Here is a 56,551-nt window from a genome sequence, read left to right on the forward strand (position 1 = left end):
GCGAGCTGCACAGCATCACAGAGGCATCGGTTTCGGCCGGAACGACCACTCCATGATCCCGAGCGGGAACTGCCCCTTGTCAGGGGCAGACAGAAAGCACCCCCAGCGCGCGCCAGGATTTACCGTGCCCCCGGCGCGCACCGAAGGCGCGCTGGACTGCTGACCAGCGAAAACGTCACGGATGGACGTTGCTCGACAAGGGCCGCCAAGATCCCCAAAGGACTCATAATCCGTCGGCCGTGGGTTCGAGTCCCGCCCGCCCCACCTTAGTAGTGCCCTGACCTGCGGAAACGTTCCTCGTGAGGTGTCGGGGCGTCAACTGTCGCTCAACGGACTGAATCCGCTGCTCACGTCTTTGGAGTCCGGCGCCGCTCGGGGGAGCTTCAACCTCTCTGACCTGCGGCGGACTATGTGATCAAGGTTGTTGCTGGTCTCCGGGATGGCTGTCCTGAGGCTCGATACCAGAGGGTGGACGCTGACGGGATAGCGGCCCGCACAGACAACTGCACCCGGTGGGCTGTTCCGCTGGAACTGGAGTCGGCATGGCCGCCAAGAGGGCGTCGGCGGGGAAGCCCCGGCGTTGCGCCCACGTGTGAGGGCGTCGCGCTCGTGGTGCTTTCATCAGCCGCCAGAGGGGGAGATGGCGCCCGCTCACCGCCGATTTCCTGTACGGGCGCGGCCGAGCGGCGCTGCTGGGCTCGGACCGGCCTCGTTGCGCCGGCCACGGACGGTCTACAAGTCAATGACCGGCGCGGATGGAGCACCTGGTGGCATGTTGAACGGGGTGACCACCTGGATCGCCGACGGCAGGGCGGGGCCGTCGTCGGGGAGTGCCTTGTGGGCGCGCATGATGATCTGGCAGGCGCGGCGCATGTCCTGGCGCAGGTCGTGGTGGAGGACCGCGGACAGGCGGCGCTCGCGCAGCAGGCGGGTGTTGTCGTGGTCGAGGTCGTGCGCGATGAACACCGCGCACTCCCGCCCGAGCGCGTCGAAGGCGTCGAGGGTGGCGAGGTTGCCCCCGCCCGCGGAGTAGACGGCGACGATGTCCTCGTCCCGCTTGAGCGCCTCCAGGACGAGATCGTGCTGGGTGGCGTCGAGGCCGTCGCTGTCGGTGACCTCCATCAGGGATCGTCTGGGGTCGGCGAGGCGCATCGCGCTGCGGAAGCCCATCTCGCGTTCCTCCTCGCCGCGGAAGGAGCCCCGGCTGATGGTGGTGAGCACGTTGCCGGGCCGCTTGCCCAGCCACTGTCCGAGGAGGTAGGCGGCGGTGGCGCCGGCCGCGCGGTTGTCTATGCCGACGTACGCCAGGCGTGCGCTGTGGGGCAGGTCGGTCACCAGGGTGACGACGGGGATGCCGGCCGCGACCAGCCGGCCGACCGCGGCTGCGATCTCCGGCTCGTCGGGGGCCTTGAGGATCACGCCCTGCGTACCACGCTTCGCGATCTTGTCCAGGGTCCCGATCAGCTCCTCGGGAGGGCAGGCCTCCCGGAAGTGGAAGCGCGAGCGCACGTGAGCGGGATGCAGGGAGGGCAGTTCGGCTTCGAGCGCCTCCCGAACGGCGGTGGAGAACCGCTCCGGGGTCTGCATCACGATGTCGATCATGAAGGTGCGGCCCCCGAGCCGGACCTGGCTCTGCTGGCGGTCCAGGTCCGTGATGGCTTCGTGCACCTCCCTGATGGTGCTCTCCGTCACATTGCCCCGCTGATTGAGGACGCGGTCGACCGTGGCCGTGCTCAGTCCGGCCTGCCGGGCGATTTCCCTGATCGGGTAGCGGTGTCGCATGACTGATCCCAAAAGCCGATGATGGATTTTTGATGCACTGATAAGCATTGAATGATGGGTTCGGGTTCTCAAGACTGGCAGAAATGCACGGACTGCGAAAGGACCCGGATGTCTCCCATAGCCGCGGGAGCGCGGACTTGGCTGACCGAAGCGGATTGCGATCTCGACGTGTTCCGCTCGCTCGTGGAGCAGCGCACCGACCCCGCCGACCACCCCTCGGCCGAGCGGATCGAGCAGAACGTCCCGCTCTACGACAGCGATCGGCTCCGCTCTCTGACGACCTCCCCGGAGGGCCGTCGGAGCGTGCAGGACGAGTTGGTCCGGGCTCTGCTGGACGGGCCCGGCATCGTGGTCCTCAAGCGTGCCTTCATTGACGCGGCCGTCGTGGACGCGGCGTCCGGGGCCTTCCACACGCTGATCGAGGAGGAGCGCGCAAGCGGCGCGGCCCACGGCGACCACTTCGCCAAGCCCGGCGCGAACGACCGGGTCTGGAACGCCCTGGACAAGGTAGCCGTACGGGCGCCGGAGGTGTTCGCCGACTACTACGCCAACGACATGCTGGCGCTGGTGTCCGAGGCCTGGCTCGGCCCCGCCTACCAGGTGACCTCCCAGGTCAACGTGGTCAATCCGGGTGGCGCGGCGCAGAACGTCCACCGCGACTACCACCTCGGGTTCCTCTCCCAGGACCAGGCGGCGGCATATCCCGCGCACGTCCACCGACTCTCTCCGGTGCTGACCCTGCAGGGCGCGGTGGCCCACTGCGACATGCCCGTCGAGTCCGGTCCGACCTTGTACCTGCCGCACTCGCAGAAGTACGAGCCCGGCTATCTGGCCTGGCGGCTTCCGGAGTTCGTCGCGTACTTCGACGAGCACCACGTCCAACTCCCCCTGGACAAGGGCGACGCGGTCTTCTTCAACCCGGCGCTCTTCCACGCCGCCGGGCACAACCGCTCGACCGACATCAGACGCATGGCCAATCTGCTGCAGATCTCCTCCGCCTTCGGCCGCGCCATGGAGACGGTGGACCGTGAGGCGATGGCGAACGCGCTCTTCCCGGTGCTGCTGCGCCGCAAGGCCGAAGGCGCCTCGGAGGACTGGCTGCGCCGCGTGGTCGCGGCCACCGCCGAGGGCTACCCCTTCCCCACCAACCTCGACCTCGACCCGCCGGTCGACGGTCTCGCCCCGCCCTCCCAGGCGGACACCGTCTGGCAGGCCGTCGCCGAGGGCTGGGCCCCCGGCCGGCTGCGCCAGGAACTGCAGGCGGCCGCCAAGCGCCGCCAGAGCTGAAGGAGACACAGCACTCATGGGACTGCTTGAGACCCCTCTGCTCGAAGACCGGGTCGTCCTCGTCAACGGCGGCAGCCAGGGCGTCGGCGCGGGCATCGTGCGGGCGGCCGTTCGGGAAGGCGCGAGCGTCGTCTTCACCGGCCGCCGGACCGACGTGGGCGAGAAGCTCGCCGCGGACACGGGCGCGCACTTCGTGCGGGCGGACCTCTCCGATCCGGCGCAGGCGCGCGACAGCGCCGTACAGGCCATCGACGCCCACGGGCGCATCGACTGTCTCGTCAACGCGGCGGGGCTGACGTCGCGTGGCTCGCTGCTGGACACCACGCCGGAACTGTTCGACCAGCACATCGCGATCAACCTGAAGGCACCGTTCTTCGCGATGCAGGCGGCGGTGGCCGACATGACGGCCCGCAAGGCGCCCGGCACCATCGTCAACATCATCTCCAACTGCGCCCACGGCGGGCCGCCCCACCTGGCGCCGTACTCCGCGGCCAAGGCCGGTCTGGCCGGCCTGACCCGCAACGCCGCGCACGCGCACCGCTGGGACCGGATCCGGATCAACGGCCTCAACATCGGCTGGACGGACACCGAGGGCGAGGACGCCACGCAGCGCGCCTTCCACGACGCGGGCGACGACTGGCGCGAGAAGGCCGCCGCGGCTCAGCCCATGGGCAAGCTCGGACAGGTCGACGAGATCGCCGACTTCGTCGTCTTCCTGCTCTCCGACCGCAGCGGAGTGGTGACCGGCTCGGTCATCGACTGGGACCAGAACGTCTTCGGCGGCCAGGACTGAGCCGCACTTTCAGCAGGAACTGAGCCGCACTTTCAGCAGAAGGAGCACGATTCTCATGCGTATAGGCATCATGGGACTGGGCCGCATCGGCGCCTTCCATACGGAGACCCTCGCCGGGCTGGACGCGGTGGACTCCCTGGTCGTCACCGACCCGGTGGCCGCGGCCGTCGCCACGGCCACCGAACGCTTCGGGGCCACCGCGATGGACTCCCCCGAAGCGGTGCTCGCCGCCGGCGCCGACGGCGTCGTGATCGCCGCCGCGACCGACGCGCACCCCCAGCTCATCCTCGCCGCTGTGAAGGCGGGCATCCCCGTCTTCTGCGAGAAGCCCGTGGCCCGCGGTGTCGAGGAGAGCCTGGAGGTGCTGCGTGCGGTGGAGGGCAGCGGCGTCGAGGTGCACATCGGCTACAACAGACGCTTCGACGCGGGCTGTGTGGCCGCACGCCGGGCCGTGGTGAGCGGTGAGCTCGGCGACCTGCACACCGTACGGTCCACCACCCTCGACCCCGCCCCGCCGCCGCCCGCCTACGTGGCCGTCTCCGGCGGCATCTTCCGCGACTGCAGCGTGCACGACTTCGACATCGTGCGCTGGGTGACCGGCAGCGAGGTGGTCGAGGTGTACGCGACCGGCGGCAACCGCGGCGCGGACTACATCCGTGAGGCGGGCGACGTCGACACGGCGTCCGCCCTGCTCACCCTCGATGACGGCGCCATCGCCGTCATCTCCAACTCCCGTCACAACGCCCGCGGTTACGACGTGCGCCTGGAGCTGCACGGCATGAAGGACAGCATCGCGGTCGGCCTGGAGGACAAGCTGCCGCTGCGCTCCGTCGAACCGGGCGCCACCTTCCCGGAGGGCACCCCGCACCACTTCTTCATGGACCGCTTCACCGCCGCCTACCGCGCCGAACTCACCGCGTTCACCGAGGTCGTCGCAGGCACCCGTACCTCCCCGTGCACGGTCGCGGACGCCATCGAGGCGAGCTGGATCGCCGAGGCGTGCACCCTGTCGCTCCATGAGCACCGGCCCGTACGGCTCGACGAGGTGCGCAACGGATGACGGAGGAACCCCTGCGGATCGGCGTCCTGGGCGCGGCCCGGATCGCCGAGCTGTCGATCGTCGGGCCGGCCCGTGCCGGCGGCCACCGCCTTGTCGCGGTGGCCGCCCGCGACCGGGACCGGGCCGAGGCCTTCGCCGCCACGCACAGCGTGGAGCGTGTGGTCGGCTCCTACGCGGACCTTGTCGCCGACCCGGAGATCGAGGTCGTCTACAACCCGTTGGCCAACAGCCTGCACGGGCCGTGGAACCTGGCCGCCCTCCAGGCCGGCAAGCACGTCCTCACCGAAAAGCCGTCCGCAAGCAACGCGGCGGAGGCAGCCGAGGTCCACGAGGCCGTCGCCAAGGCGGGCACGGTGTTCATGGAGGGCTTCCACTACCTGTTCCACCCGGTCACCCTGCGCCTGCACGAGCTGCTGGACAGCGGGGAGTTGGGCGAGCTGCGGCACGTCGAGACCATGGTCGCCATGCCCGCGCCGCCGGACAGCGACGTACGGTGGTCGCTCCCGCTGGCGGGCGGCGCCCTGATGGACCTCGGGTGCTACAGCCTGCACGCCCAGCGCATGCTCGCGCCCTGGGCAGGTGGGGCGCCCCGGCTGGTCGCCGCGCGCGGCGGTGAGAAGGCTCAGACCGCGGGAGTCGACGAGTGGCTGGACGCCGATCTGGAGTTCCCGGGCGGCGCCACGGGCAGCGCCCGTTGCCACATGGCTCACGACACGTGGCAGATGAGCTGCCGCGTCGTGGGCTCGCGCGGCGAAGCCACGGTGGTGAACTTCGTACAGCCCCACCTGGACGACCGGGTCGTCGTGCGTACGGCCGCCGGTGAGCGCACCGAGGAACTCGGCCGCCGCTCCTCGTACACCTACCAGCTGGAGGCCTTCGCCGCCCACCTGCGGCACGGTGCACCGCTGGTGCTCGACGCCGACGACGCGCTGACGACCATGCGGCTCATCGACGACTGCTACCTGGCGGCCGGATTCCCGGTCCGGCCGCGTACGGTCCTTCCGGCCACGGCATAACGAAGCGCGAACGGGAGAGGGCGGTACCGGACCGGTACCGCCCTCTCCCGTTTCTCTGTGCGGCCTACCGATAGAAGGCAGGCCGCTCGATCAGCTCGACCTCGACGCGCCGCCCCTCCCGCTGGGACAGCACGCCCGCCTCGCACACGGCCGCGGCCGCGTAGCCGTCCCAGACGCTGGGGCCGGTGATCCCGCCGCGTCGCGTGGCGTTCACCCAGGCCTGCACCTCGCGGTCGTAGGCGTCCTCGAAGTGCTCGACGTAGTCCGGCGTGATACGTCCGCCCCAACGGCCGTCGGCGCTCAGCCGTGGCCCGTGCTCGTCACCGATGCGTACGGTGCCCCGCTCGCAGACCGCTTCGGCGTGCACCTGGTAGCCGTAGCCGCAGTGGCCGAAGATCTCGACATCGGCCAGGGCGCCCAACTCGGTTTCGGAGAGGACGAATTGAGGGTCGTTCATACCGGCCGGAGCATGTGACGTCGGGGCCGGCTTGTGCACGGTGACCGCTGTGATCTCCTGGTCGAGGAGCCAGCGTGTCACGTCCATCTCGTGGACCACCCAGTCGTTGATGAGCATCTCGTTGGTGAACCACGGTGGCATGGACAGGTTCCGGTGCCGATGGTGCAGCATCAGTGCCCTGCCCAGTTCCCCGCCGTCGAGGAGCCGCTTGAGCTTTGTGTATTCGGCGTCGTAGCGCCGCATGAAGCCCACCTGGACACGCCGGTGCCCGAGCCTTTGTTCCGCCTCCAGGACGCGAAGGGCGGAGGCCGCGTCGGGGGTGAGCGGCTTCTCGCACAGCACCGGCAGGTCACGGCCGAGGGCTTCGAGCAGGGCCGCCGCATGGGCGGGCCCCGGGGAAGCGATGAGGACGGCGTCCACGTCTTGCGCTGCCATGGCCGCCGCGGGTTCGGTGTACGCCGTGCAGCCCTCGATGGCGTCCGCGAGCGTCTTGGCGCGCTCCGCGTCGATGTCGACGACGGCTGTCACGCGTGCCCCGCTGATGACGTGCTGGAGTCTGCGCACATGGTCCGCGCCCATCTTGCCGGTGCCGACGACGGCTACACCCAATGGTCGCTGAGGTGGCATGTTCGTGATGTCTCCGGTGCTGGTGAGGGTCAGTTGGACTGGGGGGCGCCGACCTGAAGAGCGTCCTCTTCGGGGAGCTCTTCCACGTCGACACCACGTACCTGGGACAACTCGTGCTTGAGTGCGGCGAGTTCGGTGCCGCCGGCCATGTGGTTGGTCAGCTCCTCCAGCGTGATGTCGCTGCGTTCGGCGGACAGTTCCATGGTGCCCAGGCGCAGCACGCTGAAGTGGTCGCCGACCATGTAGGCGTGGTGCGGGTTGTGCGTGATGAAGATGACGCCGAGGCCGCGCTCGCGGGCGGCGGCGACGTACTTCAGCACCACACCGGACTGCTTGACGCCGAGGGCGGCGGTGGGCTCGTCCAGGATCAGGACGCGGGCGCCGAAGTAGACCGCGCGGGCGATGGCGACGCACTGCCGCTGGCCGCCCGACAGGGTGCCGATGGGCTGTTCCAGGTCGTCCAGGACGATGCCCATCTCGCGCAGCTCGTGGTCGGCGGTCTTCTTCATCCGCTCGATGTCGAGACGGCGGATCGGCCAGGGCCCCTTGGCCATCTCGGAGCCGAGGAAGAAGTTGCGCCACACCGGCATCAGCGGGACCGTCGCCAGGTCCTGGTAGACGGTGGCGATGCCGCGGTCGAGGGCCTGGCGCGGGGTGGTGAAGTGCACCGGTTCGCCGTCGACGAGGAATTCGCCCTCGGTGTGCTGGTGCAGGCCCGAGATGATCTTGATGAGGGTGGACTTGCCTGCGCCGTTGTCGCCCAGCACGCAGGTGACCTGGCTGGGATGGACCTGCAGGTCCACGCCGTGCAGGGCGCGGATGTTGCCGTAGGACTTGCCAGTGTTGCGGAGCTGGACGGTGGGACGGTCCTCGCCCTCGGGCGCGGTGTCCTGGAGGATGGCGCCGTGGGTGCCGGTTCCGTTGCTTGTCATAGGGGTCACCTCCGGGTCGCTGTGCGCTGAACCCACTGATTGATCAGGACGGCGCCGAGCAGCATCACGCCGAGGAACGCCTTGAACCAGTCCGGGTTCCAGCCCGCGAAGACGATGCCCTGCTGGACCATGCCGAACATGAACGCGCCGAAGACCGGGCCGATCGCGGAGCCGTAGCCGCCGGTCAGCAGACAGCCGCCGATGACGGCCGCGGAGATGTAGATCAGTTCCTGGCCCACGCCCTCGCCCGACTGCACGGTGTTGAAGGTGAACAGCTGGTGCATGCCGACGAACCAGGCGCCGAGGCCGACCAGCATGAACAGGGAGATCTTGGTGAAGGCCACCGGGACACCGACCGCGCGGGCGCTGTCCTTGTTGCCGCCGACGGCGAAGATCCAGTTGCCGTACTTGGTGCGCAGCAGCACCCAGGTGGCGATCGCCGCGAAGAACAGCCACCAGAAGACGGTGATCTTCACCTGGATGCCGCCGATGTCGAAGGACGACGCGAAGACCTTCTGCGCCTGACCGAAGCCGTCCATGTCGCTGATGTCGTCGGTCGCCACATTGCCGGTGAACAGCTTGGTGACGGCGAGGTTCACGCCCTGCAGGATCAGGAAGCTGCCCAGCGTGATCAGGAAGCTGGGCAGCCCGGTCTTGACCACCAGCCAGCCGTTCAGGAAGCCGACCGCCAGCGACACCAGGAGCCACTGACCGCGGCGCGTGGGCCTTCCTTGCCGTAACCGCTGCCCTTCAGACCGCCGTACGGCATGAGGTCGGCACGCCACAGAGGCGTCCAGTTGATGTGGAGGGAACCGGCGTCGATCTCCCGGATGGCGCGGACCGCGCCGGCGACGTCGGAGGTGAAGATCCCCGCGCCGAGGCCATAGGCGGTGCCGTTGGCCTGGGCGATGGCGGACTCCCAGTCGGCGGCCGAGCTGACGGCGACCGCCGGACCGAACAACTCCTGCTGGCTGAAAGGGGAGTTGGGATCGACATCGGCCACGACGGCCGGGCTCACCACGGTCCCGTCGCGCTCGCCGCCGGTCAGGACGTGTGCACCGTCCGCCCCGGCCTGCGCGATGGCCCGCTCCACCCGTTCCGCCTCGGCGGTCGTGATCAGGGAGCCCATGGTCGTCTCGGGGGACGACGGGTCCCCGGTCCGGATGGCCTTGACCTTGGGGACGAGGGCGTCGAGGAAGTCGGCGGTGATGTCGGGGTGCGTGATCACTCGCTGGACGGAGATGCACACCTGCCCGGCGTTGACGTAACCGCCCAACGCCACGGCGCTGGCGGCCAGTTCGACATCGGCGTCGGGCAGGACGACGACCGGGCAGGAGGCGCCCAGTTCGAGGGAGAGCTTCTTCACCCCCGCGACCCGCGCGATGTGCTCGCCGGTCGCCGTGGAGCCGGTGAAGGAGATCTTCCGTACGCGGGGGTCGGTCACGAGGGCGTCCCCCAACACCCCGCCGGAGCCGACGAGCACCGAAAGCACACCCTCGGGAAGCCCGGCGTCCACGAAGCACTCGGCGAGCTCCAGCGCGGTCAGCGGTGTCGAGGTGGCCGGCTTGAGGACGACCGCGTTGCCCGCCGCGAGCGCGGGCGCCAGTTTGTGCAGCACGAGCAGTGCGGGGTAGTTGAACGGCGTGATGGCCACCACGACACCGCACGGTTGACGCAGCGTGAAGCCCACCTTGTCCAGCCCGGTGCCGCGGTTGGCGTCCAACGGCAGCGTCTCACCGTAGAGTTGGGTGCCCTCGAAGGCCGCGAGCCGGATCAGGTCCCCGGAGCGCGCCGCCTCGCCGGTGGCCTCGGTGATGGTCTTGCCCGACTCCGAGCTGATGGTCTGCGCGATCTTGGCAGCTCGCTGGTCGGCGAGCTCCGCCGCACGCAGCAGGATCGCCAGCCGCTCATGAGCGGGCGTACGCCGCCACACCGCGGCACCCCGCTCCGCCGCCGCCAGGGCCACCTCGACGTCCTCGGGGCCGGCCACCCCCACGGTACCGACGGTCGAGCCGTCGAAGGGCGACGTCACGTCCCGGGTCCGTCCCGACCCTGCCGACGCTTGCCATCGGCTTCCGATGAGCAGTTTCCCGGTCGCCATTGCCTTCTCCCTCCAGAAACCGTCAAGGCTGGTCCGTGGCTCTCCGAGGAGGTCCCGAAAGACCTCTCACCAAGTCGAAGAAGTACTGATCAGCCGACGGCCAGACCGTTTACACGGGCGCAACGGTAGGTGGGCCGCAGGGCATTACTGAAGGGGCGGAATCCATCATTATCACGTCATTGAGTACATCTTTTTTCCATTATCCGCTGCCGCCGGTGCGCTCACACGGGGTGGATCATGCACGCTGCAGGGTCATTCAGCGGCTACGGCCGCTTCTCGCGCTCGAGCCGGCCACCCGTCCCGCTGATGCCGCGGACCGGCTGTGGATCGTGGACGGCACGCTTGTCCCGGTCCGCGACCGCAACGTCGGGGCCTCGAGCCGCAGGTTCTCCGCGAACGTGCAGGTCATCATCGACGCCGACACACGCCTGGTCGTGGCCACCGCCCGCCCGGCCCCGGGCAACAAGGCCGACGCCCACGTGTGGCGCAACTCCGGCCTCCCGGACCGGTGCCAGGGCGTCACCGTGCTCGGCGATGGCGCCTATATCAACAGCGGCCTGGTCGTCCCGCACCGCAAACGACCCGGCCGGCCACTGTTGGCCGGCGCGGAAGCCGACAACGCGAAGCATCGCCGGGTCCGCGCGCGGGTCGAGCATGCCTTCGCCCGAATGAAGAACTACAAGATCCTCCGCGACTGCCGACAGCACGGCGACGGCCTCCACCACGCGGTCCAAGCAACTTGCGGCTCCGCCGCGTGGGCGCGACCGGTCACGATGGACCCGCGGTGCCTTCACTGGAAACGTCTTCACGGCCCGGGAAACGCGGCGCTCACCGCCACCCGTACCGCTCCCGCAACCGGTGCACGACCAGATTGAACCGCATCCGATCCAGGGCACACGCCTCCCGCCGCATCCCCTCCTCATGCAGCCGCAGCACGCGATCCACGTCCACCCACGAGTCGCGCCCGGACCGGTCCCACGGACCGGAGCCGATCGGCACCCACTCCCGGTCGCCGTCGTGCCGCTTGCTGGAGAGCTGCACGGCGAGGAAGGTACCGGCGGCCTCGCGGGCGACGACGAGCACCGGACGGTCCTTGCCCCGCCCGTCGTTCTCTTCGAAGGGCACCCACGTCCAGACGATTTCACCGGGGTCGGGGTCGCCGTCATGCGCGGGGGAGTACTCCGTCCGCACCCGGCCCACCTCGCGGGGCTCGGCCTCGGTGGTCGCGGTGGGCCCGTAGCGGCCGGGCACGTCTTCATCGGTAAAGGCAGTCACGGGGGCCACGTTAGAGCGTGTGTTCGACGGCCCGCCGACCAGGGCCGTGCACACGCGACTTCGGGCGTACGGAGATCAACTCCTGTACGCCCGAAGCCTTACACCTCAGCTGTTCACCCTCGTCGGGTGTTCACGCCTCGTCAGCTGTTCACCCCTCGTCCTCCGCCACCGGCACCTTCTCCGTACGTGGCGGTACGAACCCGTTGAGCCCGGCCGGCGTGCCGTTGCCCGCCGCCCCGTTCTGGTTCATCGACGCGAGCAACTGGCGTGCCAGGCCCAGGCCCGTGCCGCCCATGGTGAGCGCCTTGGCGAACATGTCCGACATGCCGTCGGCGCCGTTGAGCAGCACCATGTGCTCGACGTTGCCGAACGCGCTCGCGCCCGCCTGGACGATCTCCGGCCAGTTCTCGGCGAGTTGCTGGGCGACCACGGCCTCCTGGTTCTCGGCGAGGGCGGCGGCCCGCGCCTTGATGGCCTCGGCCTCCGCCAGACCCTGCGCACGCGTCGCCTCGGCCTCGGCCAGACCCTTGGCCTGAGCGGCGGCGGCCTCGGCCTCACCCGTGGCGCGGGTCGCCGTCGCGGCGGCCGCACCCCGGGCCTTGGTCGCCTCGGCCTCGGCGTTGGCGGCTGTCGTGACCCTGGTCGCCTCGGCCGCGGCCGCGAGCTCGGTCTCCCGTGCCTTGGCCTGCGCGCCCGAGATCCGGGCATCACGCTCGGCCTCGGCCCGCGCGCGGATCTCGTACGCCTTGGCGTCCGCGGGCTTACGGACGTCCGCCTGGAGCTGCTGCTCACGGCGGTGCGCCTCGAGTTCGGCGACGCGCGTCTCCTGAACGACGACGTCCTGCTGGGCGGCCGCGAAGGCGAGCGGTCCGGCCTGCTGGGCCTTGGCGGCCGCCTTGTCCCGCTCGGCCTGGTAACCGGCCTGCAGGATCTCGCTGTCCCGGGTGGCCTCCGACATCCGTGCCGCGGCCTGCTGCTCGGCCTCGGTGGCGAGACGATTGGCCTCGGCCTGTGCGATGCGCGCGTCCCGCTGGACGGCGGCGGCGTGCGGCATGGCGAGGTTCTTGATGTACCCGGTCGGGTCCTCGATCTCGTGGATCTGCAGCGAGTCGACGATCAGGCCGAGCTTCTCCATCTCCGTACCGCACGCGGCCCGGGTCTGGCCGGTCAGCTTCTCGCGGTCGCGGATCATGTCCTCGACGGTCAACCCGCCGACGATGGACCGCAGATGACCGGCGAACACGTTGTGCACCCGCTCCGCCATCAGCTTCTGCTGGTCGAGGAAGCGGCGGCCCGCGTTGGCGATCGACACGAAGTCGTCGCCCACCTTGAAGATGACCACACCCCGCACCTTGAGCGGAATGCCCTGGTGTGTCACGCAGTCCACGTGCAGCTCGGTCTCGTTGAGGTCGAGCGAGATCTTGCGCACCGCCTGCACGCCCGGCAGCACCAGCGTGCCGCGCCCCGTCACGATGCGGAATCCCATGCCCTCTTCGAGGCCTTCGGTCCGATGTTTCGAACCGGAGATGATCAGTGCTTCGTTGGGCTCCGCGACGCGCCACATGAGCTTGAAGACCACAACGATGAAGATCAGTGCGAGGACAACCGCCCCCGCCACGACGCCGACAACCATCGGCATACGCCCCCTTTGCATGGTGCCCTATCGGCACCGAACGAACGGGAGTGTGCTCCTGCGCAAGGCCGGTATCCAGACGCTGACGGATCCTTGTTGCAATCTTGACGCGGACGGCTCTCACCTGGGACGGGACCCGCACAGACGAGCTGTCAACTGTCGTACGCCCGCCGGACCGCGCGCAGACGGGCCGTCAACTGTCGTACGCCCGCCGCACCGCGCACAGACGGGTCGTCAACTGTCGTACGCCGCAGAGACGTAGACGGTCCGCGGGGGCAGATACTCCACCACCATCACGACCGTGCCCCGCTCGATGCGGTCCTTCGCGGACGCGGGATACGCGAGGAAGTGCTCGGCGCCGCCGCGCACCCGGACGATCACCTCGCCGACGAGCCCGGGTCCGACCGTGCCGGTCACCCGCCCCATCAACCCGACCATCGACGCATCGTCCATGGTCACAGACTAACGACCGGCAACACGGTGAGTCCCTGCCCGCGTCGGTAATGACGGTGCGTCAGCCCTCGTCGACGGTCGGCTGCGGTCCTCAGGGCAGGTGTCGGATGTCGTGCGGGTGGCTGTCCGCGCGCAGGCGCGTGGCGTCATGGCCGGGTGGGGCGCCGAACAGGCGGCGGTATTCGCGGCTGAATTGTGAGGGGCTGTCGTAGCCGACGAGATGTCCGACGCCGGCGACGTCGTTCGGGCGGGCGACCAGCAGCGAGCGGGCTTCCTGCAGGCGGATGCGTTTTTGGAACTGCAGGGGGCTCATGGTCGTGACGGCGCGGAAGTGCCGGTGGAACGCGGACGTGCTCATCCCTGCCAGCCGAGCGAGGTCCTCGATCCGCATCGGTTCGGCGTAGTTGTCGCGGATCCACCGGATGGCCCGCCTGATGTGGGACAGGCCGCTGTCGGCCAGGCCGATCTGGCGGATCATGCCGCCGTGCGGGCCGGTGAGCAGCCGCCAGAGGATCTCCCGCTCGATCAGCGGGGCGAGTACATGGGCGTCCATGGGCTGGTCGAGCAGTCGGAGCATACGGGCCAGCGCGTCGAGCAGCTCGGGGCCGGCCTCGCCGGTCGCGATCGCGGGCGAGCCTGCCGTGCTGCGTGACCACCGTCCGGCCGGGACCTCCAGCAGCAGCGGGGCGATGGCGGCCGGGCGCAGCACCAACCCCGCGGCCAGCGACGGGACTTGTGGGGTGGCGTCGAGGAAATGGCCGGTGACGGGCAGGTCGGCGGTGACCACGAGGCACTGCCCCGCCCGGTACTCGAACACGTCGTCGCCGAGCAGGAGACGCTTGCCGCCCTGAGCCATGACGACCAGCAGCGGCTCGGTCAGCGAATGGTCCGGCTCCTCCGTCTCCACCTTGGACAGCAGCAGCCCGCCGATCGACGTCTGCAGGTCCGGTCGGGCATGGGCCGCGATGATGCCGCGGATCTCGTCCAGGAGGTCGGGGGTGCTGCGCATACCTCACGGAAGCATCCGCGACACGGCTGCGCAAGCCCGATCGGGGCGAAGTCGAGAGGATTGTGCAAGAGCTCGCGCGGATCGGTCTACCGCTGTGCACCCGTCTGGCGCTTCGATGGGATGACCACCCCGACCCACGGCAGGAGCCACAGACATGCCACTCGATCACTACGTCACCCTCGGCCGCTCGGGGCTGCGGGTCAGCCCGTTCGCGCTCGGCGCGATGACCTTCGGCGAGGATCCCGGAGGTGCCGGATGCAGCGTCGCGGAGTCGGAGAGGATCCTGGGGACCTATGTGGACCTCGGCGGGAACTTCATCGACACCGCGAACTTCTACACCAATGGCCACTCGGAGAAGATCCTCGGCGACTGGTTCGCCGCCCGTCCCGGCCGGCGCGATCACGTGGTGCTGGCGTCGAAGTTCTTCGGCAACCTCTTCCCCGGCGACCCCAACGGCGGCGGTGCGGGCCGCTCGTCGATCATCGCCCAGCTCGACGAGACCCTGCGCCGCCTGCGTACCGACTATCTGGACCTGTACTGGCTGCACAATTGGGACCGGAACACTCCGATCGAGGAGACGCTGCGCACCCTCGACGACCTGGTCCGGGCCGGAAAGATCCGCTACATCGGGTTCTCCAACACGCCGGGCTGGGTCACCGCCCAGGCCCAGACCACCGCGCTGCTGAAGGGATGGACCCCGCTGATCGCGCTCCAGGTCGAGTACTCGCTGCTGGCGCGCACCGTCGAGGGCGAACTCGGGCCGCTCGCGCTGGATCAGGGCATGGCGCTGGTTCCCTGGAGCCCGCTGAAGAACGGCTTCCTGTCCGGCAAGTACCGGCGCGACACCCACGTCGCGGACTCCGCCCGCACCGCGTTCGTCGGCGGCCCCGGGGAGGACGAGTTCCGGGTCATCGACACCGTCGCCGCGATCGCCGACGAACTCGGCACCACGTCCGCGGCGGTGTCGCTGGCCTGGCTCCGGGCCCGCGAGGGCACCGTGGTGCCCATCGTCGGCGCCCGGCGGGTGGAACACCTGGCCGACAACCTCGCCGGCCTGGAGGTGGTGCTCACCCCCGAACACCTCCACATGCTGGACGAGGTCTCGGCTCCGACCCTGGGCTATCCGGCGCCGATGCACGGCGAACTGCGGGCGATGCTGCAGTTCGCGGGCGCCACCGTCGACGGTGAGACGTCCACCGTGTATCCGCCGCTGCTGCAGAGCGCCGTCCGTTACTGAGGGTGCCGGCAGGACTCAGGCTGTTGTCCGTCGCAGGGCTGGAACGCGCTTACGCCGCCGGAGAGTTCGCCGGGGCCTCGTGCGGTGGCCACAGTTCGTGCCAGCGCCGGTCCGCCTCCAACTGGGCGGCCAGCGACACCAGAAGCTGCTCGCTGTTCGCCGGTCCGAGCAGTTGGGCGCCGACGGGCAGCCTGTCGCCCACGAAACCCGCGGGCACGTTCACACCGGGCCACCCGAGGATGTTCCACGGCCAGGCGTACGGGCACGCGGCGATCATGGCCCGGTCGGTGCCGAGGCCGCCGAGGTTCACCATCGAGCCGATCCGTGGCGGGGGAGCGGCGGTCGTCGGCGCCAGCAGCACATCGTAGGTGTCGAAGAGCGCGCCGATCCGGCGGTGCAGCGTGGCCTCGGCCCGGCGGGCCGCCCGCAGGGGCGCGCCGCCGAGCAGCCGGCCGAGGCGGGCGGCGTCGCGGGTGCGCCGGTCGAGGAGATCCGGGAACGGCACGTCGCGCACCCGCTCGGCGAGGCCGACGGTCGCGCGCGGGATGAAGGTGAGCCCGATCTGCCCGTACCGCGGCTCCGCCTCCTCCACCTCGTGCCCGAGCGCCGCGAGCCGCTCCGCGAGCGCGAGGACCTTCGCCCGCACGAGTGGGTCGAGCCGCGCGGGCAGCGCGGTGAACGGCGGTTTCAGCGACAGCGCGATCCGCAGCCGGCCCGGGTCGCGGCCCACCGCGTCGGACACACACAGCGCGTCCGGGCGGTGCAGATCGCCGTCGTGGTTGCCACTCGCCGTGTCCAGCAGCAGGGCCGCGTCGGCAACCGTGCGGGCGAGCGTTCCGTTGACCGTGATGCCCTGGAAGGACTCCGGGCGCGGCCAGGTCGAGATCCGGCCGCGCTGCGGCTTGATCCCGATGAGGTGCGTCCAGGAGGCCGGAATGCGCACCGAGCCCGCGCCGTCCGAGCCCAGCGCCGCCGGGACGAGCCCCGCCGCGACCGCCGCCGCGGAGCCCCCGGACGAGCCGCCCGGGGTGTGGTCGTGGTGCCAGGGATTGCGGGTGGCGCCGAAGGCGGGCCCCTCGGTGAAGGGCCACTGGCCGAGCTCGCAGGTGTTGGTCTTGCCGATGACGATGGCTCTGGCCGCCCTCAGCCGGCGTACGGCCTCACCGTCCTCCGCCTGGGGCGGGAAGTCGCCCGGGCAGCCGAACGCGGTCGGCTCGCCCGCCACGTCCATGTCGTCCTTCACCGCAACCGGGACCCCGAGCAGCGGTCGCCGCCCGCCCGCGGCCAGCTCCTTGTCCGCTGCGTCGGCCTCGGCGAGCGCCGCCTCGGCGCGCACCAGCCGGAAGGCGTTCAGGGTGGGCTGGGTCGCCTCGATCCGGGCCAGCGTCCGCTCGACCACCTCGCGCGCGGTCACCTCACCCTCGGCGAGCGAGCGAGCACACTCCGCCAGACCTGTGGCACGGTCGGGAGCCATCCGGGACACCTCCGAAGCACGTCGTCTACCGAACGGTAACCTCCGGAAGGCGTATCCGATACGGGAAGCGGAACTTCCCTTGCGGAAGCGGGAGTTCCGCCGTCCCGGGGCCCCGAGGCTCCCCCGGCACAAAGCGGCGCGCCGTGCTTCTGCAAGGATGCGATACGTCATGGTGCAGATACCGAAGCAGTCCGCCCCGCCGTCGCCCGCACAACGACCCGTGCCGACGAGTGCCGATGTGGCCCGCCTCGCGGGCGTCTCGCGCGCGACCGTCTCGTACGTCCTGAACAACACCAGCGCCGTCCGGATCAGCGAACCCACTCGCCGCCGCGTCCACGAGGCCGCCAAGGAGCTCGGGTACGTCCCGCACGCGGCCGCCCGCAGCCTGCGCGCCGGGCACAGCCGCATGGTCCTGATGCCGGCGCCGTCCGTGCCCGTGGGTCCTCTCTACAGCCAGTTCTTCAACGAGCTCCAGTGGGCTCTCAGCCGCCTCGACTACACCGTCGTGCAGTACGGCAGCGTCGGCCTGCACGGTGACGAGGCGGCCCGCGTCTGGGCGGAGCTGCGCCCGGTCGCCGTCCTGGTGCCCGGCAGCGGGCTCGGCCCACAGGGCGTGGCCGTCCTCAAGCGCTCCGGCGCCCGGGCCGTCGTCACGATGGGCCCCGAGCGCGTGGAGGGCGCACACGCGCTGCTCATGGACCACGACCGGGTCGGCCACTGCGCGGGCGCCCACCTCGTGGCCCGCGGCCGCCGCCGCATCGGTGTCGTGGTGCCCGAGGAAGCGGGCCTGGAGATCTTCTCCAAGCCCCGCCTCGAAGGCGTACGCCGCGCCCTGCACGGTACGGACGCGTCGGTGACCGAGCTGCCGCTGGCCTACGAGGAGGAGGCCGCCGCCCGTCTCGCGGCCTGCTGGCGCTCCCTCGACCTCGACGCCGTGTTCGCGTACAACGACGAGTACGCGATGCTGCTGATGCGTGCCCTGCAGGACGAGGGCATCGGCATCCCGGACGACACGGCCGTCATCGGCGCGGACGACCTGATGCTCGGCCGACTGCTGCGGCCCCGCCTGAGCACCGTCCACATCGAGCTGCCGTCCGGGCGCGACCTCGCCGAGCTGGTCGACCGCGCGGTGCGGGAAACCGGCGCGGCGCCCGAGACGCACGAGGTGCTGGGCGCGCGGGTCGTGCATCGCGACTCGAGCTGAGAGAGGCTGTACCTGGTCCCCGGCCGGATCGGAGACGGGAGGCGCGCCATGCGGACCACGGTCGGCATCATCGGCGGCGGCCCGGCCGGGCTGCTGCTGGCCCGGCTGCTGCACCGGACGGGAATCGACTGCGTCGTCCTGGAGAGCAGGTCCCGGGCGTACGTCGAGCAGCGCCAGCGCGCGGGAATGCTGGAGCAGGGCACGGTGAACGCGCTGCGCGAGTGCGCCGCCGCCGAACGTCTGGACGCCGAGGGACTGATCCACCACGGCATCGAGCTGCGCTTCGAGCGCGAGCGCCACCGCATCGACTTCCCGGTGCTCACCGGCGGCCGCACCGTCACGATCTACGCCCAGACCGAGATCGTGAAGGACTTGGTCGCCCTCCAACTCGCCGAGGGGCCGCCGCTGTTGTTCGAGGCCGAGGCACTCGCCGTCGAGAAGCCCGAGAGCGAGGCGCCCGTCGTGCGATTCGTGCACGAGGGCCGCGAGCAGACGCTGAGCTGCGACTACGTGGTGGGTTGCGACGGTTCCCACGGCATCGCGCAGGGCGCCTTCCCGGCCGAGGTGAGCCGCACGTACGCGCACGACTATCCCTACTCATGGCTCGGGATCCTGGCCGATGTGCCGCCCTCCTGCGAGGAGTTGATCTACGCCCGTGGCCCGGGCGGCTTCGCGTTGCACAGCATGCGCTCGCCGACGGTGTCCCGGCTGTACCTGCAGGTCCCCAACGGCACGGACGTCGAGGACTGGCCCGACGAGCGCATCTGGGACGAACTCTCCGCGCGCTTCGCGATCGACGGCGACTGGCGGCTGGATCGCGGCCTCATCACCTCCAAGTCCGTGACGCCGATGCGCAGTTGTGTCCACGAGCCGATGTGCCACGGCCGGCTGTTCCTGGCCGGGGACGCCGCGCACATCGTGCCGCCGACGGGCGCCAAGGGTCTCAACCTGGCCGTGTCCGACGTACGGGTCCTGGCCCGCTGCTTCGCCGAGTTCCACCGCACGGGATCGACGCAACTCCTCGACCACTACTCGGAGTTGTGCCTGGAGCGGGTGTGGCAGGCCACGCGTTTCTCGTACGACATGACTAGGATGTTGCACGCTCAACCAGATGGGGATGCCTTCGACCGTCGGATGCAGCTCGCACGGCTGCGCCGGATCACGGCATCCCGTCACGCGGCAGCCGAACTCGCCGCGAACTACACGGGACTTCCGCTCGCGTTATGAGCTCGACGAGGTGTGTGAGCTCGCTCAAGCTCATGACCGTGCCGAGTCCCGCTGGTGATCAGTGATCGATCGGAGAGCCGTCATGCCGCTGCTCGACCCCAAGACCTGGCAGTCCCGCACCCTCTCGGGCGGTGAGTACGCCGTCACCGAGCCCGCCACCGGCGAGTCGCTCGGCGCCGTCACGCTTGCCGCCGCCGAGGACGTCGCGACCGCCGCGCGGGACGCCCGCGCCGCCCAGGCCGAGTGGGCCAGGGCCCCGCACTTCGTCCGCGCCGCCGTCCTGCGCAAGGCGGGGGACCTCTTCGCCGCGCACGCCGACGAACTGCGCGACTGGATCGTGCGCGAGTCCGGATCCATCCCGGGCAAGGCCGACTTCGAACTGCACGTCGCCGCCCAGGAGTGCTACGAGGCGGCCGCGCTGGTCTCGCGTCCGACGGGCCAGGTCCTGCCGTCCGAGGCGCCGCGCCTGTCGTACACGCGGCGCGTCCCGGTCGGCGTCGTCGGCGTGATCGCCCCCTTCAACGCCCCGCTGATCCTCTCGATCCGCTCGGTGGCCCCTGCGCTGGCGCTCGGCAACGGCGTCGTGCTGAAGCCGGACCCGCGCACCGCGGTGTGCGGCGGCCTCGCGCTCGCCGCCGTCTTCGCCGAGGCGGGCCTTCCGGAGGGGCTGCTGCACGTCCTGCCCGGCGGCCCCGAGACCGGCCAGGCACTGGTCGCCGACCCGCTGGTGCCGGTGATCTCCTTCACCGGATCGACTGCCGCCGGACGCGCGGTCGGTGAGGCGGCGGGCCGTCATCTCAAGCGCGCGCATCTGGAGTTGGGCGGAAACTCCGCCCTGATCATCCTGGAGGACGCCGACCTCGACGCGGTGATCTCCACGGCGGCCTGGGGCTCCTTCTTCCACCAGGGGCAGATCTGCATGACGACGGGACGCCACCTCGTGCACGCCTCCCTCTACGAGGAGTACGTCGAGCGGCTCGCCGCCAAGGCCGACTCCCTCGCCGTCGGCGACCCGTACCGCGAGCAGGTGCACCTCGGGCCGATCATCGACAGCGCCCAACTCGCCAAGATCCAGGGGCTGGTGGAGGCCAGCACGGCACGCGGGGCCAAGCTGGCCGCGGGCGGCACGCACGAGAAGCTGTTCTACCGCCCGACGGTCATCGCGGGAGTCGACGACACGACTCCCGCGTACGCGGAGGAGGTCTTCGGGCCGGTCGCGCCGGTCCGTTCGTTCAGCGCCCTCGACGAGGCCGCGGCCCTCGCCTCGGCGGGACCGTACGGTCTCTCGCTGGGCATCGTGACCCGGGACACTGCCCGCGGCCTCGACCTCGCCGAGCGCATCCCCACCGGTATCGCGCACATCAACGACCAGACCGTCAACGACGAGGCTGTCGCGCCCTTCGGCGGGATCGCCGCCTCCGGCACCGGCGCCCGCTTCGGCGGTGAGGCCAACCTGGAGGCCTTCACCGACATGCGCTGGACGACGGTGCGCGGGGATGTGCCGGCGTACCCGTTCTGATCCGCGGAGCGGGTCCTACTCGCCGGCCTGCTGAGGCTGCTGCGCCGCGATGGACTTGCGGACCTCGTCCATGTCCAGCTTCCGGGCCTGCCCGATGACGTCCTCCAGGGCGGCCTCGGGCAGTGCTCCGGGCTGGGCGAAGATGGCGACCTGGTCGCGGACGATCATCAGCGTCGGGATCGACTGGATGTCGAAGGCCGCGGCCAGTTCCGGCTGGGCCTCCGTGTCGACCTTGGCGAACACCAGGTCGGGGTTGGCCTCCGCCGCCTTCTCGTAGACGGGGGCGAACTGACGGCACGGCCCGCACCAGGACGCCCAGAAGTCGATCAGGACGAACTCGTTGTCCGTGACCGTCTGGTCGAAGTTCTCCTTGGTGAGCTCCACGGTGCTGCTCATGTGTATTTCCCTCTTCCTCGCGTCCGGGTCATGCCGGTTTCCACAACGCCGCCCGTCGGGGGCGTATTCCGCGCACGTACCCGTGTGGCCACCGCGCACACCAGCAACCAGACTGGCCCCATGACGGAAACGGAATCCATCGCCTACGACGTCGTGGTGCTCGGTGCCGGGCCCGTGGGGGAGAACGTGGCCGACCGCGCCCGCGCGGCCGGCCTCTCCACCGCGGTCGTGGAGAGCGAGTTGGTCGGCGGCGAGTGCTCGTACTGGGCCTGTATGCCCAGCAAGGCCCTGCTGCGCCCGGTCATCGCCCGCGCCGACGCCCGCCGTGTGCCCGGGCTCAGCCAGGCCGTGCAGGGCCCCCTCGACGTCCCCGCGGTCCTCGCCCACCGCGACTACTACACCTCCCACTGGAAGGACGACGGCCAGGTCGACTGGCTGAACGGCATCGGAGCCGTCCTGTACCGCGGACACGGACGGCTCGACCGGCCCCGCACGGTGACCGTCGAAGGACCGGACGGCGAGCGGCACCGGCTGACCGCCCGGCACGCTGTCGCCGTGTGCACCGGCACCCGTGCCCAGCTCCCCGACCTGCCGGGGCTCGCTCAGATCAAGCCCTGGACCAGCCGCGAGGCCACCAGCGCGCACGCCGCGCCCGGGCGGCTGATCGTGGTGGGCGGTGGTGTGGTCGCCACCGAGATGGCCACGGCCTGGCAGGCCTTCGGCTCCCAGGTCACCGTCCTCGTCCGCGGCAAGGGGCTGCTGCCCCGCATGGAACCCTTCGCCGGGGAACTGGTCGCCGAGGCACTGCAGGAGGCGGGCGCGGATGTGCGCACCGGCACTTCGGTGACCGCGGTGACCCGCCAGGGCTCGACCGTGGTGGCCCTGACGAACACCGGCGACCGCATCGAGGCCGACGAGATCCTCTTCGCCACCGGCCGCGTGCCGCACACCGACGACATCGGCCTCGACACGATCGGCCTGGAGCCGGGTTCGTGGCTCGACGTCGACGACAGCCTCCGGGTCGTCGGCAGCGAGTGGCTGTACGCGGTCGGCGACGTCAACCACCGCGCGCTCCTGACCCACCAGGGCAAGTACCAGGCCCGGATCGCGGGCGCCGCCATCGCCGCCCGCGCCGCGGGAGTACCCCTCCTGGAGAGCGATCCCTGGGGCGCGCACGCGGCGACCGCCGACCACGCGGCCGTCCCACAGGTCGTCTTCACCGACCCGGAGGCCGCCGCTGTGGGCCTCTCGCTCGCCGAGGCGGAACAGGCCGGCCACCGTGTCCGGGCCGTGGACGTCGACATGTCCTCGGTGGCGGGCGCGGGCCTGTACGCGGACGGCTACCGAGGCAAGGCCCGCATGGTCGTCGACATCAACCGCGAGATCATTCTCGGATTCACCCTCGTGGGCCCCGGGGTGGGCGAACTGATCCACTCGGCGTCCATCGCGGTCGCCGGCGAGGTGCCGATCAGCCGCCTGTGGCACGCCGTCCCTTCCTATCCGACGGTGAGCGAGGTGTGGCTGCGGCTGCTGGAGGCGTACCGGGACGCGTAGCCGACCCGCGACGACCGGGTGCCGCCGCGGTCGGCGGCACCCTCGGCGTCAGGCCAGCGACACGAGCTCCAGATACTCCTCGCTCCGCAGGTCCTCGTCCGCGTCCGGGAGCAACAGCACCCGGTCAGGACGCAGGGCCTCGATGGCGCCCTCGTCATGGGTGACCATGACGATCGCGCCCGGATAGCTGCCCACCGCGGCCAGCACCTCGGCCCGGGAGACCGGGTCGAGGTTGTTGGTGGGCTCGTCCAGGAGCAGCACGTTCGCGCCCGAGTGCACCAGACCCGCCAGGGCGAGCCGGGTCTTCTCGCCCCCGGACAGGACGCCGACGCGCTTGTCGGCGTCGTCGCCGGTGAACAGGAACGAGCCGAGCACCCGCCGCACCTCGCCGTCGGTGAGGTGCGGCGCCGTGGCAGCCAGGTGGCCGCGGACCGTGTCGGCGGGGTCCAGCGTGTCGTGCTCCTGGGCGAAGTAGCCGAGGCGCAGCCCATGGCCGTGCACCACACGCCCGCTGTCCGGGGTGTCGTGGCCGGCCAGGAGCCGCAGCAGCGTGGTCTTGCCCGAGCCGTTCAGGCCGAGGATCACCAGCCGGCTGCCCCGGTCGACGGCCAGATCGACTCCGCTGAGGACGCGGAGATCCCCGTACGACTTGGTCAGGCTCACCGCGCCGAGCGGCATCCGCCCGCAGGGGGCGGGCTCGGGCAGCCGGATCCTGGCCACCTTCTCCGTCCGCCGGACCGGTTCGAGCCCGGCGAGCATGCGGTCGGCGCGGCGCGCCATGTTCTTGGCCGCCACGGCCGTCGACACATACGCGCGCATCCTGTCCGCCTGGGCGTGCAGCGCTGCCGCCTTGCGCTCGGCATTGGCCCGCTCCCGGGAGCGGCGGCGCTCGTCGGCGTCCCGCTGGGTGAGGTAGGCCTGCCAGCCCGTGTTGTGGACGTCGAGCGTGGCCCTCCGCGGGTCGAGGTGGAAGACACGGTTGACGACGTCGGCCAGCAGCGAGGTGTCGTGGCTGATGAGCACGAGTCCCGCCTGATGGTTCGTCAAGAAGCCGCGCAGCCAGGCGATCGAGTCGGCGTCCAGATGGTTCGTCGGCTCGTCCAGCAGCAGGGTGCCGTGGTCCGCGAACAGGATGCGGGCCAGCTCGACACGGCGGCGCTGACCGCCGGACAGGGTGCCGACCGGCTGGTCCATGACCCGCGTCGGCAGCCCGAGGCCCGCGGCGACCCGGGCCGCCTCCGCCTCGGCCGCGTACCCGCCACGCGCCTGGAACCCGGCCTCCGCGCGCACATAGGCGTTCATCGCCCGCTCGGATCCGTCGGCCATCGCGGCCTCGGTCACGCGCAGCGCGCGTACGGCCTCGTCCAGGCCCCGCGCCGACAGAATCCGGTCGCTGACCGTGACCGTCGGATCGGCCGCGCGGGGGTCCTGCGGCAGATAACCGAGCGCCCCCGTAAGGGAGATGGAACCGGCGGCCGGCCGCGCCTGTCCGGCCAGGGTGTTCAGGAGGGTGGTCTTGCCCGCGCCGTTGCGGCCGACCAGGCCGATGCGGTCGCCGGGGGAGACGTGGAAGGAGATGTCGGACAGCAGCAGACGGGCGCCCACGCGCACGTCGACACCGCGAACAGTGATCATGGGAATACGCTCCGGGGAATCAATCAGCAAAAGGACACACGAGTGGCGTGGAAGCGGGTCCTTGAGCTAAGAGATGCGGGGCGTAGACATGCGGTCAGGCTAGCGAGGGGCTCGCTCGGGCGCGACGGAATTTCTCGCCGGTGCGAGCCGTCGGCCCCCTTCGTGCGTCACCTCATGCCGGGCTCCGGCGTCCGCCGGTTCAATCGGGCAGCTTGAACCCCAGGGCCTCGGCCGCCCGCTCCGGCGTCGGCTGGTTCCAGCGCTCGGCCATCGCCTGGTTCGAGGACAGGGAACGCGGCTCCGCGCGGTCGAGGTAGAGCATGCCGTCCAGGTGATCCGTCTCGTGCTGGACGATGCGCGCGGGCCAGCCGGTGAACACCTCGTCGACCGCGCGGCCGTGCTCGTCCAGCGCGCTCAGCCGCACCTCGGCGTGCCGGGCCACCACCGCCTGCCAGCCCGGAACGCTCAGACAGCCCTCGAAGAACGCGGCCCGACCCGCGCCGACACCCTCGTACGACGGATTGACCAGCACCCGGAACGGCTGCGGCACCCGCCCGCGTGCCAGCCGTACCTCCTCGGACACCGGAGCCGGGTCCTCGATGACGGCCAGCCGCAGCGGTACGCCGACCTGCGGCGCCGCGAGGCCGACGCCCGGTGCCGCGTGCATCGTCGCGCGCAAGGCGGCGACGAAGCGGGTCAGCAGCCCCGGGTCCAGCTGGCCGTCGAAGGGCTCGGCCGGTCGGCGCAGCACCGGGTCACCGGCGGCGACGATCGGCAACGGGCCTTCGTGGGCGAGGAGTTCCTCGACCTGGTCGCTCAGGGGGCGTGAGGTGCTGGGGTCACGTTCGGATGCCATCGCGCCAGGATGCCAACACGGATCCCGCTGAGCGAGGCGGAGCCAGGCGAGTCCCGCATCTTCCCGCATGTGACGCACGCCACGTCTCTGCCCGGGAACTGGGCGCCGCGGCACCCCGACTACTGGACCGCCACCGGCGAGGGGAACCCAACTCCCCGGCCCACGGCCCGTTTCCGTCCCCTGCCCGACCGGAGAACCCGCCCCATGCCCACCGCTCCCTCGACCACGACGGACGAGTCCCCGCAGTCCGTCGCTCCCGCGCCGTCCCGAAGAGCCTGGTCCCCGATGCGCCCCCTGGTCCTGCGCCTGCACTTCTACGCCGGACTGCTCGTCGCCCCGTTCCTGCTGGTCGCCGCCGCGACCGGCTTTCTGTACGCCGCCTCGTTCCAGGCCGAGAAGATCGTGTACTCCCACGAGCTGACCGTCCCCGTCGGCGAGCACAAACTGGCGTTGTCCGAGCAGGTGGCCGCCGCCCGCGAGGCCCACCCCGAGGGCACGGTCTCGGCCGTACGCCCCTCACCGGAGGCGGACGCGACCACTCGTGTGCTGCTCTCCGGTGTCCCCGGCGTCGGCGCCGACCACACGCTCGCGGTCTTCGTGGACCCGTACACCGGGAAGGTGCGCGGAGCCCTCGAGCAGTACGGCTCCACCGGCGCGCTGCCTCTGCGCACCTGGATCGACGGGCTCCACGCCAATCTGCAGCTGGGCGAGAACGGCCGGCTCTACAGTGAACTCGCCGCGAGCTGGCTGTGGGTGATCGCGGGCGGTGGCCTCGTACTGTGGTTCGGCCGCCGCCGCTCCCGGCGCAAGGTGCGCGGCACCAGCGGGCGACGTCGCACCCTGGGGCTGCACGGCACGGTCGGCGTCTGGGCGGCCGCGGGGTTCCTCTTCCTCTCGGCGACCGGTCTGACGTGGTCGACGTATGCCGGCGCGAACATCGACACCCTCAGGACCTCACTGGGACAGGCGACCCCCTCGGTGTCGGCGGCGACGGGCGGCGAGCACGCGGGCCACGCCGGCTCGGGGGCCGGTGACGCCACGGCACGGGACATCGCCCTCGACATCGACAGCATCCTCGCGGCCGCCCGTGGCAAGGGCCTCGGCGACCCCGTCGAGATCGTCGCGCCCGCCGACGCCGACTCCGCGTACGTCGTCAAGCAGATCCAGCGCAGCTGGCCCGAGAAGCAGGACTCGGTGGCCGTCGAGCCGGCGACCGGCAAGGTCACCGACGAACTCCGCTTCGCCGACTACCCGCTGCTCGCCAAGTTGACCCGCTGGGGCATCGACGCCCACACCGGCACCCTCTTCGGCCTGGTCAACCAGATCGCCCTGATGGCCCTCGCCCTCTCGCTGATCCTGCTCATCGTGTGGGGCTACCGCATGTGGTGGCAGCGCGGCCGCGCCTCCGCGTTCGGGCGGCCCATCCCGCGCGGCGCCTGGCAACAGGTTCCGCCGCAGATCCTCGTCCCGGCGATGGCGGCCGTCGCGGCCCTCGGCTACTTCGTCCCGCTGCTCGGCATCCCGCTGGCGGTGTTCATCGCCGTGGACGTGCTGCTCGGCGAGATCGCGTACCGGAAGGGGAAGCGCACCTACGGCGGCCAGACAGCTTGATCGGACACGCGAACGCCGGACGGAGACGGACAAAGGCCGGTCACCGAAGTGACCGGCCCACCCCCGAAGGGGCCCTGAACGGTGGGATCACACCTGGGCGAAGTCGCCCGCGAGTGCCGAGGCGATGCGGATGTGCGACTCCGCCTCGTCGTGCCGCCCCTGGCGTTGCAGCGTGCGCCCCAGCATCAGCCGGGCGTAGTGCTCGACCGGGTCGAGCTCCACGAGCACACGCAACTCCGTCTCGGCGCGGCGCAGCTGAGCCGAGTGGTAGTAGGAGCGCGCCAGCAGCAGCCGGGGTCCGACCTGCTCCGGCACCTCCTCGACCAGCCCGTCCAGAATCCGCGCCGCGGCGGCGTAGTCCTTGGCGTCGAAGAACATCCGCGCCCGCTCCCAGCGCTCCGCGGCCGTTCCGTGGTCGTAGTACGTCGTTTCCACTGCTGACCTCCTTCGACGGGCCACAACGGGATGCATTGGTTGAATATTCCACGACCTCGTGGGTTCGGTTATGCCCCGGCCGGCTCCGCGTTGGCCCGAGCTGTGACGAGGGTCAGCACGCGGCCCGCGGTCGCCAGGTCCTCGGCGGGGATGCCCGCGTACAGCCGGGCCGCGATCTCGTTGCCGCCGGCGCGGATCGCCTCGAACAGCTCGCGGCCGCTGTCCGTGAGCGACACCTGCCCGGCCCTCGGCTCCTCCAGCTGCTTGAGGACCGTCATCTCGTCGACGGTCTCCCGGGCCGCCGCCTCCTCGATCTTCAGCGCGCCGGTCAGCCGGCCGACGAGCCAGTCGCGCTCGACGGTCCCGCCGTTGTCCGAGACGGCCCTGAGGGCCACCGACTGGTTGAAGGTGGTTCCGGTGCGGGCCAGCACGGTCTCCAATGCGGCGCGGCTCGCGTAGTGGGCCAGGCCTATGACCTGGCCGTTGACGGGGGGAGTGGTGGTGGTCATGACTGCTCCTTCTCGGAGTGCTCGCTCGTGGAATATGTCGTCTGTGACGGTGGATCGAGTGGTACGTCGAGCAGCGCGGCCAGCTCGTGGCTGAACGCCTTCGTGCGCTCGCCGTCGAGCCCGCCGAGGGGTTCGAGAAGCTGGTCCAGAAGGCCCTGGACCACCCGGATCGCACGGCGGGCGATCTCGCGCCCCTCCGCCGTGAGGGTCAACTGGACCGCCCGGGGGTCCGCGGGATCCCGGGTGCGGTCGACAAGGCCGGCCGACTCCAGGGCGCGGGCCAGCTTCGACACGTAGAGCGCTTCGAGTCCGGTGTGGTCGGCCAGCTGACGCTGACTGGGCCGGCGCCCGTCCCGGTGCATGCCGTACAGCGACGCCACCAGCGAGTACTGCGCGTGCGTCAGGCCCAACGGGGCGAGGGCCCGGTCGACGGCCACGCGCCATTTCATCGACAGGCGCCAGACCAGGAAACCGGGTGTCGCGTTCTCGGATACCGATGTCACCGAACTCATGCAAGAAACAGTACATGGCTACTATATTCATGGCTACTATTTCTGGGGCCGGTCCGCCCAACGGCCTACACACCTGGGACCGAGGTCGTAGGACCGCGTCTGTTCTGAGTCAAGTGCCCCTCAATGGGCGGGTCGATGGACTGACGGAGGGTCCCCGACGGGGTTAGGTTGGGTGCCATGAGCAATCTTGATCGCGAGGCGGTTCCCGCCCTCTGTGGCGGCCGCGGTTTCGTGGTGGCCGAGCCGGTGCGCGAACTCCTCAGCCCCCGCCGGGTCAAGCTCGGCGAGTCCACTGAAGTCCGCCGTCTGCTGCCCAACCTGGGCCGTCGCATGGTCGGCGCCTGGTGCTTCGTCGATCACTACGGGCCCGACGACATCGCCGACGAGCCCGGCATGCAGGTCCCGCCGCACCCGCACATGGGCCTGCAGACCGTCAGCTGGCTGCACGAGGGCGAGGTGCTGCACCGTGACTCCATGGGCAGCCTGCAGACGATCCGCCCGCGCCAGCTGGGCCTCATGACCTCGGGCCGGGCCATCAGCCACTCCGAGGAGAGCCCCAAGTCGCACGCCCGCTTCCTGCACGGCGCGCAGCTCTGGGTCGCCCTCCCGGACGGCCACCGCCACACCGACCCGCACTTCGAGCACCACGCCGAACTGCCCGTCGTCACGGCTCCCGGCCTCAAGGCCACGCTCCTCCTGGGCACCGTCGACGGCACCGCGTCGCCCGGTACGACGTACACCCCGATCGTCGGCGCCGACCTGGCCCTGGCGAGCGGCACCGACGTACGACTGCCGCTGGAGCCCGACTTCGAGTACGCCGTCCTGTCCATGTCCGGCGAGGCCCACGTCGACGGCGTACCGGTGCTCCCCGGCTCGATGCTCTACCTCGGCTGCGGCCGCACCGAACTCCCCCTGCGCGCCGAGTCGGACGCGGGCCTCATGCTCCTGGGCGGCGAGCCCTTCGAGGAGGAGCTGATCATGTGGTGGAACTTCATCGGCCGCACCCAGGAGGACATCGCACAGGCACGCCAGGACTGGATGACGGGCTCGCGCTTCGGCGAAGTGAAGGGGTACGACGGTGACCCACTGTCTGCTCCTGAACTTCCGCCCGTGCCACTGAAACCGCGCGGAAGGGTGCGCTGACCTGGGGTTGCAACTCTCGGGCAAGCCTCTCGCGGGACGCGGCTGTCCCCGCTCGACACCCCGTTCTCCCGAGGGGTGATCGCACCTGAGGAGTCCAGCGACGGACAACGCTACGTTCTCATGTCTGGCCATCTGTAGGCGGGTTTAGTCAGCCTGATGCTGACCCAATGCCGACTTTCCTGACGGGGCGTCAGCACCATTGCGTTGGTGCCGCAGCTGTTGGAGCGCCCGCCCCGGAGCTGCCGCTCGCGTATAGGCCAGGCCGATGCTGACTTCGGTGACTTGTGCTGGGGCAAGGCGCCACCAAGTGCCTGGGCGACGAAGGGGAGGAGAAGTACGTGACGAGGGGGCTTTGTGGGAATCCCCCAATGCCCCGGCGTGCCGCTGCTGCCGTACTCACCCCTTGGGCGGACCGCCATTTGAAGCTGCTCACCGGGGAACTGGTCGCGAACTCGGTCACGTACACGAAGGCCGCGTGTGTCGTGTGTGTACGGTGGACCGGAGAGCGGCTCCGCGTGGAAGTCACTGATGCCGACCCCACCTCGGTGGCTCCGCCACAGGCACTGTCCACGGACGAGCATGGGCGCGGCCTATTCCTCGTCGCGGCATTGGCAACAGAGTGGGGGTCGAATCCCTGCACAGCGGGGAAGATCACTTGGTTCGAACTGGCAATCCCCACCTCTACGAAGCAGACCGCAACTTTGACGTCCTCGCAGTGCGACGTGCCTACTGAGAGGGCGGTCGTCACCTGTGCAGGCAGCGCCCACCTGGCTGTCGCGGAAGCTGTACCAATAGCCGATGTGCATCCACGAGTTGAGCATCAAGCGGCCTGAGCGGTTTACGAACAGGCCGCTTCCGACGGCGGCCACCAAGAATTGGCACGGCCGCCGTCACTACCTCGGCGGCTCCGCCACGCCGGCCCGCTCCCTGCCCGTAGGCTCCGACTCTGATGAGCCGCGTGACATAGGGAGCGCCACGTGTCCGGCAGTGACCTGATGGCCGCCTTCTGGCGCCCGCTGAAGAAGATGGTCAAGGACAACGACGTCAGCCGGAACGAACTGGGCAGACGGCTGAAACTCAGCGCCTCGACCCTGTCCGAACTGCTGAACGGGAAACAGGCTACGGCCCCGAGCTGGGACGTGGTGAGTACGGTCGTGACCGCCTGCCACCAAGCCCCCCAACTCGCCTACTGGCGCACACGGCTGACGGAACTGGAGAGGGAACTCGAGTTCATCGCCGTACGACATCGGACGGAACGGCCACAGGCCCCAGCCGAATCCTTCGGCTGCTCCGTGTGCAATGACGAGTACGAGGACGAGCGTTTCCGGGCGTACATCCGGGAGCAGTCGAGCGACGGATGGAAGTTCAGATCCTTCAGCACGGCTGCCCGCATCCTTGCAGGTCGGCACCCAGTTCTGCGCAGGGATGCCGAGAGGCTCCTCGAGGACGATCTGGAGTCTCCGGAGGACCGGGAAGCGTTCCGCGATCGCTTCGACGACATCGCCCGGCGCATGTTGGGCGGTCTCGGCGCCAGGGTACGCCGAGCCTGTCTTACCCATCGGGTGGGGCTCCTGCGCGCTGCGCACACAATCCTGCTCCTGGAAGGCGGAGTAAAGAGCCCGGCGCTCGACCTCGGATGGAGCGACGATCCGCCCACTGACCGGACGGATCTGGCCGAGTTGTTCGGCGCAGTGCTTGGTGACGGGACCCTCGCTTCCGGGCCGCTGCCCGTTGCCGACGTCTCTTACGTCGATCACCACGCCCGGGTCCTGGCGCACTACAGCGAATTCGCTGAGGAGTGGGCGGTCACAGCGGCTTCCGAAGAGGCCCACGGCGCTGCCGAGGAAGCCACCCTCGTCTACGAGGCTCGCTTGGCGGAACTGGCCGCCGAATGCCCGGAGCTGTTCGTCTGGGCGAGCATGCAGGACGGCCCGGAGGCCGTAGGTGCCCTCGGCGCCTGCCCGGCGGGCGAGGCACGCGACCGGCTGGAGTCGTTGTACCGGGAACTGCACACGCAGAACGGGGGACTGGACGGCCTGGAGACCCTCCTGCGGGCCCTCTCCCGCAAGACGACTCCGGGCGAGTGGCCCGCCCGGCTCTCGGAGATCTACCGGCACGAACTGAACCGCCCGATCTCGCCCATCGGGGAGACCAGCGACGACGAGCCGAGACCCCGCATCCCATTCCTCGCCAGGGGATACATCAACCCCGCCTTCCGGACCGCCGTCCACGAACCCGGCGCCATGCCCCACATCGACGCCTGGTGGAGCACTCGCCCCCTGCGCCAGGAGATCCAGGGCTTCCTGGCCGGTCACCTCACCGGATTTCCGAACAACCGCCCGCTGATCGTCCTGGGCGACCCGGGCGCGGGCAAGTCACTGCTCACGCGGCTGCTCGCCGCCCGACTCCTGCCCGAGGACTATCTGCCGATCCGGATCGAACTCCGCAATGTATCCGCCGACGTCGACATCCTCGAACAGATTGCTCAGGCGTTACGGCTCGCGACTCTCAAGGACATCACCTGGGCCACGGTCACGGAGTCGTCCAAGGGCGTGCTGCCGGTACTGATCTTCGACGGTTTCGACGAACTGCTCCAGGCCGGCGGCGCCGACCACTGGCACTACCTCCAGGACATCGCCGACTTCCAGCAGGCCTCGGCCGAGAACGGTCTCCCGGTGATCGCGATCGTCACCAGCCGCACCGTCGTCGCCGACCAGGCGAAGTTCCCCGACGGCAGCGTCATCATCCGCCTGGAACCCTTCGACGACACCCGCATCGCCCGCTGGACGGACACCTGGAACACGACCAACGCCCGCTACTTCGACCGCCGCGGACTGGCTCCCCTCCGCCGCGACCTGGGGTCCCTCTACCCGGACCTGGCGGTGCAGCCCCTCCTGCTGCTCATGCTCGCCCTATACTACAGCGTTGAGCAGGGCGCGGGGCTCATACAGATCAACCCCGCCTCCATGAACCGCGTCGATCTCTATGAGCGGCTGCTACGGCTCTTCGTCCGCCGCCAGATCACCAAACTTGAGCCCAAGCTGCGACCGGAGGCCCTGGAGGAGCGCGTCGAGAACGAACTTGACCTCCTCTCGGTCATCGCCGCCGCCATGTTCAACCGTGGCCGCCAAGGCGTCAGCGCCGAAGAGGCCAACAACGACCTGAGCTTCCTGCGCGCACCCGACAGCAGGACCGCGTGCCCCGAGGCCCGGCTCCTCTTCGGCCGGTTCTTCTTCATCCACGAGGCCAAGGCCACCTTCGAGGGCGGGACCGACCGGCGGTGGTACGAGTTCTTGCACGCTACGTTTGGAGAGCACCTGGTCGCCCGGAAGATCGCCCGCACCCTGTCACACTGCCCCGACCGCGGCCCGCATGACGGTCTGTTGTTCGATCTGCTCTCCTACTCACCCTTGACCGACCGCGCCCAGATCATCGACAACCTCCGCGACTTCGTACCCTCCTGGGAAGCCGTACGCCCTCTCTTTCCCACCGCGCTCGACGACCGTCCCGCCCACAGCCACACCGGCTACACGCCGAGACCAGCGCGCATCATGTACCGCCACGCCTGCTACAGCGCGAACTTGCTCCTGCTCGCCCTGGCCCCCGGCCAACTGGTCACCTTTTCGGAGTTCATGGGCGACAGCGCAGACCCGGCCGCCCACTGGCGCGAGCACGCGCTGCTCTGGAAGTCGCAGCTGCCCTCGGACTCCTGGGACGCCTTCACCCGCGCGGTGGGCAGCGTGCCCCAGAGGGCGCCCCTTGGCCGGGCGGAAGGACGGCGCGACATCGCCCTCTGCCTGTCACGGCACGAGGTGCCTGCGACGGCGAGCCGTGCGGCCTGGGTGCTGGATCCAAAGGAAGGACAGGAAGGGGACGATGAGCTGCTCACGCAAGACGAGCCGCATGAGGCGCTCCGCCGCTCGCGCCTGCTGTACGACCGCGATGTGGAGTTCGTACTGGAGCCAGCGCTTCCAGTGTTCGAGGAGTTCGAGGAACTCGCCAGCACGTACACCGTCGATCCCTTCGGGCAGTCAGCGTCCGTGGCCCATGCCCTGGTCTCCCTGCTGCTGTGCGGCCCCGCACCCGCTGACGGCCTGACGGCACGTTACGAGGCGTGTCTACGTGCCCTTGACACCACCATGAGTAGATGGACGAAGAACCGTCTCATCGCGCTGATCAGTCACAGGCTGGCTGGTGAAAGTGACCGGCTTCCCGTGGATTTCGTGAGCGACACGGTGTGGACGCTGGCGCACAACTGGGCCGCCCCCCGACGCAGCCACAACAGTGACGACAGGACACCCCTCTCCCTGCTCTCCATCGCCTGCCGCATGCTCGCCCGTGACGCCGACGAGCAACTGGCCATCGTCGTCGCGACGTTTCTGGCGCTGGAACCCGGAAGCCTTGTGAGCGACTTGGGCATCCGGCGGCGACGGCGGTGCACGGGCGACGTGCTTGTCCGGCTTTTGCATCGAATCAAGGACATCTCGGCGGCGGCGGAACGCACCCTCTCGTGCCTCTGGCTGCTGAAATTGGCTATCGCTCTCGATCAGCGTGAGTGGTGTGACCAGTACGCCGAACGACTGCTCGACATGTTGGGCGTCGACGGACGGGACAGGCTGCTCCCGTCCGAGGCGGAGTACGTGATGAGACCGAGGGGCGGCACCCTCGACAGGTGAGCGCCGCCCCACCAGTCCACGCGCCGTTTAATCCGCGTCCTTGTCGTCAGCGATGAGCCGGTCCAGTTTCTCGGCGAACCAGAGCGAGACAGCGCCTGTGACAACGGGCCCCACTCCGAGCAGCGATTCCCCGGCGAGCTGCCCCAGCGCCTCGGCGGCGGTCCCTGCCGCCGAGCCGGCGGCGACGGCGGTGCTCATGATCACCGCGCTCCGCAAGGTGACGATCTTGCCCATGATGTCCTCCGGGACTAGTAGGTGATCTCACCTTCGCGAAGCCGCGCGCGACGGTGGGCGGACGCCGAAACAGTCCGAAGCCGTCTATGAACATCCAGGTCAAGTCGGGTCTGGGAGACCGGTTCACCGAGGCACGCCGAAGCGTGCCGAACCCGATGGGGAGCTTTCTGCCCCGGAAACGACGAACAGCCCCAACACCGCGACCAAGACCGTGTCGTCGTTCCCCGAGATCTCTTCCACGACGACCGGGGCCAGGTGGGAGAAGGCCGCCCAGAGCGCGCTGCAGTCACACGAACGGTCAACGGCCCAGAGGCTTGTAACGCTACGTCACGGGACACACGAAATGGATCAGAGCCCCAAGAATTCCCCACGGACGGCCAGTTACGGATGTGACTCTGCGTGAACACTCGTGGCACGGGGGCCTCTCTGTCGAATGTCCGTGGCGTTTCGGGCTCGGCCGTGACCGCTCCTGCCGGGCCGTTCCGGTCCGTGCCTTCCCGCTCGGGCCATGGCGTTGTCAGCCTGAGTGGCCAGGGCGGCGACAAGGTCGGCTGCGGGTGGCAGGTCGGTGACGAGGTCGATGGCCTCGCTCGCCCATACCGGCAACGGGGACACATCGCCTCGTACCACGTCAGCCACGTCACCCTCAGCCCGAGCCGGATGGGCGACATCGCCCGCGCCGCCCTGGTCGGCGGTCTCCCAGTACAGCATCGTCTCGTACAGCCGTCGTCCCAACAGGTGGACGCCGACCTCTCGCACCTCGTTGGTGGCGAAGCGAAAAACCTCCTCGTCGGGCGCCGTCCAGTCGAAGTCGCCGTCCGGCCCGACGATGTAGCCGTCAAGTGAGACGCTCATCGAATAGGTCACGCTGCGCATCAGAGGTCCTCCTCGGTAACGGGTTCGACAGTACGACCGCCGGACGCCGCAGGACTCATCGCGGCTCGCGGGATCCCCTGGGCCGAGTCACCTCACGAGATCATTTCGTTGAGAAAACCTCACTGTGTCGACCGACAGTTGGCCATCGGGGATCCGAACTGCATGGCCGAGTCTGATTCGGGAAGACCGACGTACTTCGGCCCCCGTGCTGCTGTGCAGCGCGGGGCCCAAGGGCCGCCGTCCTCGCTCCGCCCCAGGTCACTGGATTCCGGTGGCTCTGATCACCATGCATTGATGACCGGCGCGTCGGGCTCGTGCTGCCGCCAGGCCTCATTGAGGCGCGCGAGCCGGTCTGCGGCGGCGATGCCACGCAGGGACGCGACCTTGCCGTCGCTGACTTCGAACGCCACAGCGCCCACGACCCGGTCGTCGACCACGGCGAGGACGGCCGGAGAGCCGTTGACCAGCGCGATGTGCATCGCAGGGGAGCCGCCGGCCAGCCGCCGCTTCGCCGGAGTGGGCTTGAAGCCGGCCCGCACGTAGGAGGCGATGCGCTCGCGCGTCTTGTACCGCAGCAGCCGCCTGGCCAGTCCGGCGCCGTCCGAGACCGCGGTCGCATCGGCGGTGAGCATCGCCACCAGCCGTTCGGTGCGCCCCGACGTGGCCGCGGCGAGGAACTCCTCGACGATCCGGCGCGCGGACGCGGGGTCCACTTCGTCGCCGCCGCGGCGCTCGGCAGCGACCCGGCGTCGGGCCCGGTGGACATGCTGCTGGCTCGCGGACTCGGTGATGTCGAGGATCCCGGCGATCTCGGCGTGGGGGTACGAGAAGGCCTCGCGCAGGACGTAAGCGGCCCGCTCGACCGGCGAGAGGCGCTCCATGAGGGTCAGTACGGCCAAGGACACCGATTCGCGCTGCTCGAAGGTATCGGCAGGGCCGAGCATCGGGTCGCCCTCGAGGAGTGGCTCGGGCAGCCAGTCTCCGACAGCGCGCTCGTGGCGCGCCTGCGCCGAGCGGAGCCGGTCGAGGCAGAGATTGGTGACGACCTGGGTCAGCCACGCTTCCGGCACCTCGATGCGTTCCCGGTCCGCGGCCTGCCAGCGCACGAACGTGTCCTGTACGGCGTCCTCGGCGTCGGCGGCCGAGCCGAGTAGACGGTACGCGAGCGAGGCCAGCCGGCCCCGGCTGGCCTCGAACCGATCGATGGCTGCGCTGTCCATGCGGAGCAGCCTATGCGGCGACCCTCACACCGGCCCGGTCAGGCGCGGTGGCCAGGCGGCGCTTGCGCTTCGGCATGCCGAAGGTCGGGTGGGCGATGCTCCACCCGGCCCCCTTGAGCACGCCCGACTTGAGCCACGCGGCGGTCCGGCCGCCCAGGTACCAGGACTTCGACCGGACTTCCTCGTCCACCATCTGGAAGATCGCGTCCCGCCGCCCGAGGCTGATGTGGTTGCCGTAGTACTTCAGCCCGGTGGTCGGGACCTCGCTGTCCGTCAGGCGCGCGATGATCGCGGCGGTCGCCTGCATGTTGGTGTAGCCGGCCGAGGCGCAGGACATCGGCAGCGGCCGGCCGTTCTCGCAGATCGCGTAGGCGCAGTCGCCGACGGCGTAGACGTCCGGGTGCGAGACCGAGCGCATGGTGCGGTCGACGACGATCTGGCCGGTCTCGGCGACCTCCAGGCCGCTGGCGGCCGCGATGGGGTGCACGGCGAACCCGGCCGACCACACGGTCACGTCGGCCGGGATGGACGTATCGTCGGCGGCGATCGCCCGTGTCGGCTCGACGGCTTCGATGCCGGTGTGCTCGTGGACGGTGATGCCGAGCCGGTCGAAGGCCTGGCGCAGGTGGCGGCGGGCCTTCGGGGAGAGCCAGGCGCCCAGCTCGCCGCGGGCGGCGAGCGCGACCGTGAGGTCGGGCCGGGACTCGGCGAACTCGGTGGCGGTCTCGATGCCGGTCAGCCCCTCACCGACGACCAGCACGGTGCCGCCCTCGCCCAGGCCGGCCAGGCGCTCGCGCAGACGCAGCGCCGAGGACCGGCCGGTCACATCGAAGGCGTACTCGGCCACGCCGGGGACGCCATGGTGGGCTACGGAGCTGCCGAGCGCGTAGAGAAGCGTGTCGTACGCGAGCTCGCCGTCGCCGTCCTCGCCGGTCACGGCGACGGTCCTGCGCTCGGGATCGACGCCGGTGACGCGCGCCAGGCGCAGCCGCACCCCGGTGCCCGCGAATACGTCGGTGAGCTTTCGGAACGCGAGGTCCTGGCCGATCGCGAGCTGGTGGAGCCGCATCCGCTCAACGAAGTCGGGCACGGCGTTGACGACGGTGATCTCGGTGTCGGCGGGGGAGAGCCGGCGGGCCAGGTTTCCGGCGGCGAAGGCCCCGGCGTATCCGGCGCCGAGTACGACGATGCGGTGCTTCATGGCGTTGCTCCTGTCTCGTTCGCGTGCCCCTTGAACGGGACGGCGCCCCGATTGCTGACAGGATCCGGGTGTGACGCGGGTCACCGAACTGAGATGAGCGGCTGAGCCTCTGACAAGCGCTTGGACCTGTCTGCGACTTTTCGGGGTGGATGACACCGCGGTGCTGGGCTGAGCTGGGCCCCTTGTTGAGCTTGTTCGCACTACTCGACACCGGAAGGTCGTTCTTTGTTGCCACCTGCGCATGTTTTCGGGTGGCGGGCGGACCTCAACTCTTGACGGCCTCTGCGATCTGCAGGCAGGCCTGGGCGGGCCTGAGGTGCGTGGTCTCGCCGACCTCGGCCTCGCCGTGCAGCCACGTGCGGGCCGCCTCGGCGTAGGGCTCAAGGTATTTGAGACGGAATGGGGAGGGGCCAGGAAGAGTATCCCCCTCGATGCGCCTGCGCAGGGTGTCTTGGCCAGCGTGGAGGACGAAGTGCCGTACTTGAATTGCATGTTGGGCGAGGCCCGTTGCGAAGATTCAGTTCAAGATTTCCGACGTTCAAGCATGGCTGAAGCAACAGAAGTTGGGCTAGCCTCGATCTTTCTTGAGGGTCCGCCGACGGAGTCGGTGGACCCTTTTGCCTTCCGGAGCTGATGCCGGGCAGGCCGGTGGCCCGGCTGTCGCGTCGGGTGGGCGCCGGGTTCCACTGCCCGGGGCGGGTGATGCTGTCGCAGGGACGGTGGGTTGCTGGTCAGCCGGGGTCGGGCAGGAGCGCGAGCCGTTCAAGGGCAGCGGTGATCTCGCCGGTCCAGGGCCAGTGCCGGGCGAGGCGGAGAATCCTGCGCCGACCGGTGGTGACGAGCTGGCCGGCTGCGGAGAACAGGCGGAACCGCAAGCGACGCGGTTCCCAGAGCCTCGCCCGGCCGGTCAGGGCGAGCATGGGCATCCATGCCAGTAGGTCGAGCGCGATCTGGACGATGTCCATCCAGACCCGGTTCTGGGCGGTGTCGTGCAGGGGCAGGTTGCGCAGGCCGGTGGCCCGGGCGGCCCGGATCCGGTCCTCGGCCCGTGCCCGGAGCCGGTGGCGCAGCTCGAGCTCGGCGATCGGCCGGCCGGTGGTGTTGGTCGCGAAGCACGTGATCCGCATGCCGTCCGCGTCCGTGATCCTCAACTGGGCGCCGGGATGGGGCCGTTCCTTGCGGACGATGAGCCGCATGCCCTTGGGCCAGCCGTCCAGGAGCGTGCCGGTGAGCTCGGCGGCCCAGGCCCCGTCCCGGGCCTCACCGTCGGCCTCGACGGCCGGGGTCCAGGCCGAGGCGGGGACCTTCAGCACATGTTCGTGGATCGCTTCGGTGACCGTCATACCGACCGAGTAGGACAGCCATCGGCCCCGCTTCGCGAGCCAGGACACGAAGTCGTGGGTGCCGCCGGCGGAGTCCGTGCGGATCAGCGTCTGCCGTCCTCGCCGGTAGCGCTTGGGCAGTTGGGCCAGGGCGAGTTGGGCGGTGGTGATGTGGTCGGCGGCGGTGTTGGAGCCCGCGTTTCCCGGTCTGAGGAGGGTGGCGACGGGCTCTCCGGTTACGCCCGGTCCGTGGTCGACGAAGGCCGTCAGCGGGTGATGGCCGTAGGTCTTCTTCCAGGTCGCGGCCGCGTCCTGCTTGTCGGAGTGGGCGAGCACGAGGACGCCGTCGAGGTCGACGGCGACCTGACCGTCGGCGTCCGGGGCGTTCTCGCCGGCCAACGACCAGGCACGATGACGGACTTCGGCGCGTGCGGACCGGACCGCCTGCAGGGCTTTCTCGCCGGATACGGCGAGGGCGTCGATCAGGCGGGAGACGGTCGGGTCGGAGGCGACCGGGCCGAAGACGGCCGGCTCACACCGCAGCATGGCGACGTCCGCGAGGCAGTCCCCGCCCAGTGCGACCGCCATGGCGACGTCCAGGAGGATCTTGCCGGGATCGTGGACGGCCCGCGGTTTGCGCCACGGAGCCAGAGCTGCGGATATCGCCTGGTCAAGGCCCGTCTTGCGGACCGCCTCCAGCAGCAGGACCGCACCGGCCTGCGAGACCACCTGCCGACCGTCTCCCTGGACACGGACACGTGGGTACGACGAGATAGGCTCTCTCACCTGGAAGTGCTCTTTTCCTTGCAGCCAACAGGACCCTCAGCAAGTCCTATCGTTGCAGGTCAATGGCACTTTCCGTGTTTCTGATCAACTCTTGGACAGCCCACCTCGTGAAAGCGCGAGGCTTGGGCATACAGGGCAATACACCTAGATCAATGCCCTCTCACAACTGCCGGGTGACACGTAGTCAGTTGTCATGGGGGTCCCCCGCCGTCGTTCGGACACGGTGCCGACCAGACTTCCCGGCTCACCATGGGGAGTTCATCCCGTCGGGGCGGTCAGTAGTAGATGGGACCGAGCTCACCACCGCTGGCGATGATCGGGTCGCCGTTGAGCGCGACGCTGCGCGGGCTGGCCAGAAACGCGATCACTGCGGCGACCTCGTCCGGCGTGACGATCCGGCCGATCGAGATCGCCGCGCTGAACTCGCGTTCGACCTCCTCCACAGTCAGCCCGCGGGACTCGGCGTTGGCCGCCAACGCCGTAGCCATGGTGTCGCTGCTGGTGGGGCCGGGGTGTACGACGGTGACGTTCACGCCACGTGGGCCCAGTTCGTCGGCGAGGTTCTTGGTCAGCGCGGCAACGGCGACATTGCGGATCGAGCCGGTTACCGAGCCGGTGCGCCGCGCGGCAGCGCCGCCGACGTTGATGATCCGGCCCCAGCCGCGCTCGACCATGCCGGGCGCGAACGCCCTCGCACAGCGCAGATAGCCCCGCACCTTGACGTTGATCTCCGCTTCCAACGCTGACTCCGCGATCACGCCGGGGTTGGTCATGGCCGCGTTGTTGACCAGGATGTCGACGCCGCCCAACTGCTCAATGGCGGCCGCGGCCATGGTCGCTACCGAGGCGTCGTCACCGGTGTCCGCGCCGATCCCGATCACGCGCGCCCCGGTGTCGGCGGCGAGCGCAGCGGCCTGCTCGACCGCCGCCTGCGCATTGCGGCCGACAAGTGCGACATCGGCACCTTCCTGGGCGAGAGCCCGGCCCACTGCCAGGCCAATGCCCCGGCTGCCACCGGTGACCACCGCGCGTTTGTCCTTCAGCCCCAAATCCATGGCATTCTCTCCTCATTTGATCACCTCTCATGCGAGGCGGTGGCGACAACCGAGTTCGCCGCGGGCGGCCCGGACGGTTTCCTGAGCACGCCTCAGGAGATGAGATCGGTACTGTCCTGTCAGCAGTGTGGGCAGTGGCATAGCGCCTGTAGCACCATGTCCCCATATCAGCGCCAGACCGCAGGGTCACGTTCTCCGAATCGCACCAGCTGTAGCCTCCGCGAGCCGTTCGGCCAGCAGACGATCGTGGGCCAGGACATAGAGTGCGAAACGGGTGTGTCCACGGGATGCACGGAAGGGCTCTTGCCGGCATCTCGCCGCGCCGGCAGCGAAGCGGATCATCGATCGTGAATCAAAAAAGTGCGGTCACTCAATGCGGAGCCGCCCGGCGATCACTCCCGTGCCGGCAACGCTCGGTTCGCCGTGTTCGGTACGAGGTCGTCGAGACACTCGTCTGGCCCGGTGCGCCCGACAGGTGGCCAGCTGCCAGCCACCGGGCGAGGTGTGGGCGCGAGGGGAAGCGGTCGAGTGCCGCCCCCGGTCGGGCTGGAGAGCCAGAGGCCCAAAGACGTCTCCGTGCCGAAGCGAACTGCGTGGCCGATCTCTTCCCGGCCACCGACGCCTCCGCAAGACCATGCCTGACCAGCGACTGTGCGGTTCTGCGCCATGCCCTGCGCGAGTACGAGAAGTTCTCCAACTCCCATCGTGCCCGCCAGGGCAAGCGTCAGCAGGTCCCACTGCGCCCGGTGCCCGCGCCCATCACCGATCCAGACCGAATTGCCCACCTGGAATACTCGGCACGACCGACTCGGCGGCGTCCGACGGAGTCTGGAGACTGGGCCGGCTGCTGGAGCAGATCTTCCGGAAGGCGGTCGAGCACAGGATGCACGGTTCGCGAGCTCGGTGCTGTGCACGGCCTGGAGCTTGTCACCGGCGATGTCGTCAGCCACGTCTGCTGCCTGGCGCTTACCGAGGATTGTGAACCAAGGAAGGAGCAAGGCGGGTACAGCCGGGCCGTGTCGACCGGGTGAGGCTCACTGGCCGGTGGAGAACGCCTGCTGGGCCGCCAGGTCGGGTACGGCGAGATCGACGTGCCGCACGTGCGTGACCAGGCGTGGAGCCACCGTGTCCGGCATCAGGGTTCCTTCCCGGGGAGCAGTCCCAGCTTCTGTGCGGTGCCGCCGGCGATCGCGGCGCGGTCGGCCGGGTCCAGTCCGGCGGCGTCGAGGCGGGCAAGCGGATCGGGCACGCCCATGTCGAACGGATGGTCGGAGCCGAGCACGACCTGGTCGGCGCCGACGGCGGCGACCAGCGCGCGCAGTGCCTGCGGGGTGTAGACGAGCGAGTCGAACCAGATCCGGCGCATGTACGCCGAGGGTGCTTCGGCGCACTGCCGGGCGTCGCTGCGCACCTGCCAGGCGTGGTCGGAGCGGCCGAGGTAGGTGGGCAGGTAGCCGCCGCCGTGCGCGGCGATCACCCGCAGGTTCGGGTGCCGGTCCAGGACCCCCGCGAAGATCAGGTGCGAGAGGGCGACGGCGTTCTCGACCGGTTGTCCGACCGTGTTGGCCAGGTAGAACCGGTCGAGTCGCTCGTCGAGCGAACAGCCGAGAGGGTGCAGGAACACCACAGCGGCAGTCTCGGCGGCCCGCGCCCAGAACGGGTCGAGCCGTGCGTCCGACAGCTCGACGCCGGGGGCGAACGAGGAGATCTCGACGCCCTTGAGACCGAGACCGAGAGCGTCGTCGAGAGCGGCGACGCACAGATCGGGATGCTGCAGCGGGACCAGTCCGAACCCCGCCAGCCGGTCGGGAGCCTGGGCGACGACGGCCGCCACACCGCGGTTCGCCGCTCGGCACACCTCGGTCGCAAGATCGGGGTGCGCCCAGTAGTGGTAGTGCGACGGGGACGGCGAAACGACCTGCACGTCCACGCCCGCCGCATCCATGTCAAAAAGGCGCCGCTCCACAGTCGTCAGCGCGGGCATGGCCGAGCGGACCATCTGCCCCGCAACTGTCATCGATTCCGCGCCGTGGCGCCGTGCCTCGAGCGCGTGGAGTTCGGCGAGCCCCGGCTCGTCGGCGACCAGCGCCTCAACCTCAGCGATGAAGCAGTGGGCGTGCACGTCGATCACGAGGTCCCTGCCCGGGGCGGGCGCCTGCGGGGTGTTCACGGCTGCTCCACGAGCAGGGAGTCCTGCCGTGGCGTGTGCACGGTCGGCCCGAGACAGGAGAGGTCCCGCCGGCCGGGACCCCAGTGGAGATCAACGACCAGCGCGGGACGTTCCACGTGACCGTCTACGACCGTGGCGAGAGCAAGAGGAGCAACCATGAGCGGTCCTTACTGTGACGCCCCCACTATCTGCCCGGCCGACCACATCAGGGAAGCTGAAAAGACTGATGCCCTATATAAGGCAGACGAATGTCGCGCGGGGATCACCGCGGCGGGCGGGAACGTCACGTCCGCCGGTCGAGGTGCCGGCTCGTCTCGGCGAGGACCGACCGCAGCCACGCGTGCCCCGGCTCGCGAGTTTGCAGCGGATGCCACCAGAGCGCCTGCACCACCGGCACCACGTCCCAGGGACATGCGAGCACCCGGAGTTGGTGACGGGCAGCCAGTATGTCGGCCAGGTGACGCTGAATGAGTCCGAGTCGACGGGTCCCGACGATATAGAACGGCAGGGCGAGGAAGCTCTCGACGACCGCCTGGACCCTGGGCTCGATTCCCAGTTGCTCCAGTTGCCGCACCGCGGAGAGGAAGCGGGTCGGTCCGTGGTGGGTGAGTACCCAGGGCAGCTCGGCGACGTCCGTCATGGTCAGGTCAGCACCGACGGCGTCGTTGTCCTGATCGACCACGCACACCCATTCGTCGGTGAACAAGTCGCTCGATGGCAGGTCGAACACGTATCCGCGTGGAACGATCATGCCGTCCATCCCGCGGAGCCAGTCGGTCGGGCTGTCCGTCACGGTGTTCGGGTGATTCTCGAACCGCAGCATGACACCGGGAGCCCGGTCCGCGAGCACCTGCGCGACCCGCGGACCGAGCACGGCCATGGCGTAGTCCGAGGCGTGCAGGGTGAAGGTCCGCGTGGATGTCGCCGGATCGAACACGGCCTCACTGGCGAACACGCGCTCGACCTCCTTCAGCGCGTGAGCCGTGCGGAGCCGCAGGGCCTGGGCGAGTGGGCTCAACTCGGACGTGTTGCCTGACCGGACGAGCAGCGGATCGTCGAAGTGTCGCCGCAACCGGGCGAGCGCGCCCGAGAGGGCGGGCTGGGACAAGCCGAGGCGAGCGGCGGCGCGCGTCACCGAACGCTCCTCCAGCAACACGTCGAGCGACACGAGGAGGTTCAGGTCCAGGTTCGACAGCTTCACGGCGGCCTCCGCCTCGCTCTCATTGATGTGAGACATCAGCGAATGCAGCCTAACTTTTCACAGGACTCCGTTGGGTCTGTCTCGATCTTGATGTGCTGTGTGTCCGGCTGGGCAGGGGCTGATGGCAGGTGGTGCAGGTGCCGGTCCAACACCTCAGGACGTCCTGTAGTGCGTCGAGGACTTGGTAGAGAGTGAGACCGGTTCGGGCGCCTTGGGGCCAGGCGTTGTTCGGTGAGGAAAGCGTGGGCGGCGGTCACGAGGGTGACGTGGTGGTGCCAGCCAGGCCAGGACCGGCCCTCGAAGTGGTCAGGCCCAGGCCGTGCTTGAGTTCGCGGACCCTCCGGCTCGGCCTCCACGACATGGAGTTCGGTGTCCGGGTGCGCGGCGGTCAGCCGTGCGAAGGCAGCGGGCAGCAGCAGCCGGCCACGGCTGGTGAACGTGGCGATGGTGAGCTTCGTCCGGCCCGTGTCGAGCCGCTCGACCTGCCGTCTGGCGTGCTCCCGTACACCCCGGCCCCACCAGCAGCGACACCATGGCTACGGCGTTGGCGGCCAACGCCGAGTCCCGCGGGCTGACTGTGGAGGAGGTCGAACGCGAGTTCAGCGCGGCGATCTCGATCGGCCGGATCGTCACGCCGGACGAGGTCGCCGCAGTGATCGCGTTTCTGGCCAGCCCGCGCAGCGTCGCGCTCAACGGCGACCCGATCATCGCCAGCGGTGGTGAGCTCGGTCCCATCTACTACTGACCGCCCCGACGGGATGAACTCCCCATGGTGAACCGGGAAGTCTGGCCGGCACCGTGTCCGAACGACGGCGGGGGACCCCGGCACGAACCGACGGCCAACAGGTTGAGAGACAAGCGCCGGGATACCGCGGCTCCTGGAGTCCTGGCAGTGGGGCAGGCGTCGGCGCGGGGCGCCCGGAGCCGAGCCGGTATTGCACCCGGCTGTCGGGCGGGGACCGGGTTGGTCACCCGTTGTGTGCGGGCATCCTTCTTCACTGGACGGAAAGTGCGCGCTGTGGCGCCAGCTACGGAGTTGCCCCGGCCAGGTCGGTCGCCCCGTGGCGGCCAGCAAGGGCGCTCGGCCCATGTGCCCTGCATAAGGCCAGCAACGGCGCTCCAATGTGCCCTGCCGCACAACCGTGGACTTCCGACGGTGCGGCGTGGCGGCGCGGCCTCGCGGGCCGGAAGCCTACTCCCGTGCCTTAGGGCACCTATCTAAAGTAGCGAGCCGTGCCACTCCCGTGCCAGAACGGAGGTGATCACGTGTCGGGTGTGCCGGGCACGGGACGGGGAGCCTCTACCCTCGCAAGCCGCACGCGACGCCGACAGCCCGGGACGCACTGCATGCGGCGCTGACCGACTGCCTCATGGCCGACGGCGAGAGCCTGCCGCCCACGGATCGTTCCCCGCCTGCGCACCTACGGCATCGACGACACCTCGATGACCACGCCGATCGCCTGGTCGATCACGGTGTACGAGCTGACTGTCTCCTGGAGCCGGCGACCAGCCGTTGCAGCTCGCTGATCTTTCGTGGACGGGCGGGCGGCGCCGCCTTCCTCCACGCCGTTGAGCTTCAGGGTGACCGTCCGGCCCACAGAAAAAAGTTCTGTGGATCTTCGCGGCAACCTTTTCGGCCTCTCTGACCACTCAGTGGTGTCCGGCCAAGTGGTCCGGTCACATGCAACAGCTGAAAGAGAGCACAGGCATGCCCCTGGAACGAGAGCGCAGACATGTCGGCGGACACCGTGCCGACGACGGTGCGCACAGTGGTCGTCCGAAGCATCGTGGTCGTCGGTTGCTCGCGCGTCGGGGCCTCTGGGGAGGTCTCGCCATGGTGATCGTGGCCGGCTCGGCTGTCGTGGTCAGCCAGGCTTCGGCGGACCAGAAAACCCTGGACCTGAAGAAGTGGTACGTGCTGGTCAACCACAACAGCGGCAAGGTGCTGGACGACCGCGGCTCCGCCAAGAACGACGGCGCGGCTGTGGTGCAGTGGGCGCGCCACGGCGGGGCCAACCAGCAGTGGCGGTTCATCGACTCGGGTGACGGTCACTACCGGCTGCAGAACCGGACCTCCGGCAAGGTGCTGGACGACCTCGGCTGGTCGAAGACCGCCGGCTCCGCCCTCGTGCAGTGGAAAGACCTGAACGGCAGCAATCAGCAGTTCAAGCTGGCCAAGTCGTCCAACGGCTACGTGCGTCTGGTCAATCGCTTCAGCGGCATGGCTGTCGGTGTCCACAAGGCCGTCAAGGCCAACGGGGGCAACGTTGTCCAGAACCGCGACCGGAGCAGCGCCGATCAGCAGTGGAAGCTCGTCGCGGTCGGGAACGTCAGCGGCGGCGGTACGCCCACCACGCCGAGCAGCAGCGCTCCCGCGAGCCCGACTCCGAGCGCCCCGCGCCCGTCGTCCTCGCCATCGTCCGCGTCTCCGTCGCCCACGAGCGGTGGCGGCAGCTCGGCGAAGAGTTTCCTGGGCAGTGACAAGGTGATCATCGGCGGCTCGATGACCGACGCCTCGGCGAACGCCGCGCCGTTCGACGCGCGCTACGCCTATGTGCACAGCCAGCCCGCGCCCTCGTCGGACTACTACACGGCAGCGAAGTGCAAGGACGGGTGGTCGAACTGGTGGGGCTGCTGGAACGGCAGCACCACGGCGCCCGGCACGTACGTGACCTGGCGGGACGAGGTGGCGTCCCAGGCGACGTACAAGGGCAGCTCGCGTCCGCAGAAGATGCTGTGGAGCTGGTACTCGTTGCGCGACCTCGGCGATGCGGCGGGCGAACCCGACGGTCCGGGTGAGGTCAAGGCCATCAACCGGGTCGACCTGCTCACCCGGTACCTGAACGACTACCGTTTCTTCCTCCAGAAGATCGGCACGTCGCACGACGCGATCGACATCGAGCCCGACTTCTGGGGCTACGTCCGGTCGCTCGGCGATCCGCACAAGATTGCCGCGCAGGTCTCGGCCGCAAATCCGAAGGATTGCGGATCACAGGAGAACAGCGCCGCCGGACTCTCCCGCTGCCTGATCTCGATGGCCCACAAGTACGCGCCGAACAGCGCCGCGGGGCTCCACCTCACCTGCTGGGACTGGCAGACCAACACCCAGCAATGCGTCAAGGACTACGCGAGCCTCGGGGCGCAGGACGGCGACATCCTGGTCGCCGACGTGTCGGACCGCGACGCGGGCTGGTACGCACAGTCGGCCCACGGCGGCCGTAACACCTTCTGGACCGACCAGACGGCCGCTGACACGATGAAGTGGTACAAGACGATGGCCGAGTCCGTGGGCAAGCCGGTGGTCCTGTGGCAGATCCCCGTGGGCAACATGGCGCAGAACAACACCTTCCAGCACTACAAGGACGACAAGGTCGACTGGTTCTTCTCACACATGGACCAGGTGGCGAACGCCCATGTCGCCGGCCTGTTCTTCGGTCCGGGGCAGCAGGAACAGACCACGGTCGAGTCCGACGGCGGAAACCTGATCAACAAGACGATCGCCTATCACAACTCGGGTGGTACAGCGCTTAAGTAGCGGTGCAGCACTCAAGCAGGTGAAGATGCCGAAAGGCGCCCCCCTTTCTTCGAGGGGGGCGCCTTTCGTCGTCTTCGTCGGGCTGAGGGTCAGCGCTTCAGGGTAAGGACACCCGGCCGGTACGGCAGCTTCGCGTAATCGATGCCGTCCGATGAGGGGTTCCTGCCCTGGTAGAGGAACTGCAGGTTGCAGGGGTCGATGGTCATGGTCTGGTCGGGGTTGTCGCGGACCAGGTCACCGTGGCTGATGTCGTTGGTCCAGGTGGCACCGCTGTTGGCCTTGCCCGCGAAGGGGCTGCTCTCGCTGCCGGCCTGCACGGCCCACGGGCCGTGCAGGCTGGAGGCCGTGAACGAGCGGAAGTAGCGCCCGTTCGCACCCATCGCCTCGACGATCATGAGGTACTGGTTCTGGCCCTGGACCTTGTAGACCTCCGGCGCCTCGAACAGCTTCGCCTTCGTGTCGCTCATGACCGTGGTGTACGAGGAGCCGAAGCTGCCCGGGAAGTTCCCGAGCGGCATGGTCGACTTGTAGATCTTGCCATTGTCATCGGCGAAGAACAGGTACATGTTCTGGTCGTCGGCGATCACGGTCGGGTCGATCGGGGCGCCCACGGGGAGGCTGCCGGTGAACAGCTCCTTCGGCGCGGACCAGCCATTGGGGTCGGTGGGGTCGCTGGACGTGCGGTAGCTGAAGGGCCAGGGGGTACCCCACCCGTTCGAGACCAGCACCCAGATCTTCTTGGGCGCGAAGTAGAACAGTTTGGGCGCCACCGCGGACCCGCTGATCTTGGTCTGGGTGGCCGTCGCCATGTCCGACCAGTTCGTGAACGGACGGAAGGTCATCGCGCCCCACGCCGATCCGGTGGAGGTGGTCGCGTAGACCAGGTGCTTGCCGTTGTACGTCACGGTGGTGAAGTCCTTCAGCGCGACCGACCCGTTCGCCGGCTCCGCCAGCGGGCCCGTCGAGGTCCACCGGTACGTCGACGGAAGAGCACAGGTGTCGCTCTTCGGCGCCGCGGTCGGCTGGAAGTTCCAGCGCTGGTTGGCGCCGCCCTTGGAGTCCCAGATCTGGACGGGAGTGCCGTTGGCGGTCCGACCGCCGGGGATCTCCAGCGCCCGGCCGCTGGCGACGTTGGTGAGCGTGTAGGAGCCGTCGCTGTTGTGGCGGGCCTTCCAGTGCTGGTGGGCGCCGCCGTTGGCGTCCCAGACCGTCATCCTCGTCCCGTTGGCCGTCCGGTTGGCCGGCTCGTCCATCACCCGGCCGCTGGCGACGTTGGTCAGCGTGTAGGAGCCGTCGCTGTTCCGGTTGGCCCGCCACTGCTGGTTGGAGGCTCCGCTGGCGTCCCACACCTGGAGCGGGGTGCCGTTGTCGTTCTGTCCCGCGGGCTCGTCGAGAACGCGTCCGGCGGCCGCGTTGGAGAGCGTGTAGACGGTGCCGGAGCTGATGCCCCCGGCCTGCGTGCCGCCGCTGCCGGTGCTGCCCAGGGCGGTGAGCACGGCGCTGTAGGCGGGCTTCTTGTTGCCGCCCGCGTCGAACAGCAGCGCGTTCTCACCGGTGCGCCAGGAGTCGCTGTCGCGGATGCCCCACACCGTGATGCCCGTGCAGCGAGCGACGTTCATGCACGCCTTGACGGCGTTGGTGTACGCGGTGGCGGACGCCTGGGCGATGTCGAGCTCGGTGATCTGCACGTCCACGCCAAGCGCGGCGAAGTTGGACAGGGTGGTCTGGAAGCTGGCCGGCGGGCCGCTCGCGCCGAAGTGGCTCTGGAAGCCGACGCAGTCGATGGGCACACCGCGGGACTTGAAGTCCTTGACCATCTTGTAGACGCCCTGGGTCTTGGCGTCCGACCAGTTCTCGATGTTGTAGTCGTTGTAGCAGAGCTTGGCGGAGGGGTCGGCGGTCCGGGCGGTGCGGAAGGCCTCCTCGATGAAGCCGTCGCCCAGCACGTCCTGGAACACGGAGCTGCGGTGCCGGCCGCTGCCGCCGTCGGCGAACGCCTCGTTGACCACGTCCCAGGCGTAGATCTTGCCCTTGTAGTGGGTCATCTCGGTGGTGATGTGGTTCTTCATCACCTTGCGCAGGGTTCCCGCGTCGGTGATGGACTTGACCCAGCCGGGCAGTTGGGAGTGCCAGACCAGGGTGTGGCCGCGCAGGCGCTGGCCGTGCGCGGAGGCGTGGCTGACGATCGAGTCGGCGGCGGCGAAGGTGAACGACCCGCGGGAGGGCTCGATGGCGTCCCACTTCATCTCGTTCTCCGGGGTGATCATCTTGAATTCCCGGTCGAGAATGCTGGTGTAGGCCGAGTCGCGGAGCTTGCTCGCGGGCACTGCCGTGCCGAGGTAGCGGCCGCTGCCGGCCGCCGCGTCGGCGGCCGTGGCCGGTGTGGCGGCCTCCGGCGTGCGTGCGGCCAGGGCGACCAGTGGTACGGCGGCGCCCGCAGCGGCGAGGACCACGGAGGCGGCGATCACGCGGGGGGTCGCCGGACGGCGACGATGAGAACGGTTCTTATCTGACAACGACATGTCCTTCTGCACAGCGGGGCTTGATCCGGTCCCGGTCACCCGCCAGTTGCCGCCACGCACACAAAGGTTGCCGCGATCGAGGCAAGCATTCTCACGGCCGGCGCCGTCGCCCTGCCGCACAGCGGCGTTCACCGCGTCGGGACGAACCCTCCCCGGACCGACGCGGAGCCGCCTGAACCCTGTGCGTCGACGCGGTAGCCGTCGGCCGCGGCACTGCGCACGCCGGGGCCGTTGTTGAACTGCGCGGCGAACTCATGGTTCCCGGCCGGCACGGTCAGGCCCGGCTTGAGGACCCAGCGGTAGACCAGCGCGCCGCCGGCCTCCTGGACGGTGACGGTGAAGTCACCATTCGGCAGGGTCTGCCAGGTGCCGGTGTTCTTCGCCCTGCCGGTCTGCACGATCCGGATCTCGACCGTGAGCGAGGTGAGCGGCTGGGTCGTCTTGAGGACGAGGTTGCTCTGCGTCCAGTAGACGGTGCTCTTCGGATCCAGCGAGCCGGCCGACCACAGCGGCCCGTTCTGGTTCTCGCCGGCGGTCGGCGAGGGACTGGTGGCCGGCGGAGTCGGGCGCGAGCTGCCCGGGGTGGTGACCGGGGGCGGCGCGACAGGGGTGGGGCGGGCCGATGTCGGGTGCGGGGAGCTGACGGTCGGGGACGGGGTGGCAGGCGTGGTCACGGTGGGCGACGGCGCCGGGGTCGCGACGATGGCGGCGACGGCGAGGCCGCCGGTCGTCAGGATGCCGCTGGCGGCGAGCCCGGCGAGGGCGACCCTGGTCCCGGACCGGGCGAACGGTCGGGCGCGGTGACGGACGGCGGGGCCGGCCATGCCGCGTTCCACCCGGGCCAGCATCCGCGCGCGGTCGGGCCGGTGGGCCTCGGCGGCCTCGCGCAGCCGACGGTCGATTTCCTCGTTCACCGGTTCCTCCTCCTCCCTGGCACCAGGTCCCCGGCCGCGTGTGCGCCCAGTAGCTTTTCCAGCTCGGCCATTCCCTTCGAGGTCTGGCTCTTCACCGTTCCGACCGATATGCCCAGCGCTGCCGCCGTCTCCTTCTCCGACAGGTCGAGGGCGTGTCGGAGCACCACGCAGGCGCGCTTGCGGAATGGCAGCCGGGCGAGCGCCGCGCGGACGTCCAGCACGGCCGCCATGTCGGGCCCCTCCACCTTCTCGGGGCTGCGGGACCAGAACAGTGTGATCCGGCGTCGCTCCCGCACCGTGCTGCGGATGCGCCCCCGCGCCAGGTTGGCCACCACACCGCGGGCGTAGGCGAGCGGGTGGTCGGCCTGCCGCAACCGGTCCCAGCGCTGCCACAGGGCGACCAGGGCATCCGCCGCGAGGTCGTCCGCCGCATCGGTCTCGCCGGTCAGTAGGTGTGCCAGACGGGCGAGCTCGGCATAGTGGCGTTCGAAGAATTCGTGGAACTCCGCGGACGCGTCATCGAGGACCATCCCCCGGTCGCCCTCTCCTTGCCATGATGTGCGCGTTAGTTGCGCGTTCAACAACGGGGAGCGCAGCCTAACAGTGCCCAGCCCGGGATGCGAACGGCGGTCGTGCATGGTTGCGGGGCGGTGCAGGCCGGCCGGCGGGCTGGTCAAGGCCGGGCGAACCGGACGCCGGTCGGCTGCGCGACGTCCGGCTGCACGGCGGCGACGAGCAGCGCCAAGGGAATGCCCGTGACCATTCCGCGCCTGCGCCACGGTTGCGGCGCGGCGTGCTTCGTTGCCCTCATGCCCGTCCATCCGGTAGTTCGAGTCGGCCTTCCGGCTCCTAGTTGCCGCAGAGGACGAGAAGGTTGCCGCCGCGTACTCCTCCAACGGCCTCGGCGCCGGCGGACACGGACGTCGCTCGGTCATCCTCGCCCCCGAAACTCGACACCCCACCGCAGTACGATCGACCCACTCAGCCGTCAACCCCACCTACCGACGAGTTCAACGAACTACCGGTAGGTATCGCGCTCTATGGGTTTGATTCGTACCGGAATGCTGATCGGTGGCCACGGAACATCACACAGTTTGCTCGCGGCGGGTCACGTACGTCGCACATCTGCAAGTCGTCGTTTCCGTCCAGATTCTGATCGAAAGACTGCACTGTCCAGGGAAATGACGGGTAATCAGTCTGATCGGAGGTCTGCTGCGGGTTCCGGCTGCAGGGAGCTTTGGATCTAGTGTCGAACTCCGGGCATCTCTTGCCTATTTCAGTGCTGTGTCCGTCAAGTCCCCCTGTATTAGGTGCACATGCGGACAGCGCCGTAACACCTGACCATCGACCGCGCCGAACAACCTGTGCCTATCGACGCCCTCGACAACTGCCCCGACCACCCCGTCGCCCTCACTCTCAGCCGCTGAAACGGGTCCGGCCCGCCGCTACGGGGGGAAGCGGCGGGCCAGATGACCGCTACGATCGCACATCCGCTGTCCCGGCATGCCGTCTCCTGCTGAAGTCGCCCCCGAGCTGGGGTAATTGCCTGACCGGTGACTCGCGTGGGCGTCTCAGGCGGGGCCGAGCCTGCTGAGGGCGGTGGTCCAACCGGTGACGATGGCCTTCTGTGTGGCGGAGAGCGTGACCGTGCCCTTGCAGACCACGGTGTGCAGCTTCGCCCCCACCGGATCCTTCGCGTTGTTGACCCGGAACCCTTCCGGTGGCCGGGCCGGCGGGCTCCACCCACAGGTTGCAGTAGTCGTTGGGGTCCCCGCCCAGTCTGCAGGCTGATGAGATGACATCCGGGGTTGCTGATGAGTGCCGCTGGTGTCGCTGGCGGGTGGCGGAGTACCGGCTTTGGGCCCGCTGAGTGGCCACTAGCTGGGGTTGTTCGCTCATGACGGTGACGCTGCTGACGATCGGCTCTGCCCGATTGCGGACAGGCTCCTACGGTTGCGGGCATGGCAGTTCGACAGCGGGTCACGGCGAACTGATCGCCCTGCGACGGCACTTGCAGGGATGAGGCGGCCGCCCTGCGGGCCATCTCAGCCGTCAGCAGCCTCTCGGAATGACGACGCTACAAGTTCTTGCCGCTCGCCTGGACCGAGTCGAGGCCGAACTCGCACTGCACCGGCTGGCTCACGACTACTGCGTGGGTGCCGACCACCGCGACCCAGTCCGCTGGGAGGCAATTTGGACAGCGGACGCCGTGTGGGAGACCAGCTCGGACCAGATATTCACGGGGATCGAAGCCATCCGCGCCGCGGGGGTCGAGCAGCAGTGGCAGGCATTCCCGATCATGCAGCATGCCACCGCCAACCACACGGTGGAAATCGACGGCGCTGCCGCAACCGGTCGATCTGACGTCGTGGTCCTGGCCCAACTCCGCGATCACCGCTCGATTGCCGGTGGGGGTACCTACGAGGACGAGTACCGGTGCGAGGGAGGGATCTGGCGCATGGCGCGGCGCCGGGTAGTACGTCCCTTCGACCTTGCGCCTTTGGCACCGAGTGACGGACCCGTCTATGTCGACGAACCAGTCCGGGTCAATGCTGGCGGTGCTGATGAGCCGCATCGGTAGAAGGCGTTCGTCAGCGGCATACCGCTGACGAACGGGCCAGGACAATCAATCCTTCACAGCGCTGCGGCCCCGGATAACTGGCCCTAACAAAGCCTCTGGACGTGTCGGTGGGTGATCAGGCAGACCGCGAGGCCGAGGAAGGCCTCATGGATGTCGTCGCGTCGTTCCCAGCGGATCCGTAGGCGGCGGAAGCCGCGCAGCCAGGAGATCGTCCGCTCGACGACCCACCGGAAGGTGCCGACTCCCGTGCCGTGCGGCTGGCCACGCTCGGCGATCGCGGGCCGGATACCGCGCTGCCGCAGGAGCCGGCGGTACTTGTCGTGGTCGTAGCCGCGATCGGCGAAGAGCATGTCGGGCCTCCTGCGCGGGCGGCCGACGACACCCGCGACCGCTGGGATCTTGTCCAGCAGGGGCTGTCGGCGTACGTCCGAACACGGCCAGAGAGGTACAGACATACGTCCCCACCCGAAGAGGGTCACGTGCAGGCCGGCGAGCCGGGGCCGCCCGATCTCTGAGGGTGCGTGACAGGACGGCCAATCAAGGGCGCCCTTCGGGCGTCGCTGAGCGATGGGGCGTTGCCCCACCCTGGACAGTCCGCCCTGTCACGAGGCTGGCTGGCTATCGGCCGGCCCCTGCCTTGTGGCGACCACGCAGTTGGCCACGTTCGCGTGTACCTGGCTGGGGAGAAAGGCCCGGCCAGCAGGGCCCTGACCCGCGCGGTCGCCCATTTCGGGTCGGTGCGGACCTTGCCGAGTACGCGCCAGTTCAGGGCGCAGGTCCTTCCAGAGCCCGCCGGTGGCTGTTTCCGGCATGGTGTCCGCCCCTTTCCGGCGTCGATGTCCGCGAGTGAACCCCGATGGTAGGCGTGCGTCTTTCCCGATATGGACCTCACAGTTGCCTGTCCTGGACGCCGACGCCGACGCCGGTGCGGGGCGATCTGCGAGGTCAGGCGCCGGTCAGCGCTGCCGGTGCGTGGTCCGTCTCCCGGAGGGAGGCCGACAGAGCGCGGGCCTCGTGTTCGGTCATCCGGGAGGTGTCGTACGGCACGGCGTTGACCCAACGCTGAGTCAGCCGGGCGATCCGCTCGCCGTACCGCTCCGCGGTGATCAGGTCGCCGCGCGATCCGGCGTGCTCCGGCCCCTGGTCGGCGTGGCTCTGGCTCATCAGACCCAGCCACGAGCCCAGCCGGTTCACATCGTTGCGGGCGCCACCGCTCCAGTTGTTGCCCGGCATGTCGCCCACGCCGATCCACTGCATGCCCATCTGCGCGGCGAAGACCGCCAGTTGCTCCAGGACCGCCAGCTTGTCGCCGCTCTGCGAGGCGGACATGGTGAACGCTCCGGCCAGCTTGTCCTTCCACGCCTGCGTCGTGAACGGCGTGAACGCTGCCTCCATGAACGCCTTGAACACCGCCGACACGCTGCCCATCAGCGTCGGGCAGCCGAGGACGATCGCATCGGAGCGCTCGAGCAGCCCCAGCACCTCCGCATCGTGCCACCGCCCCGCGGTGACGTCCTCGGGCCGGATCTCGACGAGGTGCACCCGGGCGCCCGGCACCAGCCGCGCCCCGTCGGCGAGGTGCTCGGCCAGGACCCGGGTGTGCCCGTGCACCGAGTGGTAGACCACCGTCACCGTGATCACCGGCGCATCGTGCTCACGGTCAACATCATTGACTGTCATGTGCTCTTCACTACTTCCCGTCGTGGGGAAATCCCTGCTTGCCCAGCCATCACAACCTGCGTACGGCGCGGCATCAACGCCGAACTTCGGCACGCAGCGATCGGTCACACCGATCGATCGCGTTAGCCTGGTCCCGTGGACAGGATGGAACTGGAAGCATTCGTCGCGGTCGCGGAAGAGCTCCACTTCGGCCGCGCCGCCGCGCGCCTGCACCGAGGGCAGCCCACAGTCAGCGACGCCGTCAGGCGGCTGGAGAACACCCTGGGCGGGCGGCTGTTCCACCGCACCAGCCGCCGGGTGTCACTGACCGAGCTCGGCGAAGCGCTGCTGCCCGACGCCCACGCCATCCTGGCCCAGCTGCGCCGCTTCCAGCAGCGCGGACGCTCCCTGGCCACCGGCGACCGGACCCGCACCACCCTCGTCGTCGCCCACGCCGAATACACCGGCCACCAGCTGCTGTTGCGCTGCCTGCCGCAACTGCGCGACCGTTTCCCCGACGTGACGATCGTGCCGGAGGCCATGCCGACCACAGCCCAGCTCACCGCCCTGCGTGCGGAGACGATCGGGCTGGGCATCGGCTGGGCGACCGGCGACGTCACCGGCGTACGCGCGAGGGTGCTGTCCACCGAAAGGTTCATGGCGCTCGTACCCGCGGCCCACCCCCTCGCCGGGCACGCCGAGCTGAGCGCGTCCGAACTGTCCACCACCGGCCTGCTTACCTGGCCCCACCAGATCAACAGCGGTCTCTGCGACCGTCTCCTGTCCGCCTTCCACATCGGCGGAGCCGACCTGCGCATCATCAGAACCGCCGACAGCGTGCACGCCATCGCCGCTCATGTCG

Annotated in this window: 46 protein-coding genes and 6 pseudogenes (1 of these 52 cut by a window edge); 18 read left to right on the forward strand and 34 right to left on the reverse strand. The window is 69.5% G+C overall.

Features of this window, described 5'->3' with window-relative positions:
* Positions 1-732: 732 nt before the first annotated feature.
* The gene (locus ACZ4RZ_RS46550; protein WP_467753648.1) at positions 733-1,782 is read right to left on the reverse strand and encodes a LacI family DNA-binding transcriptional regulator; all 1,050 of its coding nucleotides are present in this window, start codon (positions 1,780-1,782) and stop codon (positions 733-735) included.
* Between the two features lie 108 nt (positions 1,783-1,890).
* On the opposite strand from ACZ4RZ_RS46550, the gene ACZ4RZ_RS46555 reads away from it, so the two are divergent.
* Genes ACZ4RZ_RS46555 through ACZ4RZ_RS46570 form a run of 4 tightly spaced genes read left to right on the forward strand, consistent with a single transcriptional unit; the run spans position 1,891 to position 5,938 of the window.
* On the forward strand, positions 1,891-3,069 hold the full coding sequence (locus ACZ4RZ_RS46555) for a phytanoyl-CoA dioxygenase family protein (protein ID WP_467753649.1): 1,179 nt from the start codon (positions 1,891-1,893) through the stop codon (positions 3,067-3,069).
* A gap of 16 nt (positions 3,070-3,085) precedes the next feature.
* On the forward strand, positions 3,086-3,862 hold the full coding sequence (locus ACZ4RZ_RS46560; protein ID WP_467753650.1) for an SDR family oxidoreductase: 777 nt from the start codon (positions 3,086-3,088) through the stop codon (positions 3,860-3,862).
* Positions 3,863-3,917: 55 nt separating this feature from the next.
* Complete coding sequence (locus ACZ4RZ_RS46565) at positions 3,918-4,922, forward strand: Gfo/Idh/MocA family protein (protein WP_467753651.1); 1,005 nt, start codon at positions 3,918-3,920, stop codon at positions 4,920-4,922.
* Positions 4,919-5,938 (forward strand): Gfo/Idh/MocA family protein, encoded by a 1,020-nt coding sequence (locus tag ACZ4RZ_RS46570; protein ID WP_467753652.1) that lies wholly within the window; start codon positions 4,919-4,921, stop codon positions 5,936-5,938. Before ACZ4RZ_RS46565 ends, ACZ4RZ_RS46570 begins: the two co-directional genes overlap by 4 nt.
* Positions 5,939-6,002: 64 nt before the next feature.
* Here the strand turns inward: ACZ4RZ_RS46570 and ACZ4RZ_RS46575 are convergent, their stop codons facing one another.
* The 4 genes and pseudogenes from ACZ4RZ_RS46575 to ACZ4RZ_RS46590 all read right to left on the reverse strand — a co-directional run bounded on the left by ACZ4RZ_RS46575 (position 6,003) and on the right by ACZ4RZ_RS46590 (position 10,055).
* Entirely contained in the window at positions 6,003-7,022 is a 1,020-nt protein-coding gene (locus ACZ4RZ_RS46575; protein ID WP_467753653.1) for a Gfo/Idh/MocA family protein, read from the reverse strand.
* 29 nt (positions 7,023-7,051) lie between these two features.
* Positions 7,052-7,954, reverse strand: a complete 903-nt coding sequence (locus tag ACZ4RZ_RS46580; protein WP_467753654.1) for an ATP-binding cassette domain-containing protein — start codon at positions 7,952-7,954, stop codon at positions 7,052-7,054.
* 5 nt (positions 7,955-7,959) lie between these two features.
* Positions 7,960-8,658, reverse strand: a pseudogene (locus tag ACZ4RZ_RS46585) (ABC transporter permease); the annotation flags it as partial.
* A complete protein-coding gene (locus tag ACZ4RZ_RS46590; RefSeq protein WP_467753655.1) occupies positions 8,628-10,055 on the reverse strand; it encodes an aldehyde dehydrogenase family protein in 1,428 nt (475 codons plus the stop codon). The pseudogene ACZ4RZ_RS46585 and the gene ACZ4RZ_RS46590, both read right to left, overlap by 31 nt.
* Before the next feature lie 245 nt (positions 10,056-10,300).
* Between ACZ4RZ_RS46590 and ACZ4RZ_RS46595 the strand changes: the two are divergent.
* Positions 10,301-10,792, forward strand: a pseudogene (locus tag ACZ4RZ_RS46595) (transposase family protein); the annotation flags it as partial.
* A gap of 91 nt (positions 10,793-10,883) precedes the next feature.
* Here the strand turns inward: ACZ4RZ_RS46595 and ACZ4RZ_RS46600 are convergent.
* The 4 genes from ACZ4RZ_RS46600 to ACZ4RZ_RS46615 all read right to left on the reverse strand — a co-directional run bounded on the left by ACZ4RZ_RS46600 (position 10,884) and on the right by ACZ4RZ_RS46615 (position 14,425).
* A complete protein-coding gene (locus ACZ4RZ_RS46600) occupies positions 10,884-11,330 on the reverse strand; it encodes a type II toxin-antitoxin system PemK/MazF family toxin (RefSeq protein ID WP_467753656.1) in 447 nt (148 codons plus the stop codon).
* A gap of 148 nt (positions 11,331-11,478) precedes the next feature.
* A complete protein-coding gene (locus ACZ4RZ_RS46605; protein WP_467753657.1) occupies positions 11,479-12,969 on the reverse strand; it encodes an SPFH domain-containing protein in 1,491 nt (496 codons plus the stop codon).
* Between the two features lie 228 nt (positions 12,970-13,197).
* Positions 13,198-13,422, reverse strand: a complete 225-nt coding sequence (locus ACZ4RZ_RS46610) for a hypothetical protein (RefSeq protein ID WP_388863577.1) — start codon at positions 13,420-13,422, stop codon at positions 13,198-13,200.
* 85 nt (positions 13,423-13,507) lie between these two features.
* A complete protein-coding gene (locus tag ACZ4RZ_RS46615) occupies positions 13,508-14,425 on the reverse strand; it encodes an AraC family transcriptional regulator (protein ID WP_467753658.1) in 918 nt (305 codons plus the stop codon).
* Between the two features lie 154 nt (positions 14,426-14,579).
* Here ACZ4RZ_RS46615 and ACZ4RZ_RS46620 point away from each other — a divergent pair, with 154 nt between their 5' ends.
* Positions 14,580-15,662: an aldo/keto reductase gene (locus ACZ4RZ_RS46620; RefSeq protein ID WP_467753659.1), complete on the forward strand. Its 1,083-nt coding sequence runs from the start codon at positions 14,580-14,582 to the stop codon at positions 15,660-15,662.
* A 49-nt stretch (positions 15,663-15,711) separates the two neighbouring features.
* Here the strand turns inward: ACZ4RZ_RS46620 and ACZ4RZ_RS46625 are convergent, their stop codons facing one another.
* Positions 15,712-17,145, reverse strand: coding sequence for an amidase (locus ACZ4RZ_RS46625; RefSeq protein WP_467753660.1), 1,434 nt, complete (start codon positions 17,143-17,145; stop codon positions 15,712-15,714).
* Positions 17,146-17,305: 160 nt separating this feature from the next.
* On the opposite strand from ACZ4RZ_RS46625, the gene ACZ4RZ_RS46630 reads away from it, so the two are divergent.
* From ACZ4RZ_RS46630 to ACZ4RZ_RS46640, 3 genes are all read left to right on the forward strand, one after another.
* Positions 17,306-18,340, forward strand: coding sequence for a LacI family DNA-binding transcriptional regulator (locus ACZ4RZ_RS46630; protein WP_467753661.1), 1,035 nt, complete (start codon positions 17,306-17,308; stop codon positions 18,338-18,340).
* Positions 18,341-18,388: 48 nt separating this feature from the next.
* A complete protein-coding gene (locus tag ACZ4RZ_RS46635) occupies positions 18,389-19,567 on the forward strand; it encodes a 4-hydroxybenzoate 3-monooxygenase (protein ID WP_467753662.1) in 1,179 nt (392 codons plus the stop codon).
* Between the two features lie 82 nt (positions 19,568-19,649).
* Positions 19,650-21,086, forward strand: coding sequence for an aldehyde dehydrogenase family protein (locus ACZ4RZ_RS46640; protein WP_467753663.1), 1,437 nt, complete (start codon positions 19,650-19,652; stop codon positions 21,084-21,086).
* A 15-nt stretch (positions 21,087-21,101) separates the two neighbouring features.
* On the opposite strand, the gene trxA is transcribed toward ACZ4RZ_RS46640, so the two are convergent.
* Positions 21,102-21,482: a thioredoxin gene (gene trxA, locus ACZ4RZ_RS46645; protein ID WP_467753664.1), complete on the reverse strand. Its 381-nt coding sequence runs from the start codon at positions 21,480-21,482 to the stop codon at positions 21,102-21,104.
* A 120-nt stretch (positions 21,483-21,602) separates the two neighbouring features.
* On the opposite strand from trxA, the gene ACZ4RZ_RS46650 reads away from it, so the two are divergent.
* Entirely contained in the window at positions 21,603-23,036 is a 1,434-nt protein-coding gene (locus tag ACZ4RZ_RS46650; protein WP_467753665.1) for a dihydrolipoyl dehydrogenase family protein, read from the forward strand.
* Positions 23,037-23,084: 48 nt separating this feature from the next.
* Here the strand turns inward: ACZ4RZ_RS46650 and ACZ4RZ_RS46655 are convergent, their stop codons facing one another.
* Both ACZ4RZ_RS46655 and ACZ4RZ_RS46660 read right to left on the reverse strand, forming a co-directional pair.
* The gene (locus ACZ4RZ_RS46655; protein ID WP_467753666.1) at positions 23,085-24,671 is read right to left on the reverse strand and encodes an ABC-F family ATP-binding cassette domain-containing protein; all 1,587 of its coding nucleotides are present in this window, start codon (positions 24,669-24,671) and stop codon (positions 23,085-23,087) included.
* Between the two features lie 199 nt (positions 24,672-24,870).
* Positions 24,871-25,527, reverse strand: a complete 657-nt coding sequence (locus tag ACZ4RZ_RS46660; RefSeq protein ID WP_467753667.1) for a peptide deformylase — start codon at positions 25,525-25,527, stop codon at positions 24,871-24,873.
* Positions 25,528-25,731: 204 nt separating this feature from the next.
* Between ACZ4RZ_RS46660 and ACZ4RZ_RS46665 the strand changes: the two genes are divergently transcribed.
* Entirely contained in the window at positions 25,732-27,138 is a 1,407-nt protein-coding gene (locus tag ACZ4RZ_RS46665) for a PepSY-associated TM helix domain-containing protein (protein ID WP_467753695.1), read from the forward strand.
* Between the two features lie 87 nt (positions 27,139-27,225).
* Here ACZ4RZ_RS46665 and ACZ4RZ_RS46670 read toward each other — a convergent pair whose 3' ends face one another.
* From ACZ4RZ_RS46670 to ACZ4RZ_RS46680, 3 genes are all read right to left on the reverse strand, one after another.
* Entirely contained in the window at positions 27,226-27,573 is a 348-nt protein-coding gene (locus ACZ4RZ_RS46670; protein ID WP_467753668.1) for a tetratricopeptide repeat protein, read from the reverse strand.
* Positions 27,574-27,641: 68 nt separating this feature from the next.
* Positions 27,642-28,082, reverse strand: coding sequence for a MarR family winged helix-turn-helix transcriptional regulator (locus ACZ4RZ_RS46675; RefSeq protein ID WP_467753669.1), 441 nt, complete (start codon positions 28,080-28,082; stop codon positions 27,642-27,644).
* Positions 28,079-28,594, reverse strand: coding sequence for a MarR family winged helix-turn-helix transcriptional regulator (locus ACZ4RZ_RS46680; RefSeq protein ID WP_467753671.1), 516 nt, complete (start codon positions 28,592-28,594; stop codon positions 28,079-28,081). The genes ACZ4RZ_RS46675 and ACZ4RZ_RS46680 overlap by 4 nt, the downstream gene beginning before the upstream one ends.
* Positions 28,595-28,771: 177 nt before the next feature.
* Here ACZ4RZ_RS46680 and ACZ4RZ_RS46685 point away from each other — a divergent pair, with 177 nt between their 5' ends.
* From ACZ4RZ_RS46685 to ACZ4RZ_RS46695, 3 genes are all read left to right on the forward strand, one after another.
* Positions 28,772-29,737, forward strand: coding sequence for a pirin family protein (locus ACZ4RZ_RS46685; RefSeq protein WP_467753672.1), 966 nt, complete (start codon positions 28,772-28,774; stop codon positions 29,735-29,737).
* A 368-nt stretch (positions 29,738-30,105) separates the two neighbouring features.
* Complete coding sequence (locus tag ACZ4RZ_RS46690; protein ID WP_467753673.1) at positions 30,106-30,570, forward strand: ATP-binding protein; 465 nt, start codon at positions 30,106-30,108, stop codon at positions 30,568-30,570.
* A gap of 144 nt (positions 30,571-30,714) precedes the next feature.
* Positions 30,715-34,413, forward strand: a complete 3,699-nt coding sequence (locus ACZ4RZ_RS46695; protein WP_467753674.1) for an NACHT N-terminal helical domain 7-containing protein — start codon at positions 30,715-30,717, stop codon at positions 34,411-34,413.
* 27 nt (positions 34,414-34,440) lie between these two features.
* Here the strand turns inward: ACZ4RZ_RS46695 and ACZ4RZ_RS46700 are convergent, their stop codons facing one another.
* The 11 genes and pseudogenes from ACZ4RZ_RS46700 to ACZ4RZ_RS46750 form a co-directional block, all read right to left on the reverse strand.
* Complete coding sequence (locus tag ACZ4RZ_RS46700) at positions 34,441-34,647, reverse strand: hypothetical protein (protein ID WP_467753675.1); 207 nt, start codon at positions 34,645-34,647, stop codon at positions 34,441-34,443.
* Positions 34,648-35,331: 684 nt separating this feature from the next.
* Positions 35,332-35,523: pseudogene (locus ACZ4RZ_RS46705) on the reverse strand (dihydrofolate reductase family protein); the annotation flags it as partial.
* Between the two features lie 281 nt (positions 35,524-35,804).
* Complete coding sequence (locus tag ACZ4RZ_RS46710) at positions 35,805-36,743, reverse strand: sigma-70 family RNA polymerase sigma factor (RefSeq protein ID WP_467753676.1); 939 nt, start codon at positions 36,741-36,743, stop codon at positions 35,805-35,807.
* A gap of 10 nt (positions 36,744-36,753) precedes the next feature.
* On the reverse strand, positions 36,754-37,944 hold the full coding sequence (locus tag ACZ4RZ_RS46715; RefSeq protein WP_467753677.1) for an NAD(P)/FAD-dependent oxidoreductase: 1,191 nt from the start codon (positions 37,942-37,944) through the stop codon (positions 36,754-36,756).
* Between the two features lie 265 nt (positions 37,945-38,209).
* Positions 38,210-38,455: pseudogene (locus tag ACZ4RZ_RS46720) on the reverse strand (ATP-binding protein); the annotation flags it as partial.
* A gap of 220 nt (positions 38,456-38,675) precedes the next feature.
* A complete protein-coding gene (locus ACZ4RZ_RS46725) occupies positions 38,676-40,052 on the reverse strand; it encodes an IS1380 family transposase (RefSeq protein WP_467753678.1) in 1,377 nt (458 codons plus the stop codon).
* A gap of 275 nt (positions 40,053-40,327) precedes the next feature.
* On the reverse strand, positions 40,328-41,107 hold the full coding sequence (locus ACZ4RZ_RS46730; RefSeq protein ID WP_467753679.1) for an SDR family oxidoreductase: 780 nt from the start codon (positions 41,105-41,107) through the stop codon (positions 40,328-40,330).
* A gap of 1,135 nt (positions 41,108-42,242) precedes the next feature.
* Entirely contained in the window at positions 42,243-43,277 is a 1,035-nt protein-coding gene (locus ACZ4RZ_RS46735; RefSeq protein WP_467753680.1) for an amidohydrolase family protein, read from the reverse strand.
* Positions 43,274-43,435, reverse strand: coding sequence for a hypothetical protein (locus ACZ4RZ_RS46740; RefSeq protein ID WP_467753682.1), 162 nt, complete (start codon positions 43,433-43,435; stop codon positions 43,274-43,276). Before ACZ4RZ_RS46740 ends, ACZ4RZ_RS46735 begins: the two co-directional genes overlap by 4 nt.
* Positions 43,436-43,560: 125 nt before the next feature.
* Positions 43,561-44,514: a LysR family transcriptional regulator gene (locus ACZ4RZ_RS46745; protein ID WP_467753683.1), complete on the reverse strand. Its 954-nt coding sequence runs from the start codon at positions 44,512-44,514 to the stop codon at positions 43,561-43,563.
* Between the two features lie 143 nt (positions 44,515-44,657).
* Positions 44,658-44,833 (reverse strand): annotated as a pseudogene (locus ACZ4RZ_RS46750) (IS701 family transposase); the annotation flags it as partial.
* Between the two features lie 177 nt (positions 44,834-45,010).
* On the opposite strand from ACZ4RZ_RS46750, the gene ACZ4RZ_RS46755 reads away from it, so the two are divergent.
* Positions 45,011-45,223, forward strand: a complete 213-nt coding sequence (locus tag ACZ4RZ_RS46755; RefSeq protein ID WP_467753684.1) for an SDR family oxidoreductase — start codon at positions 45,011-45,013, stop codon at positions 45,221-45,223.
* A 676-nt stretch (positions 45,224-45,899) separates the two neighbouring features.
* On the opposite strand, the gene ACZ4RZ_RS46760 is transcribed toward ACZ4RZ_RS46755, so the two are convergent.
* Positions 45,900-46,076: a hypothetical protein gene (locus ACZ4RZ_RS46760; RefSeq protein ID WP_272116132.1), complete on the reverse strand. Its 177-nt coding sequence runs from the start codon at positions 46,074-46,076 to the stop codon at positions 45,900-45,902.
* A 236-nt stretch (positions 46,077-46,312) separates the two neighbouring features.
* On the opposite strand from ACZ4RZ_RS46760, the gene ACZ4RZ_RS46765 reads away from it, so the two are divergent.
* Positions 46,313-48,013, forward strand: a complete 1,701-nt coding sequence (locus ACZ4RZ_RS46765) for an RICIN domain-containing protein (protein ID WP_467753685.1) — start codon at positions 46,313-46,315, stop codon at positions 48,011-48,013.
* Between the two features lie 89 nt (positions 48,014-48,102).
* Here the strand turns inward: ACZ4RZ_RS46765 and ACZ4RZ_RS46770 are convergent, their stop codons facing one another.
* The 4 genes from ACZ4RZ_RS46770 to ACZ4RZ_RS46785 all read right to left on the reverse strand — a co-directional run bounded on the left by ACZ4RZ_RS46770 (position 48,103) and on the right by ACZ4RZ_RS46785 (position 52,260).
* Positions 48,103-50,535 (reverse strand): non-reducing end alpha-L-arabinofuranosidase family hydrolase, encoded by a 2,433-nt coding sequence (locus tag ACZ4RZ_RS46770; RefSeq protein ID WP_467753686.1) that lies wholly within the window; start codon positions 50,533-50,535, stop codon positions 48,103-48,105.
* A 128-nt stretch (positions 50,536-50,663) separates the two neighbouring features.
* Positions 50,664-51,449 carry a hypothetical protein gene (locus ACZ4RZ_RS46775; protein ID WP_101375662.1) on the reverse strand — a complete coding sequence of 262 codons (786 nt, stop codon included), beginning with the start codon at positions 51,447-51,449 and terminating at the stop codon, positions 50,664-50,666.
* Positions 51,446-51,979: a SigE family RNA polymerase sigma factor gene (locus tag ACZ4RZ_RS46780; RefSeq protein WP_467753687.1), complete on the reverse strand. Its 534-nt coding sequence runs from the start codon at positions 51,977-51,979 to the stop codon at positions 51,446-51,448. The genes ACZ4RZ_RS46775 and ACZ4RZ_RS46780 overlap by 4 nt, the downstream gene beginning before the upstream one ends.
* Positions 51,980-52,122: 143 nt before the next feature.
* On the reverse strand, positions 52,123-52,260 hold the full coding sequence (locus ACZ4RZ_RS46785) for a hypothetical protein (protein ID WP_180360973.1): 138 nt from the start codon (positions 52,258-52,260) through the stop codon (positions 52,123-52,125).
* Between the two features lie 1,257 nt (positions 52,261-53,517).
* Here ACZ4RZ_RS46785 and ACZ4RZ_RS46790 point away from each other — a divergent pair.
* Entirely contained in the window at positions 53,518-54,030 is a 513-nt protein-coding gene (locus ACZ4RZ_RS46790) for a nuclear transport factor 2 family protein (RefSeq protein WP_467753689.1), read from the forward strand.
* 83 nt (positions 54,031-54,113) lie between these two features.
* Here the strand turns inward: ACZ4RZ_RS46790 and ACZ4RZ_RS46795 are convergent.
* Positions 54,114-54,443 (reverse strand): annotated as a pseudogene (locus ACZ4RZ_RS46795) (transposase); the annotation flags it as partial.
* A gap of 532 nt (positions 54,444-54,975) precedes the next feature.
* Complete coding sequence (locus tag ACZ4RZ_RS46800) at positions 54,976-55,710, reverse strand: flavodoxin family protein (protein ID WP_467753691.1); 735 nt, start codon at positions 55,708-55,710, stop codon at positions 54,976-54,978.
* 144 nt (positions 55,711-55,854) lie between these two features.
* Here ACZ4RZ_RS46800 and ACZ4RZ_RS46805 point away from each other — a divergent pair, with 144 nt between their 5' ends.
* Positions 55,855-56,551, forward strand: partial view of a LysR family transcriptional regulator gene (locus tag ACZ4RZ_RS46805; protein WP_467753696.1) — the 5' portion only. It continues 200 nt past the right edge of the window; only the first 697 of its 897 coding nucleotides appear in the window; the start codon lies at positions 55,855-55,857; its stop codon lies beyond the right edge, outside the window.

It is taken from the genome of Streptomyces sp. NPDC027189 (genome assembly GCF_055566975.1).

Coding starts and splice junctions, on each gene's coding strand:
- ACZ4RZ_RS46550 (WP_467753648.1), bottom strand. CDS start 1,782: ATGCGACACCGCTACCCGATCAGGGAAATCGCCCGGCAGGCCGGACTG.
- ACZ4RZ_RS46555 (WP_467753649.1), top strand. CDS start 1,891: ATGTCTCCCATAGCCGCGGGAGCGCGGACTTGGCTGACCGAAGCGGAT.
- ACZ4RZ_RS46560 (WP_467753650.1), top strand. CDS start 3,086: ATGGGACTGCTTGAGACCCCTCTGCTCGAAGACCGGGTCGTCCTCGTC.
- ACZ4RZ_RS46565 (WP_467753651.1), top strand. CDS start 3,918: ATGCGTATAGGCATCATGGGACTGGGCCGCATCGGCGCCTTCCATACG.
- ACZ4RZ_RS46570 (WP_467753652.1), top strand. CDS start 4,919: ATGACGGAGGAACCCCTGCGGATCGGCGTCCTGGGCGCGGCCCGGATC.
- ACZ4RZ_RS46575 (WP_467753653.1), bottom strand. CDS start 7,022: ATGCCACCTCAGCGACCATTGGGTGTAGCCGTCGTCGGCACCGGCAAG.
- ACZ4RZ_RS46580 (WP_467753654.1), bottom strand. CDS start 7,954: ATGACAAGCAACGGAACCGGCACCCACGGCGCCATCCTCCAGGACACC.
- ACZ4RZ_RS46590 (WP_467753655.1), bottom strand. CDS start 10,055: ATGGCGACCGGGAAACTGCTCATCGGAAGCCGATGGCAAGCGTCGGCA.
- ACZ4RZ_RS46605 (WP_467753657.1), bottom strand. CDS start 12,969: ATGCCGATGGTTGTCGGCGTCGTGGCGGGGGCGGTTGTCCTCGCACTG.
- ACZ4RZ_RS46615 (WP_467753658.1), bottom strand. CDS start 14,425: ATGCGCAGCACCCCCGACCTCCTGGACGAGATCCGCGGCATCATCGCG.
- ACZ4RZ_RS46620 (WP_467753659.1), top strand. CDS start 14,580: ATGCCACTCGATCACTACGTCACCCTCGGCCGCTCGGGGCTGCGGGTC.
- ACZ4RZ_RS46630 (WP_467753661.1), top strand. CDS start 17,306: ATGGTGCAGATACCGAAGCAGTCCGCCCCGCCGTCGCCCGCACAACGA.
- ACZ4RZ_RS46635 (WP_467753662.1), top strand. CDS start 18,389: ATGCGGACCACGGTCGGCATCATCGGCGGCGGCCCGGCCGGGCTGCTG.
- ACZ4RZ_RS46640 (WP_467753663.1), top strand. CDS start 19,650: ATGCCGCTGCTCGACCCCAAGACCTGGCAGTCCCGCACCCTCTCGGGC.
- trxA (WP_467753664.1), bottom strand. CDS start 21,482: ATGAGCAGCACCGTGGAGCTCACCAAGGAGAACTTCGACCAGACGGTC.
- ACZ4RZ_RS46650 (WP_467753665.1), top strand. CDS start 21,603: ATGACGGAAACGGAATCCATCGCCTACGACGTCGTGGTGCTCGGTGCC.
- ACZ4RZ_RS46655 (WP_467753666.1), bottom strand. CDS start 24,671: ATGATCACTGTTCGCGGTGTCGACGTGCGCGTGGGCGCCCGTCTGCTG.
- ACZ4RZ_RS46660 (WP_467753667.1), bottom strand. CDS start 25,527: ATGGCATCCGAACGTGACCCCAGCACCTCACGCCCCCTGAGCGACCAG.
- ACZ4RZ_RS46665 (WP_467753695.1), top strand. CDS start 25,732: ATGCCCACCGCTCCCTCGACCACGACGGACGAGTCCCCGCAGTCCGTC.
- ACZ4RZ_RS46675 (WP_467753669.1), bottom strand. CDS start 28,082: ATGACCACCACCACTCCCCCCGTCAACGGCCAGGTCATAGGCCTGGCC.
- ACZ4RZ_RS46680 (WP_467753671.1), bottom strand. CDS start 28,594: ATGAGTTCGGTGACATCGGTATCCGAGAACGCGACACCCGGTTTCCTG.
- ACZ4RZ_RS46685 (WP_467753672.1), top strand. CDS start 28,772: ATGAGCAATCTTGATCGCGAGGCGGTTCCCGCCCTCTGTGGCGGCCGC.
- ACZ4RZ_RS46690 (WP_467753673.1), top strand. CDS start 30,106: ATGCCCCGGCGTGCCGCTGCTGCCGTACTCACCCCTTGGGCGGACCGC.
- ACZ4RZ_RS46700 (WP_467753675.1), bottom strand. CDS start 34,647: ATGGGCAAGATCGTCACCTTGCGGAGCGCGGTGATCATGAGCACCGCC.
- ACZ4RZ_RS46710 (WP_467753676.1), bottom strand. CDS start 36,743: ATGGACAGCGCAGCCATCGATCGGTTCGAGGCCAGCCGGGGCCGGCTG.
- ACZ4RZ_RS46715 (WP_467753677.1), bottom strand. CDS start 37,944: ATGAAGCACCGCATCGTCGTACTCGGCGCCGGATACGCCGGGGCCTTC.
- ACZ4RZ_RS46730 (WP_467753679.1), bottom strand. CDS start 41,107: ATGGATTTGGGGCTGAAGGACAAACGCGCGGTGGTCACCGGTGGCAGC.
- ACZ4RZ_RS46740 (WP_467753682.1), bottom strand. CDS start 43,435: ATGGTTGCTCCTCTTGCTCTCGCCACGGTCGTAGACGGTCACGTGGAA.
- ACZ4RZ_RS46745 (WP_467753683.1), bottom strand. CDS start 44,514: ATGTCTCACATCAATGAGAGCGAGGCGGAGGCCGCCGTGAAGCTGTCG.
- ACZ4RZ_RS46755 (WP_467753684.1), top strand. CDS start 45,011: ATGGCTACGGCGTTGGCGGCCAACGCCGAGTCCCGCGGGCTGACTGTG.
- ACZ4RZ_RS46765 (WP_467753685.1), top strand. CDS start 46,313: ATGGTGATCGTGGCCGGCTCGGCTGTCGTGGTCAGCCAGGCTTCGGCG.
- ACZ4RZ_RS46770 (WP_467753686.1), bottom strand. CDS start 50,535: ATGTCGTTGTCAGATAAGAACCGTTCTCATCGTCGCCGTCCGGCGACC.
- ACZ4RZ_RS46780 (WP_467753687.1), bottom strand. CDS start 51,979: ATGGTCCTCGATGACGCGTCCGCGGAGTTCCACGAATTCTTCGAACGC.
- ACZ4RZ_RS46785 (WP_180360973.1), bottom strand. CDS start 52,260: ATGAGGGCAACGAAGCACGCCGCGCCGCAACCGTGGCGCAGGCGCGGA.
- ACZ4RZ_RS46790 (WP_467753689.1), top strand. CDS start 53,518: ATGACGACGCTACAAGTTCTTGCCGCTCGCCTGGACCGAGTCGAGGCC.
- ACZ4RZ_RS46800 (WP_467753691.1), bottom strand. CDS start 55,710: ATGACAGTCAATGATGTTGACCGTGAGCACGATGCGCCGGTGATCACG.